Below are 57,671 nucleotides of genomic sequence, written 5' to 3'. Positions count from 1 at the left end.
TCGACCGGTTGCTCGACCAGGTCGGTGTCGACGTCGAAGTCGTCACCACCGGCACTCCGCGCCCGCTGACTCCCGGCGTCGACCTGGCGGCCTACCGGATCGTGCAGGAAGCGCTCACCAACGTGGTCAGGCACGCCGGCACGTCGAAGTGTCGGCTTCGGATCCACTACGGCGACGACGACGTGCGCGTGGAGATCACCGACCACGGCCGGGGCGGCCCGCCGGGAACCGGGCACGGCATCGCCGGCATGCGGGAGCGGGCCGAGCTGTACGGCGGCGAGTTCAGCGCGAACCCGTTGCCGGAAGGCGGTTTCCAGGTCACGGCACGACTGGTGGAGTCCGCGTGACCATCCGGGTCCTGGTCGTCGACGACCAGCAGCTTGTCCGAATAGGACTGTGCGGGATCGTCGACTCCGCCGAGGACATCACCGTCGTCGGCGCCGCGGCGACCGGTGTCGAAGCGGTCGCCATGGCCCGCCGGCACCGGCCGGACGTGGTGCTGATGGACATCCGGATGCCCGGGATGGACGGCCTGGACGCGACCGGCCTGATCACCGCCGAGACCACGTCGAGGATCCTCATCCTCACCACGTTCGACCTGGACGAGTACGTGTACACCGCCTTGCGGGCCGGCGCCAGCGGCTTCCTGCTCAAGGACACACCCCCGCTGGACCTGCTGAGCGCGGTCCGGGTGGTGGCCAACGGGGACGCGCTGCTGGCCCCGAGTGTCACCCGGCGCCTGATCGACGAGTTCGCCGCGCGTCCCAGCCGCCGGAAATCCGTTGACCTGCGCGGAATCACCAGTCGTGAACGGCAGGTGCTCGGCCTTGTCGCGGAAGGGCTGGCCAACGCCGAGATCGCCCAGACCCTCTCGATCGGCCCGGGAACGGTGAAGACCCACATCCGAGGCCTGCTCACCAAGTTGAATGCGCGCGACCGTGTACACCTGGTGATCATCGCCTACCAGGCGGGCATCGCAAGCCGGTAGGCCTCCGCGCTGCCGACGGGTGGGTCGGCCGGCAGGCCGTGCAGCACGTGCGCGAGCGCCTCGACCCCGCGCACGACACGCGGACCAGGCCGGTTGAAGTAGGCGGGGCCGTCCAGCACCCAGACCTCGCCCGCCCGGACCGCCGGCAGGTCCGCCCAACCGGGGCGCGCGGTCAACAGGTGGATCTCGGCCTCGGTGCGTTCCGGCGGGAAACCGCACGGCATGAGCAACAGCACGTCCGGTCGTGCCGCCACCACCGCGTCCCAGCCGATCGCGCTCGTGTGCTCACCGACGCCGGCGAACAGCGGTGTGCCGCCGGCCGCGTCGATCTGTTCCGGCACCCAGTGCCCGGCGGGCCAGACCGGGTCGAGCCATTCGATCGCGGCCACCCTCGGTCGGGCCAGGCCGGCGACCCGGTCCCGCACCGCCGCCAACCGCGCCCGCAGCCGCGCCAGCTCCGCGCTCGCCCGCTGCGGCGCGTCGAGCACGTCACCGAGTTGGACCAGGCAGTCCAGGACATCGGCCAGGGTGCGCGGTTCGAGGCTGATCACGCGGGTACCTGTGTCCAGCATGCGGACCGCGTCCGACACTCGCCGGTACGACACCGCACAGACCTCGCACAGGTCCTGGGTGAGCACCACGTCAGGAGCCAGCCGGGCCAACGCTACCGTGTCCAATGTGTACAGTGAGGAGCCCTGGTGGCTGCCGCCGACCGCGGCGGAGATCTCCCGGCTCGTCATCCGGCCGGCGTCGATCTCGCTCGCCGTCACCACCTCGACCGCGGCCACCCCGACCGGCGGCCAGTCACACTCGTGCGTGCGGCCGACCAGCTGGGGCAACCGGTCCAGCACCGCGACGAAGTCCGTCGCGGCCGGCAACAGGGAGACGATCCGCACCCGGCCATGATAGGACAGTCTCCAGCAACGGCAGCGCCTGACCTGCTCGTTTGGCCCGGATGACCAAGTCCCACAACGGCTCGAACTTCTTCCACCCGGCCGCGTACGCGGCGTGCCGCAGTTTGCCCCGCGAGGTCGGCTTGGTCTTCGCGCCGCGCAGGATCGACCCCCACCGGTAGAAGTCGCGGTAGGCGTTCCAGTAGCCGGTCTCCAGTTCCCGCGCGGACATCCCGGCCGGCTCGAACACCACGTGTCGCGTGTCGTACAGGTCCCAGTCCGAGTGAAGCAAGCGCTTGGCCGCCGCCATTCGCTGGTAGAGCCGGGTACCCGGATACGGCGTCAGGATGTGGAACGTGGCGGTCTCGATGCCTTGCCGTACCGCCCATTCGACGGTCCGGTCGAAGACGCTGGCGTCGTCGGAGTCCATGCCGAACACGAAACTCCCGTTGATCATCACGCCGTGGTCACGCAGCCGGCGGACCACGGCGCCGTAGTCCCGGTCGATGTTCTGCCATTTCCGCTGTTCGGTCAGGTTGGCGGCGTTGACCGTCTCGAACCCGACGAACAGGCTGCGCAGCCCGGCCGCCACCGCCTGCTCCAACAGGCCGGGTTGGAGCACAGCCTTGACCGTGCCGGCGGCCTGCCACAGCCGGCCCATCCCACGCATGCCCTCGAACAACGCCTTCGCGAACCGCGCGTTGCCGAACAGATGATCGTCGAGAAAGTACAAGTGCCGCCCGGGAAGGCGGTCGATCTCGGCCAGCGCGGCGTCGACCGACTGCGTGTAGAACGACTTGCCGCCCTCGAAGAACGCCTCCTTGTAACAGAAGTCGCACACGTGCGGGCAGCCACGGGACACCACGATCGAGTTCGGCACGAGGTAGAGGTGACGTTTGATCAGGTCACGCCGGATCGGCGGCAGGTCAACGAGAGTGCGTGTCTTGGAGGTGTACCGCGGCGCCGGCTGTCCCGCCCGGAAGTCGGCGAGGAAGGCCGGCCAGATGTCCTCGCCGGGACCGCAGAAGATCGAGTCGGCGTGCTGGGCGGCTTCGTCCGGCAGCGACGTCACGTGCAGCCCGCCGAGGCACACGTAGGCGCCGCGGGCCCGATACAGGTCGGCCAGTTCGTACGCGCGCCGCGCCGAGGTGATGTAGACCTGGATGACCACCAGGTCCGGCTCGTCGGCGGTGTCGACCTTGTCCACGTGCTCGTCGGTGATCGACACCTCGTCGTCGGGACCGAGGTATCCCGCCAGCGTGGCCAGGCCGAGCGGCGGGAACAACGAGTACTTGATCGGCCGGAACAGCGGTGACGTGGCCTCGGTGAGGGCCGGCAGGATCATCTTGACGCGCATCGCGCCTCCGTTCTTCGGGTGTCTCAACCAAAGACGCGTTGAGACGGTCGGCGGAGGCGGAGGCCGTGCGCGGATCCTGTGGAGATTGTGTGCGGATCAGGTTGTGGTGATCGTCGAGCGGGCCCGAGGCGGCTGCTGCGGGACGGTCACGTGCCGGGCGAACCAGGACACCATGGGATCCAGCGCCGCCGCGGTGTCCAGGACCCAGTTGAGCGCTTTCTCGGTCCGCAACCAGTCGTCGCGGTCCAGGGTTCGGCCGGCGATGACGGACCGGTACCGCAGCAACTCGGCACGGGCATGGTGTGCGGAGAAGCCGCGTGGCGTCACCTTCATGACGTCGCCGCTGATCTCGTAGCCCTGGTGTCGCAGTGATTCGATCGCCCGGTCCAGTTCCGGGCCGGTGGTCGAGTCGGCGACCGCGATCCGGTACCGGTCCACCTGGCCTGGATCCGGGTAGTGCCAGGCGCCCTTGACGTGCAGGCCGTCCAGGTCGAACCGCAGGGCGATCTCCACCTTGCGGGCCAGCCTGATCGTCGCGGTCTGGTGCTGCCACATCCAGGTGTGCTTGGCGTAGCTCCAGACCGAGTAGTCGTCGTACCTGGGGTTGGCGTCGGCCACGTCGTTCAGCAGCGCGATCATCGGCCGTCGGACCAGTCGTTCGCGGTCCTTTCGGCAGCCTTCGCGGGTCGCGTTCGACGGTTCGCCGTCCAGTCCTAAGAGGACTTCGAGCGCCTGGTCCGGCCAACCGGTGAACTGTCGGGTCATTGGCTGATACTCACCGTTCCGGTGTGGTCGGGGTGATACGCGCTGTGGTGTGACCGGGGTCAAGTTTACCCGGCTTCCCGGGTGTCGATAGGGTGATCATGACCGGCCTCCCCCCGAAGATGTGCGGGAGTTGTGCTCAGGGCGTCTTAGTGACCGATCCAGCACGCACTATGGGGGAATCTGTCATGTCAGCCTCGGCTGTCATCGAACCGCATGCCGACCACGATCTTCATTTACCCGCGCCGCCGGACGACGGCGAACTGTACGGATATTTTGGGCCGCAACGGCGTTGGGTACTGACCTGCATTTCGCTGTCCTTCGTTTTCGTCGCGGTGACGTTGTTCCTGTTCTCCCTGCGGCATCCGGCGTTGTGGGTGTTCATCGGGGTGCTCGCGATCAACGTCGCCGGTTGGCTGTTGTCCTGTGTCGACGGGCAGAAACAGCGCCGGCTGACCCGGCACGCGCACGAGCTGCTGGTCAGGTCGTGGCGGCCGGAGCGGTACCCGAGTGTGGACGTGTTCCTGCCTACCTGCGGCGAGGACCTGGCCATCCTGCGCAACACGTACCGGCATGTGTTCCGGCTGAGCTGGCCCGCTGAGCTGCGGGTGTGGGTGCTGGACGACGCCGCCCGGCCGGAAGTCGCCGAGCTGGCCGAGGCGTTCGGGTTCGAGTACCGCAGCCGCCCGGACCGCGGCCATCTGAAGAAGGCCGGCAACCTCAACTTCGGCCTGGACGTGAGCCACGGCGACGTGATCGCCGTGTTCGACGCGGACTTCTGTCCACGTCCCGACTTCCTCACGCATCTGTTGCCGTATCTGGAAGATCCCGACATCGGGATCGTGCAGAGCCCGCAGTGCTTCGACACCCACACCGCGATGGGATGGCTGGAACGTGCCGCCGGTGCCGCGCAGGAGTTGTTCTACCGGTGGCTGCAGCCGTCCCGGGACGCCAGCGACGCGGCCATCTGCTGCGGCACGAACGCGGTGTACCGGCGGGCCGCGCTGGTCGAGATCGACGGTTTCCCGAAGATGTCGCACAGCGAGGACATGTTCACCAGCATCGAGCTGCTCCGGCGCGGCAAGCGCACCCAGTACGTGCCGGTACAGCTGGCCAAGGGCATGTCGCCGGCCACCCTGTCGTCGTTCGTCAACCAGCAGTACCGCTGGTGTATGGGCAACCTGGAGTTGTTGTTCGACCGGGACTTCCACCGGATGCGGCTGCCGGTGCGGACCCGGCTGTCGTTCTGGAACGGGTTCGTCAGCTACTTCGCCAACGCGGTGAACATCTTCGCGGTGCCGCTGCCCGGCCTGGTCATGGCGTTCGGCTACCCGCAGGACGTCCGGGCGTGGCACATGGTGCCGTTCCTGATCCCGGTGTGGATCTGGCTGGTGCTGCTGCCCGCGGTGTCCCGGACCCGCTGGCGGATGGAGGTGGTCCGGGCGCAGACGTTGTACAGCTTCTGCCACGCCGTGGCCATCGTGCACGTTCTGCGCCGGCGCACCGCGACCTGGGTGCCTACGGGGGTTTCCGGCGCCGGCCGGTCCCCGCTGGCCCGCACGGTGAGCCGGCTGATCATCGGCTGGCTGGTGCCCAGCACGGTGGCCGCGTGGGTGGGCGTGCTGCTCGGCGCGGCGGACTACGGCTGGCGCGAGTACTGGCCGATGGCGGCGTTCGCGGCGGCCACGACATATCTCGCGGCGCCGCTGGTGGTCGCCGCGTGGCACACGTTGACGGGGGAGACAACGAAATGACCGCACTCGACGAACGAATGATCACAAGTCCACAACGGACAGACAGGGCGCCGAAGCAGGGCAATGAGTTGCCGTGGCCGCAAGCGTTGGCCATCACGGTGACGCTGGCCGCGGTCGGCCTGGTCGCCTCGGGGTGGGTCGACCCGATGCTGCCATGACCGTCGCCGCGCCCGAGCGGACCCGGACCGCCGACTACCGGATGGGCTTCCGGCCGGACATCGAGGGCCTGCGCGGCGTGGCAGTGCTCGTCGTGCTCGGCTTCCACGCCTCGGCGCCGCTGTTCGGCGGCGGATACGTCGGCGTGGACGTGTTCTTCGTGATCTCCGGCTTCCTGATCACCGGGCTGCTGCTGGACGACGTGGCCCGGCGCGGCCGGTTCTCGCTGGTCGAGTTCTACGCCAGGCGGGCGCGGCGGATCCTGCCCGCGGCCGGCGTGGTGCTGCTCGCGGTCGCGGTGGCCGGCTGGCTGATCCTGCCGCCGCTCCGCCAGCGGCAACTGGCCCACGAGGTGCTGGCGGTGGCCGCGCAGGTGGGCAACTGGCTGTTCGTCGCCGACCAGACCGACTACCTGGCCGGCCACGACCCGAGCCCGCTGCTGCACTACTGGTCACTGGCCGTGGAGGAACAGTTCTACCTCGGGTGGGCGCCGCTGACTCTTGGTGTGGTGCTGGCCGCGCGACGGATGCGGCGTTCGCCGTTCGCCGCGGTCGGCGTCGTGCTCACGGTCGTGGTGACAGTGTCGCTGGCGTTGTCGTTGTGGTGGACGCATACGAGCGTGCCGTTGGCGTACCTCGGTTCGCCGTCGCGGGCGTGGCAGTTCGGGGTGGGCGCGCTGGCCGCGTTGGCAGTGCCGTGGCTGCGCCGGACCGTCACGTCCACGCTGGGTGTGGCGGTCGGCTGGCTGGGCATCGCGGCGATCGTCGCGGCCACAGTGGTGTTCGACAGCGCGACGCCGTTCCCTGGGGTCGCGGCGCTGCTGCCGACACTCGGGGCGGTCGCGGTGATCGTCGGTGGCGCGGTGGACGCCCGGCGCGGTGCCGCGCGGCTGCTGGACACCAGGGCGATACGCGCGGTCGGCAGGCTGTCGTTCGCCTGGTACCTGTGGCACTGGCCGGTGCTGGTGCTGGCCGAGAGCGCGTTGGGTCCGTTGGCTTGGCCGGTGAAACTGGCTCTGACCGCCGGTGCGGCGCTGCCCGCGTGGTTGACGTTGCGGCTGGTCGAGCGCCCGCTGCGGTTCTCCATACCGGTGGTGGCCCGGCCCAGCGGCGGGCTGTCGGTCGGGGCGACCGCGATCGTGGTGCCGGTGGTGGCCGCGCTGCTGTTGGGCAGCGGCGCGGTGCGGGCGTTGGACGGCGAGGAGGAGGCCGCGGCGCCCGGCCCAGCCGCGGTGGACGGCCCGAACCTGCTGGCCAACCCGCGCGGCGGCACGGGCGGGCCGGTGTGGCCAGCGCCGGCACGGGCCAAGGTCGACTACCCGCGGATCGCCGACTGCCAGGTGGAACCGGCCGCGACAGTGAGCCCGCCGTGCCTGTTCGGCGACGCCGGGGCGGAGCGGATCGTGCTGATCGGCGACTCGCACGCGGCGCAGTGGTTCCCGACCGTGCGGGAGCTGGCCGCGCGCCGGCACTGGGCGGTGGAGGTGCTGACCAAGTCCGGCTGTCCGGTGCCCGAACTGGCCGTGACCAGCCCCCAGCTCGGTCGGGCGTACCGGGAGTGCGACACGTGGCGGAACCACGTGGTCGAGCGGGTGACGACCGGCAAGAAGCCGAAACTGGTCGTGGTCGCCAGCCTGAACCGCTACACCGGTGACGTCCCGACCCTGCGCGCGGCCTGGGACAAGACACTGACCAGGCTCGGCACGCCCGTGGTGTATCTGAAGGACACGCCGTTCCCGGCCAAGGACATCCCGACCTGCCTGTCCGGTTCGTTGCGCGACTGGTCCGCCTGCGACTTCCCACGTGACCAGGCGCTCTGGCCGGATCCGCTGGCCGACGACATCACTGCGGGCCGGCGGACCGGAATGTCCGTCGTGGACGTCAACACCGTGCTGTGCCCGGCGGCGCGTTGCCCTGCCGTCCTGGACGGCGTGCTGCTGTACCGCGACGACGCGCATCTCACCGACTCGGCGGCCGGGTTGCTGGCCGGCCGCGTGGATCACGCGCTAACCAACCTCGGTGTGGTGCCGCCGGCCGGTTGGACGTTGGCCTGGCGCGACGACTTCGACGGCCCGGCGGGCGCGCCGCCGTCGGCCGAGAACTGGCTGCACGACGTCGGCACCTGCTATCCAGGCTGCCCGGCGCCGCGGTGGGGCACCGGCGAGATCGAGACGATGACCGACTCGACCCGCAACGCGGCGTTGGACGGCCACGGCCGGCTGGCGATCACCCCGGTGCTGGCGGACGGGCAGTGGACGTCGGCGCGGATCGAGTCCCGGCGCGCCGACTTCCAGCCGCCGGACCATGGCGTCCTGCGCGTGGAGGCGTCGCTGCGGCTGCCCCAAGTGTCCGGTGTGGACGGTGGCGGCTACTGGCCGGCGTTCTGGACGTTGGGCGCGCCTCTGCGGAACGGCTACACCGGGTGGCCGGGGGTGGGCGAGTTGGACGTGATGGAGTCGGTCAACGGCCAGCCGACGGTGTACGCGGCGATGCACTGCGGTTCGCTGCCCGACGGCCCTTGCCGTGAGGCGAGCGGCGGCCTGGGTTCGGCCGCGCGACCGTGCCCCGGATGTTCGGACGGCTTCCACAACTACGCGGTCGAAGTGGACTTCTCCACCACGCCGCAGGAGGCACGGTTCTTTGTGGACGGTGTGCCGCACCACAAGGTCAGCGCGGCCGACATGGACCCGGCCAGCTGGCAACGCGCGACCGCACACGGTCTCTTCGTGATCCTCAACGTGGCCATCGGCGGACAGTTCCCCGAGTCCCGGGGCGGCGTCCCGAACCCGGCCACCGCGTCCGGCCGGCCGATGCTGGTCGACCACGTCGCCGTCTACACCCGTAAGTGATCACCAGCGGCGGGTCACACCGCCGGCACGCGGACGAAGAACCGCCGGTCGTCGGTTCTCAGGGTCGGATCAACCTCCAGTTGATGTTGGAGCCACCGCACAGCGCTTTCATACGTGGCGATGTCGGACAGCAGTCCGCGTTGCTCCTCGGTTGTCGTCCGGTTGACCGCCGCCAGGTAGGCGTCCCGGCCGGACGTGCCCCACCGGTGGGCCGAGAACCAACCGTTGATGCCGAGCTGGGCCTGGCTCCGGTACAACACGCTCACGTCCAGTTCCAGGCTGTTGTTCAGTTCACGGCCGCGCTCCCAGTCGGCCTCGCTGAGCCCAAGGCCGCTGCTCGAGGCGGTCGACACGTTCCTGGCGTCCGGCATGGCGCCGGAGGTGCGGATGAAGTACCAGTTCTGCTTGAAGATGCCGAAGCAGGCCGAGTCCCGCACCTTGTCGTCCCCGAACGGGTAGTTCGGCCGCATGTTGTCCGTTTCGAGCATCGCGATCGCCAGGGTGAGCAGCGAACCGCCGGCTGCTCGCAACACCTCGGCCTTTCGCGCGGACAGGCCGGGGCACGTGATGTCCGGGTGGTACGCGTCGCGGTACCCCTCCTGGCTGACCGGCGAGAGCACTGCTCTCTGATTTCGCAGCGGGATTTCCCGGTCGAACTGGTCGGTCGCGCCGTGCGGGCGGATCTCGATGGGCGGCACCGGGTCGGCGGCGCGTTGGAACACCTGGAGCACCGCGCGACGCACCGCCTCGCCACGGCGCAGGGACAGGTCCAGGTTGTGCGCCGCGGTTCCCGGTGTGCTCGCCCAGCTGTCGATGATCAGTCCGGTGGGGTTGTTCGGGTGCTGCTTGCGGACGACTTCCAAGTCCTGCACGACGAACCGTTCGATGAGTCCGGTCGCGTGCGGTTCGACCTCGTCGCTGTCCGTGTTGAAGATGATCACGGGTCCGGTGTCGGCCGGCGCCGAGGTCGCTCCGACGTCGGCCGCCGGGCTGGATATGGGTTGGCGTCGTACGTGCAGGTCAGGTCCTTGCAGCAGCGCGGTCACCGCGGCGTTGCCGGCCGACCGTTGCAGCGCCGAGATCGCGGAGACGGACAACGGCCCGCCGTCCGTCTCAGGGCGGGCCGCCGTCGGGTGGCTGGTGGTTGGCGCCTGCCGCTCCTCGAATTCTCGCGTCATAGCGTGGCGTCCCGCCAGGCCCGGACCCCGGCGGCCAACGGCGAGGAGATCCGTTCCAGCCGGGAAAGGCTGTCGTCAGCCAGTTCCCGTGCTCGTTGGTCGCCCGTGGCGGCCGCGGCGCGGGCCATCCCGAACGAGCCGAGCGCGGCGACCTCGTCCTGCCCCGTCCGGTCCGCGCCGGTGAACGCGGCGAGGTAGAGCTCGGCCGCGGCGGCCGGGCCGTGCTCGGCCTCCTCCACCTGCGCGAGCCACAGGCGCAGCCGGGCGAGCACTGCCGGCTCGGTCCGGCCGATCCGCATCGCGCGCAGCACCGACTCACGTGCCGGGCCGGTCCGACCGCGCGCCAGCTCCAGCTCGGCGAGCGCTTCGAGGGCGTTGATCCGGCAGGAGCGCACCACGATCCGTTCGGCGATCTCCAGGCTTTCCCGCAACAGCGGCTCCGCCATGTCGAGGTTTCCGGTGGTGACCTCGAACCGACCGGTCTCGCGCAGCGCGTCGCACAGCTTCTCCGGGCGGCCCTGCTCCCTGGCCAGTCGCAGCGCCTCGGCGAGCAGTCGCCGGGCGTCGTCCTGGTGTCCGGTTTTAGCCCGGACCCGGCCGAGGATGATCACGATCGGCAGCCGCTCGTGGTAGCCGAGATCGTCCGCGATCGCCAGGGACTCGGTGAGCAGCGCGTCGGCCTCGCCGTAACGGCCCCGCTGCGCGGCGATCCAGCCGAGACCGTGCAGCGCGTCCACTTCAGCGCTGCTCTGTTCGACCTCGCGGGCCACCGCGAGGCATTCGGTGAACAACTCCTGCGCGGCGTCGTATTCGGCGGCCTGCACCCGCATCCAGCCGGCCACCTGCAGGACGTCGGCCACTTGCCCACGGTCGCCCGCCTGCCGGGCCAGTTCGAGCGCACGGCGCAGATGGTCGAGTGATTCGGCGTGCTTGCCCTGAAGCCCGGCCACCCAGCCCAGGCCCTGCAGCGCCGGCGTCGCCTCGACGCCGGTCGCGCCGACCAGCGCGTCGGCGAAATGCCGGCGGGCCTGTTCGAGATTGCCGCGCATACCGGCACTCCAGCCCAGCCGGACCAGGAGGTCGATGATCTCGCCGACCAGATCCGCCTGCTGGGCAAGGCGAAGCCCTTCGGTCAGGTACTCCTCGCCCACCCGGAGTTCGCCGAGCTCCATCACCGCGCTGCCGAGCCGGACCAGCGTCCGGGCTTCGGCTTCGGTGTTGTGCGTCGCGCGCGCGGCAACCAAAGCGTGCCGTAGATGAGCCTCCGCGACGGAGTACAGCCCGCGCCGGACAAGCTGCCCGTACGCCGCGTCGATTCCCGTCAGCAGCGTCTCGTGCAGGCCGTGCTGGTGGGCATGGTCCAGGGCCTGCAGGATGCCGCCCAGCTCTTGCTGGACCTCGTCGGGTGTCATGACCCCCTCCTGGGTAAGCATGTCGACCATGAACACCGCCATGCGCCGCTCGGCTTCGCCGGTCCGTCCCTTGCTCCAGACGAAGTCGTGAACCACCTGGTGCATCGAGTACCTGTTGCCCGGTAACGACTCCAGCAGACCACCGCGGACCGCGGCGGCGATCCCGGCTGGGTCCGTCGTCACCGCGCGGGCGAACGCGCCGGCGAAGCTCTCCGGTTTCGCCGGGAACGCGGCGAGATCGCACAGGGCGGTGCGGGCCGCCTCGGGCAGGCGCTTGTAGCTGATGTCCACAGTGGCCAGGAGGGAGACCGGCATACCAGGGGGCAGGCTCGGGTGCGCGGCCGACGGCGCCTCCCGTTTGGACAGTTCCAGCCACTCGCGGGTCGCCTGGAGCCGGTCCAGCGTCTCCGCCACCCGGTCCTCGCCTTCGACCGTGTCGATCCGCAGCCGGTGCCCGATCAGCGTCAACGCCAACGGCAGGCCGCCGACCAGCTCCACCAACTTCGCCGCGACGGCGTGGTTCCGTTCCACCGTGTCCGGTGCGAGCCGGGTCAGCAGGTCCAGCCCGGCCGCGGCGGACAGCTCGGCCACCTTCACCACGGCCCCACCGAATTCCGCGGCCACGCCGGGAAACCGGGTTGTCATCACCTGTGCGCAGCCCGGCCCGGCCAACTGGAACGCCAGCGCGTGCTCGATGTCCCACACATCGTCGACGACGAGCAGGTACTTCCCCCGCGCGATCACCCGGTGCAGCTCCTCCGCCCACCCGGACACACTGTGGTCCGGCACGTCCTCCGGACGAATTCCGACCGCGCCGCCCCACACCGACAAATGCCGCAGGACATGGGAATCGGCGCCTAATCCGGCCCACAGCACACCGTCGGAAAACCGCTCCCGTACCCGATCGTCATATGCGAGATGCAGCGCGAGTGCGGTCTTCCCGACACCGGGCAGGCCACACAACGTCAGGGATTCGCCCGAGGGCAGGTTTCGCAACTGTTCCACCAGCTCATCCCGGCCGACGAGCACGGTGGACGAACGGGTCGGCGCCAGAAACAAAGCCTGCCGTCGCACTGGCGCGCTGTGAATGGTCAAGTTGTCGATTCGCGCACTCTGCACGACATTCGTGGCGGATCCGCCGAACTCGTTGCGGACGTGTTCGTCCGATGTCGAACGCCCATCCATTGCCAGCTCCCCGCCCGGCTGAGAATTGTGCGTGCCATCGACACATCGTCACCTGAATGGTGCTGTTAGCCGGTATCCGGGCCTTCACCCGAACGACGTAACCAGGTCATGGTCGAAGTTCGCGGTTGGCCTCGGCGAGGTGGGCGGCGACGGTCCGGCAGTCCGCGCACCCGGTGAGATGCTCGGTGATCGGCTGGGCTCGGCGGCGGGCCAGGCTGCCCCGGATCCACACCCCCATCTGGTGTCGCGCCCGCCGGCACGCCCCGTCGCGCGCGACCGGGACCTGTGCTTGCAGGTACGCCTGGCGCAGGCCTTCGCGAGCCCGCATCGCCAGCGCGGCTACGCCGTTCGGGGTGATGCCCAGCATCGGGGCCAGGTCCACGGGCGACGCGGACTCCACTTCGGTGCGCCACAAGACCATTCGCCAGCGAGGTGGCAGGCTGCAGAACGCGGACCAGGCCAGGCCGGCGCTCCATCGCCGCAGCACGATCTCGTCCGACTGGGCGGCGACGGGGTCGTCGAACGGCCGGCCCGTTTCCGGCACCGTGCCGTACAAGTCGACCCGTTCCTGCCGCCGCCACCACTCGATCGCCAGGTGCCGCATGGTGACCAGCAGGTAGGCGCGCAGGTTGTCGTGCGGACCGGTGCCGCCGCGGATGGCGGCCAGGACCCGGGCGAACGCCTCGGCCACCAGTTCGTGTGGTTCGGCGAGGCCGGTCAGCCACCGGCCGGCCAACCGGCGCGCCGGCTCGGCGTGCCGTCGGAACAACATCCCGTAGGCCTCAGGATCGCCCATGCGCACCGCGTCGAGCAGCGTCGCGTCAGACGCGTCTTCCTGGACGGCGTTCGCCAACTCGCCGGCCTCCATCTCCCCGAGAGCGGCCAGACTCAACTAACAGATACATGACTGTATCAGATACACATGCGTAACTGTTATTCGACGGACGGCGAACCGCGTGTCCGCAATGGATACTCTGGGGACCGTGCCAGGCAGGGATCGACGGGACGGACGAGCCACCCGGTGGGCAGGGCAGCGGGAGAAGCGGCGCGCCGAGATCGTCGCGGCCGCGTTGACCGCGATCGCCGAGCACGGCCCAGGGGTGTCGACCGAGCAGATCGCGGAGCACGCCGGGATCGCCCGACCGATGCTCTATCGCCACTTCGCGGACGCCGACGACGTGTACAACACGGTCGCGCTGCACATCGGCGAGCTGCTGATCGCCGAGCTGGCCCCGACCCTGATCCGGCCGATCGGGAGCGCCCGCGAGATGCTCACCCGGATCATCGGCACCTATGTGGTCTGGTTCTCCCAGAACCCGTCGCTGTACCAGTACGTCATCTCCCGGTCGATGGACGCGCAGCACGGTGGACGGCACCTGGTGGCCGACGTCCGTGAGCAGATCAGCGGCCTCCTGCGCGACCTGCTCACCGGCTACATCGTGTTGCTCCAGGGCGATCCACGGATCGCCGACCCGCTGTCGTTCGGGCTGGCCGGACTGGTCGAAGCGGCGACCGCGCGATGGACCGCGGTGGCCCGTACCCCGCTCGACCGGGACGAACTGATCGCGCATCTGGCCGGCTGGGTGTGGGGAGCGCTCGATGCCGCCCTGCGGGACGTCGGGGTGGAACTCGACCCGGACATCCCGCTCCCACAGCTATCCGAGCGCACCGACTGACCGGCGTTCGCGCATCCCAATCTAGTTGCACATTAAAACCAGCCGATCTACGCTGATGGCATGATCGCCGCTGACGAGACTTTCCGGGGAACCTTCCCGTTCGCGCCGCGCTACAGCTCCGCGCCCGGATTCCGGATGCACTACGTCGACGAGGGAGCCGGACCCGTCCTGCTGTGCCTGCACGGCGAGCCCACCTGGGGGTATCTGTTCCGCGATGTCGTCCGGCGGTTCGCCGGCACCCACCGGCTCGTGGTGCCCGACCACATGGGCTTCGGGAAGAGCGAGACGCCGGCGGACCGGTCGTACCGGTTGCAGGACCACGTCGACAATCTCGAGGCGTTGATCCTCGACCTCGATCTCGACGACATCACGCTCGTCATGCACGATTTCGGCGGCCCGGTCGGCATGGGGTTCGCCGCCCGGCACCCGGATCGCGTCGCGCGCGTCGTCGCGGTCAACGGCCCGACGCCGTTCGGTCAACCCGGACTGGCCAAGGCGTTGCAGGACAACGGAAACGAAGCCCCTTGGTTCCGTTGGATCGCGCGCGCCGACCGGAGTGGCACGCTGGAGAACGTGCTGGGCGAGCTGAACTACACCATCCTGAGCACCCTCAAGCTCAACGGCTTCGAGAACAACGACATCATTTCCGAGACATGGATCGAGGCCTACGGCGCGCCCTTCCCGACACCCGCGGCGAGCCGTGGCGCGATCGGCTGGGCGAAGGGGTTCGCCACCGGCGCACACGTCTTCGAAGCGCCGGGGGACGCGGCCCGAGCGAAGATGGCCAAGGTCCCGGCCCTGGCGATCTGGGGCAGTGCCGATCGAACCTTGGGTGGCAAGTATTTCCTTCCCCTGTTCAAGGACGCTTTCCCGCACGGGACGATCACCGAACTGCCCGGAGTCGGGCACTACAGCCTTGAGGACGCGCCGGACAAGGTCGCCGCGCTCCTGCGGGAGTTCCTCGACGCGACCACACCCGCGATCATGGGCGCATGACAGCATGGCGGGACGTCGAACAGGCCGAGCCTGAGTTCGCTCAGCGCGTGCGGGCACTGTTCGACGCGCACAAACACAAGACGATCGCCACTTTGCGGGCCGATGGGTCGCCGCGGATCTCCGGCATCGAGACGGTCTTCGAGGACGGCGAACTGGGTTTCGGCTCGATGGCGGACGCACGCAAGGGCGCGGATCTCCGTCGGGATCCCCGGTTCGCCCTGCACAGCGCCACAGTGGACCCGGTCGACGGCGCTGAGGCGCAGTGGCCGGGCGAGGCGAAGATCTCCGGCCGGGCGATCGCCGGGCCGGTCACCGACGGGAGTGACAGCTTCCGCGCCGACATCGCCGAGGTCGTGCACACCCACCTCAACGAGCAGGCCACAAGGCTCGTCGTCGAGTGGTGGACACCCACGAACGGATTGCGCAGGGTCGAGCGGGAGTGATTCGTCAGGGGGTCGGCGGGGTGACGGCGATGATGATCCGCGCCGGCGTGTCGCTGTCGTTGAGGTAGCGGTGCGGGAGGCGGGAGTCGAAGGTGACGGCTTCGCCGGCGACGAGGTCGTGGCGCTCGCCGTTGATCTCCGCGACCACCGAGCCGGCCAGCACGATCAGGCATTCGGTGGACGGGTGCGCCCAGGGTTCGGGGGAGCTGGCGTCGCCCGGGCTGAGTTCCGCCTGCAGGACTTCGAGGTCGCCACGGCCCGGGGTGAGCCGGTCGTAGGCGATCTGGCCCTGTGGCGCCGACAGCCGGGACCGCTGGCCCGGCCGGCTGACGAACACCGGTGGCGCGTCCGGGTCGGCGAACAGGTTGGCGATCGACTCGTCGAACACCTTGGCCAGTTTGCGCAGGGTCGCCAGGCTCGGGTCGGCCGTGCCGTTCTCGATCTGGCTCAGCAGCGCGGGGGACACCCCGGCCGTGGCCGCGAGCTGCCGTAAGGACAGCCCTTGCTGCTGGCGCAGTTCGCGCAGGCGATCGCCGAGCATGGCACTCCCTGATTGACCTGAGTGAACGTTGTTGACGAATGTACCGGATAGTGTTTAACGTCATCAAACACCGGGGGGTCGGAAGGAGTGCATGACGATGACGTCACGAAGGCTGCGCGCCGCCACGGCCGCGGTTGTCCTCACCGCGCTGGCGTCCGCCTGTACGGCCGGTGGCTCCGGCGGTGGCGGCGACGGGTCGACACTGACCGTGCACACGTCCTTCGTGATCAAGACGCTGGACCCGGGCAAGGTGTACGAGGCGACGGGCCTCACGGCCGTGCACGCCATGTACGACACGTTGCTCACCTTCACCGGTTCCGACGTCAGCAAGCCCGTGCCGAACCTGGCCGAGTCGTTCACCGCCTCGCCGGACGCGACGACCTACACGTTCACCCTCAGGGGTAACGCGAAGTTCGCCGACGGCAGCCCGGTGACCGCCGACGACGTGGTGTTCTCGCTGAGCCGGGTGAAGAACCTGAAGGCCAGCCCGGCGGTGATGGTCGCGGACCTGTCGGCCGTCAAACGGGACGACCGGACCGTGGTGGTCACCAGCGCCAAGCCGGACCCGAACGTGCCGATCATCCTGGCGATGCCGGCTCTTGGTGTGGTGAACGCCAAGGTCGCCAAGCAGAACGGCGCGACCGACGGCGCCGACGCGGCCGCCGCCGACACCGGGCAGAAGTACCTGGACGTGACCTCGGCGGGCAGCGGGCCGTACGTGCTCAAGACGTTCGACGCGGCGGCCCAGGTGGTGCTGGAGGCGAACCCGAACTACTGGGGCCGCAAGCCCGCGTTCACCCGGGTGGTGATCCGCAACGCCGACGTGCAGAACCAGAAGCTGACCATGGCCAAGGCCACCGGCGCGGAGCTGGCGCTGGACATCACCGGCAAACTGCTCGACGGTCTACCGTCCACTTTGCGCACCTCGGGTGTCCGCGACACGGTCTACTTCATGTACCTCAACTTCGATCCGGCCGTGTCCCCGGTGACGTCGAACCCGGCGTTCCGGGACGCGCTGCGGGCGTCGATCGACTACCAGGGGCTCGCGGACCTGTTCGGCAAGGGCGCCGGACCGGCGGCCGGGTTGGTGCCGCCCGCGTTCCCCGGCGCGCTGCCGGACTCGGACGCGCCCAAACAGGACCTCGCCAAGGCCACCGAGCTGCTCAAGGGCATCGCCAACCCGTCCGCGAAGTTCATCTATCCGGCGATCACGTACCGCGGTGTGGACCTGGGCACGGTCGCGACGAAGGTGCAGGGTGACGCGGCCAAGGCGGGCATCAAGCTGGAGCTGACGCCGCAGCCGCTGGCCACGTTCCTTGACCAGATGCGCGGCGGCAAATCCGAGATGGGCTTCTCGCCGCAGAGCCTGAACTACCCGGTCGCCGACTCGATGGTGAACAACATGGCGCCCGGCCAGGGCACCGCGCTGCGGGCCGGCTGGACCGTCCAGCGGGCCGACCCGTCCACTGTGGAGGCGGGGAAGAAGGTCAACGCCGCGCTCGACCCGGCCGCCCGCGCCACCGGGATGCAGGAGTGGCAGCGCGCGATGAACAAGTACTCGCCGTACATCGCGCTGGCGACCAACTCGGGCATGGTGGTGGCCACGCCCAGCCTGACCGGCGCCGAGTACACCCCGGCCGGGTGGCAGGTGGACATCGCGGCGATCGGCCGGGGATGAGCGGGTCGCTCACGCGGTTCCTGGTCAAACGGCTGGCCATCACGATCGGCCTGCTGCTCGGCGTCACGGTGGTGACGTTCGGGATCGTGCACCTGGTGCCGGGCGACCCGGTGTCGGCGAACCTGTCCGACCAGGCGCTGAACGACCCGGCCGCGGTCCGCGCGTTCCGCGAGAAGTGGGGCCTGGACCAGCCGGTGTACGTGCAGTACCTGCGCTACCTGGGCAACCTGGTCCAGGGCGACATGGGTATCTCCCAGCAGACCGGCCGGCCGGTAGTGTCCGACCTGCTGAGCTACGTGCCCGCCACCCTGGAGATCGCGTTGCCCGCCATGGTGTTGGCGTTGCTGATCGGCACGGCGGTGGGCCTGCTCGCCGCCGTGCGGCACGGCCGGGCGACCGACCAGGTGGTTCGGGTCGGCGCGTTGCTGGGCCTGTCCACGCCGCCGTTCTGGTTGTCGCTGGTCGCCCTGTACGTGTTCTTCTACCTGCTCGGGGTGGCGCCCAGCGGCGGACGGCTCAGCGCGCAGTTCTCCCCGCCGCCGACCGTGACCGGAATGTACACAGTGGACGCCGTGTTGGCCGGGGACTGGGCGGTGGCGTGGGACGCGTTCCAACACCTGATCCTGCCGGTGTTCGTGCTGACGTGCATCGCGGTGGCGACGCTGGTGCGGTTCGTGCGGTCGGCGATGCTGGAGGTGTTGCGGCAGGACTACATCCGGGCCGCGTACGCCAAGGGCCTGCCGACCGGAGTCGTGGTGCGACGGCATCTGTTGCGTGCCGGCCTGGTGCCGGTGATCACGGTCAGCGGGCTCGTCTTCGCCGCGTTGCTGTCCGGGACGGTGTTGGTGGAGAACATCTTCGGGTGGCCGGGTGTCGGGCAGTACGCGTACCGCGCCGCGACCGCCCTTGACCTGCCGTCGATCCTTGGTGTGAGCTTGTTCGTCGGGTTGGTGTACACGATCGTCAACCTCGTGGTGGACCTGCTCTACGGCCTCATCGACCCCAGGATCCGGCTGTCATGACGGAGATCCGGGGTGGGCGTGTGGGACGCTGGCTGCGCAAAGGTGTGCGACGCCAGCCGGTGACTGTGATCGCCGCCGTGGTCCTGCTGGTCTGGTTGGTCGTGGCGATCGCCGCGCCATTGATCGCGCCTTACGATCCGCTTGCGCAGAGCCCGCAGTCGTACGATCCGCCGTCGGGCGAGCACTGGTTCGGCACGGACGAACTCGGCCGGGACATCCTCAGCCGGGTCGTGCACGGCGCCAGGCTGTCGATCCCGCTGGCGCTGGCGATCGTGTCGCTGGCCTTGCTGGTCGGCGGCGTGCTCGGGCTGCTGGCCGGATACCTCGGCCGGGTCGTGGACGAGATCCTGATGCGGCTGACCGACCTGGTGTTCGCGTTCCCGCAGATCATCCTGGCGATGGCGGTGACCGCCGCGTTCGGGCCGAGTACCTTCAACGCCGTGCTGGCGTTGGTGATCGTCTCATGGCCGGTGTACGCGCGGGTGATCCGCAGCACGGTCCTGGTGATCCGCGAGGAGGACTACCTGCACGCCGCGCGCCTGCTCGGAGTCGGGCCGGTTTCCGCGCTGCGCAAGGACGTCCTGCCCAACAGCGTCGGTCCCGCCGGGGTGCTGGCCACGCTGGAACTGGGCAACGCCGTGCTGCTGCTGGCCGCGTTGTCGTTCCTCGGGCTGGGTCCCCGGCCGCCCGCCGCGGAGTGGGGTTCGATGATCGCGCTCGGCGCGCACGATCTGTCGAAATGGTGGGTGAGCGTGTTCCCCGGCTTGGCGATTCTGACCGTGGTGCTGGCGTTCAATGTGCTGGGCGACAGTTTGCGGGACCGGATCGACCCACGGTACGCGGGAGGGCAGCGGTGAGCGTGTTGCTGGAGACGGACCGGCTCGCGGTGTCCCTGTCGGGGGTCCCAGTCGTGCACGACGCGTCCCTGTCGGTGCGGGAAGGCGAGATCGTCGGGATCGCGGGGGAGAGCGGCTCGGGGAAGAGCATCACCGCGATGTCCCTGCTCAACCTGCTGCCGCCGGGCGCGTCGGTGACCGGGTCCGCGCGGTTCGGCGACGTCGACCTGATGGGGCTGGACAAGCGCGGCTGGCAACGGGTGCGGGGCGCCGGGATCAGCATGGTGTTCCAGGACCCGACCGCCGCGTTGCACCCCATGCTCAGCATCGGCCGCCAGCTCACCGAGCACATGCGGACGCACCTGGGCATGGACCGGCGGGCCGCGCGGAACCGGGCGGTCGAACTGCTCGACCAGGTCCGTATTCCCGCGCCGGAGAAGGCGTTGCGGGCGTATCCGCATCAGTTCTCGGGTGGTATGCGGCAGCGCGCGGCGATCGCGATCGCCCTGGCCTGCCAGCCACGGCTGCTGATCGCCGACGAACCGACCACGGCGTTGGACGTGACCGTGCAGGCCGGCATCCTGGCCCTGCTGGACCGGCTGCGCGCCGAAACTGGACTGTCGGTCCTGTTCATCACGCACGACCTCGGCGTGCTGTCGGCGCTCGCGGCCCGCAGTTACGTGTTCTACGCCGGGCGGGTGCTCGAATCCGGCCCCACCAACGAAGTTCTGCTACGGCCACGCCATCCGTACACGGCCGCGTTGCTCGACGCGCGACCGCACAGCGGCGGGCCGTTGAACCCGATCCCGGGCAGCCCGGTTGTCCCGGGCGCGGCCCCACCAGGCTGTCCGTTCGAGCCACGATGTGGCTTCACGCAACCGGAATGCTCCACTGTGGTGCCCATATTGGACTCGGTGGGGGATGACCGGCATGTCGCGTGTCCGGTGTGGGGTGGCCGATGAGCGTGCTGGAGATCGAGGACGTCACCGTCGAACACCGGTCGGCGGGTCGCACGGTCCGCGCGGTCGACGGGGTCAGCATCGCGGTCCGTCCCGGCGAGATCGTGGGTCTGGTCGGCGAGTCGGGCTGCGGCAAGTCGTCGCTGGCCAGGGTCGCGGTCGGGCTGTCCGCGCCGCGGTCGGGCGCGGTCCGGTTCGGCGGCAGGCCGGTGACTCCGCTGGGCTGGCGCCGCCGTCATCCGGACGAAGTGGGCCTGCAGATGGTGTTCCAGAACACCGCCGGTTCGCTGAACCCCCGGCGGACCGTCGGCGACCAGCTCGCCGACGGTGTCCGAAATGGACGCCAGGTGCGGGAGCTGCTGGCCCAGGTGGGCATGCCGGAGTCGGCGGCGGAGAAGTACCCGCACGAGTTCTCCGGCGGCCAGCGACAACGACTGGCCATCGCGCGCACGCTCGCGCCCGAACCGGCGGTGATCGTGGCCGACGAGCCGGTCACCGCGCTGGACGCGTCCTCCCAGGCACAGGTGGTGAATCTATTGGTCGGGCTGGTCCGGGCCAGGGACATGGGCATGCTGTTCATCTCGCACGACCTCGCGCTGGTGCGCCAGATCGCCGACCGGACCGCGGTGATGTACCTCGGCAGGATCGTCGAGACGGCACCGACCGAACGACTCTGGTCCGACCCGCGTCATCCGTACACGCGCGCACTGGTCGACGCCGTGCCCGTGATCTCCGAACACGCCACGCTGCCCGCGGTTCTGGCCGGGGAGGTGCCCGATCCGGCGAACATCCCGTCGGGGTGCCGGTTCCGGTCGCGGTGCCCGCACGCGATGCCGACCTGCGACCAGGAGCCGCCCGTGCTGACCGACGACGACCGCACGGTGGCCTGCTGGCTGGCCGAACAGAAAGGTGGTGTGTCCAATGTCGACACGCGATGACATCGTGTTGGTCGACTGCACGGTGTTCGACGGCGCCGCGTCCGTCACGGACCAGGGCGTCTGGATCAGCGCCGACGGCACGATCCGGGCCGTCGGCCACGTCGACGACGTGCTCACCGAGGCCCGTGGGGCCCGGTTCGTGGACCTGGCGGGCGACTATGTCCTGCCCGGCCTGGTCAACATGCACGTCCACCTGGGACTCGGCCTGCCCGGCGACCTCGCCGACTCCGTGCACCGCTCGAACCTGGCCGAACTCGTCCTGCTGATGGCCGATTCGGCCCGTCGCACGCTTCGGTCCGGTGTCACCACAGTCCGTCTGGTCGGTGAGAGCCGGTACGCGGATTTCGCGCTGCGTAAGGCGATCAACGCGGGCGCGGTCGACGGGCCACGGATCTTCACGGCCGGGCACGCGTTGTGTTGCACGGGCGGCCACGGCTGGGACGCCGACGCGCTCGAAGCCGACGGCGCCGACGGGTTCCGCCGCGCGACCCGGCAGCAGATCCGGGCAGGCGCCGACCTCATCAAGGTGTGCATCTCCGGTGGGATCGCGGGCGAACACGAACGCATCGACACCCCGCAGCTCGGCGACGACGAGATGGCCGCGGTGATCGGTGTCGCGCACGACTGGGACCGCAAGGTCACCGCGCACGCCGGGCCGAGCGAAGCGATCCGCCGGGCCATCGAGCTGGGGCTGGACTGCGTCGAGCACGGCTACGAGCTCACGCCCGAGGTCACTCGACTGATGGCCGAACGGGACGTCTGGTACGTGCCGACGATCGTGGTCAGCCGCTGCAAGGAGTTCTTCGAGGCCAACCGGGTGCCGACGTGGATGATCGACCGGGCGCTCGCGGCGGGCCCGCGGCACTGGGAAAGCCTCCAGAACGCCATTCGTGACGGTGTGCCCATGGCGCTCGGCAGCGACATGCCGCCGCACGCGCCTTTCGACGGGACCACCGCCACCGTGCGAGAACTGGAGTTCATGGTGGAGGCGGGCATGCCCACGCTTGCCGCGCTGCGGGCCGCGACCAGCCGCCCGGCCGAATGGCTTGGCGCCCAGGACCGGATCGGCGCTGTCGAGGCCGGCAAACAGGCCGACCTGATCGTCCTGCGGGCCGATCCCACGCGGGACATCTCCGCGTTGCGCACGTTGCATCTGGTGATGAAGGGCGGCGCCGTGTACCGGGACGACAATGGCCTGACAGCGGGAAAGGACCGGTGATGGAGACCGAACTGTACGACCTGCGGGTGGTGGTCGACCGGATCGAGGGCCGCTCGGTGTGCGGCCTGAAACCGGGCGACTGCTTCGAGGTCACCAGGTCCAGCCAGGTCCGGATGCCGGCCGGCGGACATTTCTGCCTGTACGCCCTGGCCGCCGTGCTGCCGTTGCTGCCCGCGAAACAACGCGCGCTGCAGGCGGGGGACTGGCTGGCCGGCGAGAGTGAAGTCGCTTGTCCCGATCCGGAGGAACGCATGGTCATGCGCATCGAGCGCACCGGAGTCAGCGCCACCCCGACGTCGGAGCTGACGTGAGCGGACAGGTGACACTGGCACTCCAGTCGGACAAGACCACGTCGGAGTACGCGTCGCTCGCCGTCGCCGCGGAGGCGTACGGCTTCGACGGCGTCTCGGTGTTCAACGACCTCGGCTACCAACCGGCGTTGTTCCCGTTGCTGGTGATGGCCGCGCACACCGAGCGCATCCGCCTCGGTCCGGCCTGTCTCAACCCGTTCCTCAGCCACCCGGTGGAGATCGCCGGGCAGGTCGCCGCGCTGGACATCGCCTCGCAGGGGCGGGCGTACCTCGGCCTGGCCAGGGGCACGTGGCTGGACCGGGTCGGCGTGGCCCAGGAACGTCCACTGCGGACGTTACGGGAGGCGGTGGAGGTGGTCGCCCTGCTGCTTCGGGCGCAGGGCAAGGAGTACACCGGCGAGGTCTTCTCGATCGCCGAGGGCACCGGGTTGCAGTACCGGCCGTTGCGGGACCGGGTCGGCGTGCTGCTGGGGGTGTGGGGGCCACGTGGGGCGGCGCTCGCCGCCGAGTGCGCTGACGAGGTGAAACTGGGCGGCTGTGCCAACCCGGACATGGTCCGGCTGATGCGCGGCTGGCTGGCGAAGGAATGCGCCCGGGTCGGCCGCCCGGAGGACGCCGTCGGGGTGGTCGCGGGTGCGGTGACCATGGTCGATGAGGATCGGGTGGCCGCGCGCCGGCACGCCAGGACGGAGGTGGCCATGTACGTGGACGTGGTGGCCGAACTGGACCGGACCGTCGACGTCGATCCACGGCTCGCGGCCGACCTGCGCGAGTTGGTGGCTGTCCGGGCGTACGAGGAGGCTGGCCGGCTGATCCCGGACGATCTGCTGGACCGGTTCTGTTTCGCCGGGACGCCGGCCGACGTGGCCGCGCGGGCGGCGGAGCTGTTCGAGGCCGGGGCGAGCCGGATCGAGTTCGGCACCCCGCACGGCGCCACCGACCGGCACGGCGTCGACCTGCTCGGTAGCCAGGTCCTGCCGGAACTCCGGCGGTGAGGATGGACTCCACCTCGGTCGCCGACCGGTATCTGGCCGAGCTCGCCGTCTGGGACCCGATCGCGGCCCAGGCGCTCGGCCAGGACCCGCACGTTCTCGTCCCCGACCTGTCGCCGGAAGCGTTCGCCGCCAAGGAAGCCATCGCCCGCGAGGCACTGACCCGACTGTCCACGAACGACATTCTGGGAGCCGCTCTCGAGGACCGGCTCGAAGCGGACATCGCCTTGTCCGAGGCCGGTTTCACCACTCGGCTGCTGGCCCCGCTGTTCACGCCCGTGCACCTGGTTCGGCGCGTGATCGCCGATCTCCCACGGGACCACCCGGCACGGATCGAGGACAACCTGGCCGCCGTCCCGGCCGCCCTCGCCGGCTACCAGGACACCCTGCGCGCCTCAGCGGCCCGAGGACACATCGCGCCACGACGCCAGGCGCTGCTCGTCGCCCGGCAAAGCGAGTCCTGGGTGGACTTCTACCGCGACCTGCCGGGCGGGCAGGCGGCCGCGACCGCCACCGTCGAGTTCGCGCGTTTTCTGACCAACGAACTCGCCCCACTCGCACCCAGCGAGGACGCCGTCGGCACGGATCTCTACACCCGTACCGCCCGCGCGTTCCTCGGCACGACCATCGACCTGGCCGACACGTACGCATACGGCTGGGCCGAACTGCGCCGACTCTCGGCCGAGATCGCCGACGTGGCAAGGGAAATCTCCCCGGACGGGGTGGACGCGGCCATCGCCGAACTGGACCAGTCCCAAGGCCCGGCCGTGCTGGGCTGGCTGCGTGACCGGGTCGCGGCCACCACCGACGCCCTGGACGGCACGCACTTCGACATTCCCCCAGCGACCCGGAACGTCGAATGCCACATCGACGCCACGGCGGGGGTCATGTACTACGTGCCCCCGGACCCGCAGTTGACCCGCCCAGGTCGCGTCTACTGGACACCGGACTCGACCGCGACCTGGCGTGCGGTCACCACCCTGCATCACGAATCCCTGCCGGGCCACCACCTCCAGCACGCGATCGCCATGACCCAGCCACTGCACCCGTGGCAGCGCGCGTTGTGTCACGTGCACGGGTACGCCGAAGGCTGGGCGCACTACGCCGAACACCTCGCCGACGAGCTCGGCCTGATCACCGGCCCGGCCGAACGGCTCGGCCTGCTGCTCGGCCGGATGTGGCGGGCCGCCCGTGTGGTCATCGACATCGGCCTGCACGTCGGCCCGGCCATCCCGGCGGGCACCGGGTTCACCGAGGCCGAGACCTGGACCCCGGCGGTGGCCAGGCAGTTCCTGGTGGACGTCGCCCGGCTGGACCCGACCTCGGCCCGGTTCGAGGTCGACCGGTACCTCGGCTGGCCCGCCCAGGCACTCGCGTTCACCACCGGCGCCCGGCTCTGGCACGAGATCCGCGCCGCCTACCACCACACTGACCTCAAACGGTTCCATATGGACGCGTTACGACTCGGCCCGATGGGTCTGGACCCGCTGCGAGCCGCGTTGACGAGCCGGTCGTGACCGGTGGCATTACCGACGATCCGCGTCAGTCGTGCGGCTTGACCAGTTCTTCCCACGCGGCCCGGACGTCGGCCATCGGCTGGGGGTGTTCGCTGTCCGAGCCGAAGAAGCCGCACAACGAGTTCGTGTCCGTGTACCAGAGGACGGTGTTCCCGCCCGGGGCGGTCACGTCGTGCGACTTGCCGGTGAATCCCGCACCGGACCACGGTTGCTGGCTGACGAACTGGGCGCCCGGAGCCTCAAGGAGTTCCTGGTTGAGCTGGTGGCAGGTGGCGGCGTTGTCGGACGACATGTAGTTGGCGTAGTACGCGATGCCGTTCTTGGTGAAGCGGCAACGAACGTGGTTGCGAGCCTCGTACATGTCGCCCTGGGATCCGGTTCCCTTCGTGTTGACGCACGCGTCCGAGGCCCTCGCGGCCGGGCCGGCGAACTTGATCAGCTGCTCGTCGGAGTTGAACGCCGCCGGTACCGGCTTGGGCGGCGGCGAGGACGAGCTGGTGGTGGACGAGGTGGCGGGGAGGAGGTTGCGGGTGGGGTCGGCGGTTCCTGGGGTGTTGGTGGGGCGCAGCAGAACGGCCGCGGTGACACCGCCCGCGACCACCAGGACCGTCACCGCCGCGGTGATGATCGCGGCCTTCGGGACCTTCCGCTGTGGCTTCGGCACCGACACGGGAGTGGGCGGGGTCACGTTCGTCCACTGTGGAGCGATCGGGGCCGGGCCGAGCGCGCCAAGGGCGACGGTGGTCTCGGGTGCGTCGACGATGGTGGGCACGAGCCCGAGGCGCTGACTGATCATGCGGGCGATCAGCGGCATCCGGGTGGCGCCGCCGACCAGGTACACCGCCGAGACCGGCGTGCCGCTCACCGTGCTCGCGAGCATGTCCACCGCTCGACTCAACGCCGGTTCGACCATCCGCTCAAGTTCGGCCCGGGTGACGTGGGCGTCCGGAATCGGCGGCGGCAGGGGAATGTCGGTCTGCGCGTACTGTGAAAGCGCTTCCTTGCCGGCGCGGACGTCCTCGGCCAGCGCACGCGCGGCGCGCCGCCCGTCCGCGTCCGTCGCGCGCATCAGGTGCTCGACCCGCAGGTGTTCCAGCAGGAGCTGGTCCAGGTCGCGACCGCCGAGGTCGGGCAGACCGGCCTCGGCCAGCACGTCCCAGCCGGCACCGGTCCGCCGCAGCACGGCCACATCGGTGGTGCCGCCGCCCATGTCGAACACCGCGACCACCTGTCCCAAGGGGACTTCCATGCCCTGCGAGGCGGCCGCGACCGGTTCGGCGACCAGGTGCACGTTGGGCCAGCCCACCTCGCGGGCGGCGGCCAGCAACACCGAACGCCGTGAGTGGTACCAGTTCGCCGGATGCGTCAGCACGACCCGGTCCACCGACTGCGCTTCCGCCGCCACCCTGCGCAACACCGCGGCGATCAGCGACCGCACCGGTACCGGCGCGTCACCGAGCAGTACCTCGTTGTCGTCGACGCGTTCCTTCGGATACGGCTCGAACCGGGCCGGGTCCAGCCGCGCGCCCCGCAACGCCGCCTGACCGACTACCAACGTGCCGTCTCGCCCGCGCAACACCGCGGACGGCAGCACCGGCCACCCGTCGAAGAGCAGCAGACGCGCCGGCCCGCCGTTGACCCGTAACGCGGCGACGGTGTTCGAGGTGCCGAAGTCGACAGCAAGTTCACGCACGAACCAGAAGCTACCCAACGGTCTCCGCGGGCGTGGACGGAAAGCGCGATCGTTATCCTCGGGGCCCGTCGCGGGTTACACGGACGCCCGTAACTTTCCTCACCATGACAACCGTGTGAGCGCCTTCATACACTGACAGCAAGTCGATCTGACACCACGTTATGGCCCCTTTGTCGTGCCTTAACCATTTCCCTCAGTGTTTGGAGAATTCAATTGCGTTCACGTGGATATCGGTTGGCCGTATTCGCGGCGACCGCCGTCATCGCTGGTACCGGTCAGGTGGCCGTCGCCGCGACCGCCCCGCAGTACCAGCTCATTTTGGGCCCGGCCGACGCGCGGCAGTACATCGGGATCAACTCGCGCGGCGATATTCTCGGGACCGGCGACGAACCGGGTGCCAAGGCCAACCCGGAGGGCATGGTCCTGAAAGCCGGCACCGCCAAGCTCGCATTCCTGGCCGGGCCGGGTGACCCCACCAACTCCTTCACCGTCGTCTTTCCCAAGGGCATCAACAACAACGGCCAGGCCGTCGGCTACCGGCTCGCGACCCTGCGGCTGGTCAACGGCAAGACCGACATCACCAACCGTCCGCTCCAGTGGCCGGGCGGCGGCGGCACCGTGGGTGTCGACGTCGGCGCGGACCGGGACGCCAACGTCAACGTCCATGCGAACGCGATCAACGACAACGGCCTGGTCGTCGGGGCTTCGGACGGAGTGCACACAACTCCGTGGCAGGTCCAGAACGGCAGGCAGACCAACCTGCCCACGCTGGCGGGCGGCGCCGCGGAACCGTTCGCGGTGAACAACGACGGCGTGATCGTCGGCAACGCCAATGACGCCGACCACAACGTCGTCGCGACCCAGTGGCGTAACGGGCAGATCGTCTCGCTCGGCGCCCTTCCTGGCGGCGGGTGGGCCGTCGGCGCCGCGATCAACTCGTCCGGCCTCGTGGTCGGCGCGTCCACGGTTGTCGGCGGTGGCTTCGGCACCCGGCACGCCGTCGTGTTCGCCAACGGCACCGTCACCGACCTGAACCCGCCAGGGACCGGCCGCGACGACTCGATCGCGTACGCCGTCAACGACTCCGGTGTGATCGTCGGTCAGGCCGGGAACGGCGACGCGTTCATCTACCGCGACGGCCAGGCCATCGACCTCAACACGCTCATCCCGGCCAATTCGGGCATCCGGCTCACCTCGGCCAGGGGGATCAACAACAACGGCCAGATCGTCGGCCAGGCCGTGGTGACCACCAACGGCCCGAACTCCCGGACCAAGGTCCCGTTCGAACTCACCCCGATGTAGACTAGACGCAACGTAGCGTCTAATGAAGGAGTGCAGGTGTCCCGTCAAGCTCTCGTCATCGGAGCCTCCCGGGGGTTGGGCCTGGTTCTCGCCAACGAGCTCGCCCGACGCCACTGGCGGGTCATCGCCACCGCCCGGCGCGGCGGCGGCGAGCTGCAGGCGAACGTCGACGCGTCGAACGGGCAGCTGCGGGTCGAGTCGTTGGAGATGACCAGCCCCGAAGAGTTGGCCGCGCTGCGTGCGCGGCTGGCCGGCTGCCGGCTCGACCTGCTGTTCGTCAACGCCGCGATCGACCGGGGCGATCTGCCCATCGACGAGGTCCCGACCGACATGTTCACGGAGGTGATGGTCACCAACGCGCTGAGCCCGTTGCGCGCCCTGGAAGCCCTCCGAGACCTCGTCGTGCCCGGCGGAACGGTCGCCGTCATGTCCTCCGAGCAGGGCAGCGTTTCGATGAACACCGAGGACGGCTACGAGCTCTACAAGGCCAGCAAAGCCGCGCTCAACCAGCTGATGCGCAGTTACGCCACCCGTCACATCGACGACGGACAGACCAAACTGCTCATCGACCCCGGCCACAACCAGACCCAGCTCGGCGGGCCCGACGCGCCCCTCACCCCCGAGGAGAGCGTCCCGGCCGTCGTGGACGTCCTGGAAGCCCAGGCCGGTGCCCCCGGCCTGCGGTTCCTGGACCGCCACGGCGAGATCGTCCCGTGGTAGAGCCATCCGGCTGTCCCGCTGTCGCGCCGGGACAAGGTCGGGACGACGGACCCATGTGGTGAGGCCTTTCGCCGGGCATAGTGCCTGCAGGCTGGGGCTATGCGGTGGGCGGGGGCATGGTGACGCATCATGAGGACAGGGCTTTGGTCGGGCTTCGGCCTGAGCTTGAGACGATGCGGGGCGCGGTTCGGCGAGCGGTCGCGGGGACCAGGGGAGTGCTGGTGGTCAGTGGCGATCCTGGGGTCGGCAAGACCAGGATCCTCACTGAACTCGGACGATGGTGCCGGCAGCGCGGTCTGGCGTCGGGTGGGGTGCTGATCCTCGATGACGTGCATCTCGCCGACGAGTCCACGGCCGAGCGGATCGAGCGGTCGGTGCGGCGCCGGTCGTCGGCCCCGCTGTTGCTGGCCGTCGGGTGTCGTCCTCGGCAGCTTTCGCCAAGGTTGTCCGCGGTGTTGTTCGATGCCGCCGGCGAGGACCACTGCGAGGTGCTGCGGCCGCCCGGTCTGTCCGTGGATGAGACAGCCGAGTTGCTCGGGCTGTCCGCCAGAACGCTGCGGCTGAGGCGAATCCATGAGCTGAGCGGCGGTGTTCCAGGTTACGCGCTGGCGCTGGACCGTGCGTGGCCGCCGAACGTCGACCTCGACCGCGAAGACGCCCTGCTGGCTGTTCCGATCCGGGTCGGGACCGGCCTGCAGGACGAACTGGACGCGTTGTCGGCTCCGGCACGGCTGGCGATGCGCGCCGCCGCGGTGGTCGGTGACCAGTTCGCGGTCGGCGTGGTCGCGAAGGTGGCGGAACTCGATGCCGACGCGACTGTGCGGGCGGTCGACGAGCTGGTCGACCGGGACATCGTGCGGCCGGACGCCGAGGGCTTCACCTTCCGGCATCCGTTGGTGCGCGCGGTTGTCTGGCAGCAGGCCGGCCTGGCCTGGCGGTGGGAGGCGCATTCGCGGGCGGCCGCCGCGGTCCGGGCCGGCGGCGGGCCGGCGACAAGCGTTGCCCGGCACATGGAACACTGCGCGATGCCCGGTGACCGGCAAGCGGTTGAGGTGCTCGTCAGCGCGGCAGTGTCCACTGTGCACTCCGCGCCAGCCACGGCGGCACAGTGGCTGGGGACGGCATTGCATCTGTTGCCGGAAGACTCGGAAGCCGAGCCTTGGCGAGCGTACCTGCTGACCACGCGGGCGCACGCCCTGGCGCAGATCGGGCGGCTGCAGCAAAGTCGGGACCTGCTGCACGAGGCGTTGACCTTGATGCCGCACACCGGGGACTCGGCGCGGTTGTGGCCGGTGGTGCTGTCCGCGCGGGTGGAACGATCGCTGGGCCACCTCCACGAGGCGCACGCCCGGCTGGTGGCCGAGCTCACCGGTGTCCACCTCGGACAGACCGCGAGCGAGGCCCTGCTGACCCTGGAGATCGCGGCCGGGTGTCTGGCCCGCGGCGATCTCGACGGTGTGCGCCGGTGGGCGACCAAAGCGCTGGCGCTGGCGGACGATCACCACGGTGAGTGGATCCTTTATACCGCGGTGTCGGCGGGCTTGCTGATCCTGACCACCGCGGACGGCCGCGAACAGGAAGCGTCCATTCGTCATGTGGCGGCGGTGGTTCCGGTCATCGACGCCGCGACCGACGGCGAACTGATGCCTCGCCTTGACGCCGTCGCCAGTGTGGCCCAGGGGGAAATGCGTTCGGAACGATACCGCGACGCGATCCGGCACTACGAGCGAGGGATCCGGCTGGCCAGGCGGGGCGGCCGCCGGCTGTTGCTCGGTGACCTGCTTGTCGGCGCGGCACAGGCACACAACTGGTCGGGGCAGTTGGACCAGGCGCTGTCCTGCGCCGAGGACGCGCTGGAACTGTCCGCGAGCCCGGCGACGCACACGGCTGCGCTCGCCGAACTGTGTCGGGTCGCGATCTGGCGGGACAAGGCCGACAACGCGGTGCGCCTGGGGCAGGAGGCGGTGCGGCTGGCCGGTCCACCGGACACGTTTCAGGCCAGACTGTCGCTGTGCCTGCTCGGCGTGGCACTGCTTCGAGCGGGCCAGCCCGCCGAATGCGTCGAGCACGTGCTGCGGGCGACCACCGGCGTGCCACCATGTATGTTGCCGTGGATCTGCGGGGTGCTGACCCAGGCGGAGCTTGCCAGGGGTGACGTGGTCGCGGCGAACCACTGGGCCCGACGCGCGAGCGCCGCCGCCACCGAGGCGTTGCCAGGCGGCCAGGGCTTCGGCCATTTGGCGCTGGGGCAAGTCGCGCTCGCTGGTGGCGAGGCCATGGCGGCCCGAGCGAGCGCGGCAGCCGCCGCCCGCGCCTTCGCCGCGGCCGAAATGCCGTTGCTGGTGGGCAGCGCGCACCTGTTGGACGGAGAGGCGTGCATCGAACTGCGGGATCGGGAAGCGGCTCTGTCCGAGCTGGGCGTCGCCGGACGGACCGCGCAGGCAAGGGGCGCTGTGGCGTTACAGGACCAGGTCAGCAACGCGTTGCGCCGGCTGGGTTCACGAATGCCTCGGCCGAGGGACGCGCCGGGCGGGCTGACCACGCGTGAGGAGGAGATCGCCCAGCTGATCGGCGCCGGCCTGACCAACAGGCAGATCGGCGACCGGCTGCGGCTGAGCACCAGGACGATCGAAAGCCACCTCACGCGGATCTATGGCAAGGTAGGTGTGTCCGGTCGAGCCGCGTTGGCTGTGGCGGTCTGCAAGGAGCGCGGATGACGCTGCGCGTGCTGCTCGTCGACGACCATCCCCTGTTCCGGCAGGGCGTGGAGGTCACGCTGAACAACACGCCCGACATCGAAGTGGTGGGCGAGACGGACAATCTGGACGAAGCGCTGCGGCTGATCGACCGCCTGCGGCCGGACGTGGTGATGATGGACCTGCACATGCCGGCGGGCTCCGGAATCGAGGCCACCCGCCGGATCGCGGACCTCGACGACGCCCCGCACGTCCTGGTGATGACCATGTCCGAGGAGGACGAATCGCTGCTCGCCGCCGTCCGGGCCGGGGCGAAAGGCTACCTGCTCAAGGGAAGCAGCCGGGACGAAGTACTGCACGCGGTACGGTTGGTCGGTGCCGGCAGCTCGGTGTTCAGCGCGCACCCGGCGCGTCGGCTGGCCGCCCTGGCCGACGATCCGCCCACGGCCACCGAGAGCCTGACCCGGCGGGAACGTGAAGTGCTCGACCTGCTGGCCCGGGGCTGGGACAACCGGCACATCGCGCGGGAACTCGTGGTGTCGGAGAAAACGGTCCGCAACAACGTGTCCAACGTGTTCGCCAAGCTGGGAGTCAAATCCAGGGCTGCCGCCATCGTACAGGCCCACAAAGCGGGCTTCGGGCGTTAGCGCGGCAGGATCACGGACACCAGCGTGCCGTTGTCGCGTCCCGACCGGACAGTGCAGGCGCCGCCGATCTCGGCGGCCCGCTCGGCCATCGACTGCAACCCGATGCCGGCCGGCCGGGTCCGGGTGGACTCGCTGGCCTCGATCCCGACGCCGTTGTCGGAGATCTCCAGCCGCAGTTCGGATTCGGTGACGGACAAGGTGACCTGCCCGCTGGTGGCGTCGGCGTGCACGACGATGTTGGTCAGCGCCTCGGCGACGATCCGGTACGCGGCCACCTCCACGGCGGCCGGCAGCGGCGGGACCTGGTCGGGCAGGGACGCTTCGATCTCCAGGCCGCCGCTGCTCAGCTTCATGGTCAGCTGCTCGATGGCGGACACCAGGCCGAGATCGTCCAACGACGGCGGGCGGAGGTTCTCGGTGATCTGCCGGAGACCGACCACCAGATCCTCGGCCGCCGCCGCGCACTGCGCCAGCAGCGGGCCGGGCTGGGAGTTCGGCGGCAGCAGCGACGCCGCGGTGTCCAGCCGCAACCGCAGTCCCGCCAGGGCCGGCCCCAGCCCGTCGTGGATGTCGCGACGCAGCCTGCGTCGTTCCTCCTCGCGTGCGGAGACGATGCGTTCCCGGCTGGCGCGCAACTCCTCGGCCAGTTGCAGCGCCGAGATCACCGGAGCGATGTGATCGGCGAGCCACCGCAGGGCTTCGACATCCGGACCGTCCAATGTGGACTGTTTGGCGCGCGGTCGCACCATGAGCCAGCCGATGAGCCGGCCCCGGTGCCGCAGCTCGATCGGACTGGCCTCGGTGGCCGTGGGAACGCCGACCGCGGCCAGTCGTCGCGCACCAGCCGCGGTGTCCACCTCGATCGCGGCCCACGGCAGCCGCAGGCTGTGCACCGTGGTCTGGCACACCTCGTGCGGTACTTGGTCGGGCGCGAGACCGTCGCGGAGATTGGTGGCGAGCAACCGCACCACGTCCAGCGGCCGGGCCCGGTCACCGTAGAACAGTCGGTCGACGGTGGTGTTGAGCCATCGGGCCACCGGCCGTAACCCGAGCCCCGTCAAGGCCGCGAGCAGGGGCAGGACCGCCGCCCCCAGGGTCCGGGTGTCCGGCAGGGAACGGAGGACGGTCGTCACCGCGACGACATAGCCTCCCGCCAACAACCCCAGCAGGGTTACGCCGACCAGCAGTCGCCGCGCCATCCGGTCGAGGTCGTAGAGCCGTTCCCGGGTGACGACGTACGTGATCGCCCCCAGGCACAGCATGGCGATGCCGAGATCGTTGACGACCTGTGCCCGCGGTGGCAGTGGTTGGAGCGCGGACAACCACCACTGCGTGGCGTACACCAGATAAATCGGCACGAACAGAACAATCTGCCGGCGCCGCAGCGCGTCGCCGCGCCGGTAGACCCGGAGCAGGCCAGCCAACGCGAGCGGGGCCGCGGCAACCCGAATGACGAGCACCACGACTGAAACCGTGCCCGCGACGGCCTCCCAGCCCGGGACATACAAGGGATTCGGTACTGGACTGGTCCCGAACTTGACGCCGCGTTGGTCGAACGAGAAGTTCAGCTCGTCCGCGACACCGGCGAACGCGACCATACCGACGAGCCACCACCACCGCCGATCGGCGATGCGCCCGTCCGGAAAGAACAGCGGCAGCGCGGTGAACGCCACCCACGGCAGTATCCAAGTCCACTTGGCACCCCACACGGCGAGAAACGCACCGGTGGACGCATGGCCTGGGACGACCCACAACGACCGCAGCAGGATCTGCACCGCGTGCGAGAACCCTTGGCCGACCAGCAACCACCCGATGCCGTGCCGGGGCCGGCCGAACAGGATCAACAGCCCCATCGATGGCAGGATGACCGCGGCCGGAGCCAGGACGAACAGCCGGTACGGCTCGGGGAACAGGGTGGTCGCCTGCCCGCCGTCCACCGCGATCACCACGCCGCCCGCCGTGGCGAGCACGCTCGAAACCCACAGGACCGCGGCCACGCCCATGCCCTGAGTCCTCCCCCGAGTGTCGACACAGTGGTGCACCACATGTATCCGCGAGCGTCCGATCACGTTAGCGGCGGCGGAGAAACATGCCGTGGAGGCGATGTGTCCGCCCGATCGGGCACGGTCGACAGTTGACCAGGAACCGTCGCGACTTCGATAGAATGCGTGGTTATGACGGAAACCAGCCTGGTCGAGTTGACCGTGACGTCGTCGCGGCTGTTGCCGGCTGGCGCCGAGATACCCGCGCATCGCCACCGCGGCAACCAGATCGTGTACGCCAGCCACGGCGTGCTCGCGGTCGACACCGACGCCGGATCATGGGTGGCGCCGGCTTCGAGCGCGATCTGGGTGCCGGCCGGAGTCCTCCATGGACACCGTGCGTACGGCGTCACGGCGTTCCACACTGTCGCGTTGGAACGTCGCGCGAACCCGCTGCGACTGGCCGAGCCGACCGTCCTTGAGGTCAGCCCGTTGCTGCGGGAGGTGCTGATCGCCTACACCGCTTCGGACAGCGATCGGCGGCGCGCCCGGCTGCGACCGGTGTTGATGGACGAACTGCGGCCCAGTCCGCAGCCCGCGCTGTGGCTGCCGACCCCGCGGGATTCCCGGCTCGCCGCGGTCTGCGGGCTGCTCGCCGGGAATCCCGCGGACCAGCGGTCGCTCGCCACGTTGGCCCGAGCGGCCGGGGTGGGGCAGCGGACCCTGACCCGGCTGTTCGCCGAGGAGTTCGGCATGTCCTTCCCGCAGTGGCGTACGCAACTACGTCTGCACCTGGCGCTGCGGCTGTTGGCCGAAGGCCAGTCGGTCACCGCGACCGGGCACCGCTGTGGCTGGTCCAGCACCAGCGCCTTCGTCGACGTCTTCCACCGGCACATGGGGTACACACCAGGCGGCCGAGCCCCGCGCTGACCGACTAGCTGCTTTTGGACACAACTTGGCGATTTATCAGAAGCGCGTACCACGCCACAGCGACGACAGTGGCGGGATGCCGATCGCTTCCTCGACCCGCGACCGGACACTGGCCGTGCTCGTCGGCGGCCATGTGGTCAACGACATCTACCAGGGCGCCGTGCCGGCTCTGGTGCCGTTCCTGGTCGCCGAGCGTGGCTGCACCTACCTCGCCGCCGCGGGGATCACCCTGGCGGCGACCCTGTTGTCGTCGGTCGCCCAGCCGGTGTTCGGGCTGCTGACCGATCGCCGCCCGGCACCCTGGCTGGTGCCCGCCGGGATGATCGTCGCCGGCGTGTCGGGAATCGGTCTGGGTGCGACCCCGATCCTGGCGATCCCCGCGGTGGTCGGCGGTGTTCTGACCGCCACGCTCCTTCGCCGCCGCAGTCTGGGGGACGCCAGCGCACAGTCCAATGCGGACGTCGGACGTCATGACAACTGGCCGGACGCCGTCGCGGGTGGCCCGATCGCCGGCGAGGCCGGGCTCATCACGATGTTCGCCGCCGGAGCCGTCGGCACCCTCCTCGGCGGACGGCTGGCTGTCCGATTTGGACGAACCAGAACCGTCCGAGCCGCGTACGTTCTGCTCATTCCCGTCCTCGCCGCATACGTTCTCCTGCACGGATCAGTGGGCGAACTCGCGGTTGAACAGCTTCTTGGACCAGAGGTATCCGGCGAGGGCGATGACGGCGCACCAGATCAGCGAGATCCACGCGTTGTTCCCGATCGGCTTGTCCATCAGCAGGCCGCGCAGGGTTTCGATGATCGGGGTGAACGGCTGGTGCTCGGCGAACCAGCGCAGCCCGCCCGGCATGGAGTCGGTCGGGACGAACCCGCTGCCGAGGAACGGCAGCAGCACCAGTGGCATCGGCAGGTTGCTTGCGGTCTCGACGCTCTTGCTCACCTGGCCGAGCGCGACGCAGAGCCACACGAGCGCGAACGTCACCACCATCAGGAAACCGGCCGTGGCCAGCCACGCGCCCAGCCCGGCGGTGGGTTCGAAGCCGACGAGCAGCGCCACGCCGATCACGATCGTCAAGCTGATCACGGCCTGGATCACGCTGCCGAGGACGTGCCCGGTCAGCACCGAGACGCGGGCGATGTGCATGGTTCGGAACCGGGCGATGACGCCTTCGGTCATGTCCATGGCGACCGAGATCGCGGTGCCCTGGACGGTGGCCGTCACGGTCATCAGGATGATCGCGGGCGCCACGTAGTTGGCGTACGCGGCGCGCCCGCCGGACGCGGCGCCGAGCCCGGCGCCCATCGTGCCGCCGAGCACGTAGACGAACAGCAGCAGGAAGACGATCGGCATCCCGACGAGCATCAGGGTCATCGACGGGTACCGCAGCATGTGCTTGAGGTTGCGGCGCAACATCGTCGCCGAGTCGCGCAGCGGGTGGAGCCGGAGGCCCACCGGTGCCGCCAGGGCTGGGGTGCTCATCGCGTGGTCACCTTCTCGTTCTTGGGGTTGCCGGTGAGGGCGAGGAAGACGTCGTCGAGATCGGGGGTGTGCACGGACAGTTCGTCGACCTCGATGGCCTGGTCGTCGAGCCGGCCGATCAGGGTCTTCAGCGAGCGGAGGCTGCCGTCGCTGGGCACCCGCAGGGCGAGGGCGTCGGTTTCGCGCGAGGCCTGGCCGAGGACGCGCTCGGCGATTTCGAGCCCGCGCGGATCGGCGAACCGCAGCCGGACGTGGCCACCGGGAATGCGGCGCTTCAGCTCGTCCGCGGTGCCCTCGGCGACCAGCCGGCCGTGGTCGAGGACCGCGATCCGGTCGGCCAGCTCGTCGGCCTCCTCCAGGTACTGCGTGGTCAGGAAGATGGTGACGCCGCCGGCCACCAGGTCCCGGACCAGCTGCCACATGCTCCGGCGGCTGCGCGGGTCCAGTCCGGTGGTCGGTTCGTCCAGGAAGATCACCCGTGGACTGCCGACCAACGTCATCGCGAGGTCGAGCCGCCGCCGCATCCCGCCGGAGTACGTCGACGCCGGCTTCTTGCCCGCCTCGACCAGGTCGAACCGGTCGAGCAGGTCGGCGGCGCGCCGTCGGCCGTCGTGTCGGCCGAGGTGGTGCAGGTCCGCCATCAGGAGCAGGTTCTCCTCGCCGGTGAGCAGGTTGTCCACGGCGGAGAACTGACCGGTGACACCGATCGCCGCGCGCACCGCGTCGGGTTCGGTCGCGAGGTCGTGCCCGTCGACCCGTGCGCTGCCGCCGTCCGCACTGATCAAAGTGGACAGGATCTTGACCGTCGTGGTCTTCCCGGCGCCGTTCGCGCCGAGCAGGGAGAACACCGTTCCCCGCGGCACGTTCAGGTCGAGACCGTCGAGCACGACGTGGTCGCCGAACGACTTGCGCAGCCCGGTCGCCGTGATCGCCGATTGCTGTGTGTGCATGCGATTCCCTTTCAAGGTGCGGAAAACGGATCAGGCGCGGCGGATGTCGATCTGACCGAAGGACGTGCGTGCGCGCACTTCGACGGTCGTCTCGGACGCACTGGGCTGGGTGGTGTTGTCCAGCTGGTTGCGCACCTGGCCGAAGCGGGTGTGCGTGTCGAGCCAGGCGGCGGTGCCCTCGGCGATGCCGATCTCGAGGTCGCCCATGGCGGTTTCGAGCGTGACCGCGCCGCGGACCACCTCGCCGAGGCGGATGCCGCCGTTGGCCGTCTTCGCGTCCACTCCCGCGCCGGCCCTGTGGACGGCGATGTCGCCGTTCGCCGCGCGCAAGCGTGCGTCGCCGGTGACGGCGTCGATCTCGATGTTGCCGTTGGAGTCCTTGACGACCGCGATGCCCTCGATCCGGCCGATGCTCACCTTCCCGGACCCGGTGTGGATGTCGGCGTTGCCTGCGACGTGGTCCGCGGTGACGTGCCCGGCCGCGGTGTCCACGCGCAGCGGGCCGGTGTCCGCCAGCTGGCAGTTCCCGGCGGACGTCTTGAACCGGGTCTCGCCCAGCCGGCCCACACCGTGCAGGTTCCCCACCTGCGCGTCGGCGGACACCCGCGAACCGCTGGGCAGCTCGACGGACACGTCGACCGACCTGGTCTTGCGGGAGAAGTCGAAACGCGCCTTCGGCCCCTTGATCTGCAGCTCGCCGTTCACGTACTCGACGCGGATCTGCTGCGCGGCCTTCACGTCGGACTCGTCGTTCTCGTCGCTCGGGCGTACCTCGACGACCGTGTCGGTCCGGCTGCTCGCGGTGAACCGCACAACGCCGGCGACGCCGACGTCGAGTGTGACGGAAATCGGTTCGGGAGTGTCGAAAGTAGGCATGGGTGTCCCCTCATTTCGGGTGGGTAGGGCATCCCCGCAGGTCGGGGACGTGTGGCGGAAGAAGCAGTGCGCCTAGGCCGTGTTTCAGGTGTCCCGATCGCGATAGCCGGGCCGGATGCGGTCCCTGACGCCACCGCCGGCACGCCCAAAGACAACCAGTATTCGCGGCGTACCGGCGGCGACGCCAGGAACCGCCCCGATCCCGGCTCTCATCGACCGGGACACCTGAAACACGACCTAGCGCACCCAGCCGGTGAACCGCTGCTGGGACCGTTTGGTGAAGGTCGGCTGCTCCGTGCGTCGACCGCGGTCGGAGCGCTGCAAGGCGGCCCACGCCGCCCGCACCAGCCAGGCGTTGACCGACCGCTCCTCCTGGGCGGCGGCCTCCTCGACCGCGGCCTTGAGCTGCTCCGGAAGACGCACGTTGATCCGCGCGGTCGGGCCGTCCTCGGCGAGCGGCGCGCCTTCCGCCGTGTCACTCTCGGCCGTGTCCGGGAGCGGTTCACCGGACGGCGTGCTCACAACGAAGTTCGGGTCACGGCCACGCAGGCGCAGCTCCACCGAGCCGGGGGCCAGGTCCCGCGTGATCTCGTCCGCGGCGGCCGACAGCGCGTCCAACAGCGTCATCCGGATCGCCGACTCCAGCGACCCGGCCAGGCGCTCGACCAACGCACGCGCCTCATCCCCGCCGGCTTCGGCCAGCGTGGCGAACTCACGGCCGAGGTTGTCCACATACGAGGTCAGGTCCATGGCATCACTATGGCATCACCATGGCTCAGAAGCAAGCCAGCTGGTGCCAAGCATGGCACCAGCTGGCGCCGGAGCCCTTCTTCACCGCACCCAGCAGCTGGAGCACCGCGGTTCTGGATGTGCCGCCACCTGCGCGGACGTAAACCCGACGATGATCGCGGCCAGCGCGACCAAGACTCTCGACCCCATCGGTCCCCCTCGCTAGACCCAGTTCAGCCAGCTTCGGGGGAGCGAGTTGCCAACGGCGTTGACACGCGAGTTGACACCGTTTCGCTACGGCGTGGCGAGGTGGACCTGGACCCGTTCGGCGTCGTGGTCGCGTCCTTGTGTCCGGTACAGCTCAAGCGCTTCCTGCCACACCGCTTCGGCAGCTACGCGTTCGCCGAGGGCGACGTGGGCGTGGCCAAGACGGTCGAGAGTGTTGGCGGCGAAGTAGGTGTTGCCGTGGGCGCGGCACAGGGTCAGCGCCTGCCGGTAATGGTGGACGGCTTGATCGTGGTGGCCGGTGTGCTGGTCGATGTAGCCGAGGCTGTCCAGGGCGGCGGCCGCACCGGTGAGGTTGTGGCGCCGGAACAGGACCAGGGCGGCCTGGCAAGTGGGCGCGGGCCGTGTCGTAGTCACCGGAGCGGGCGGCGCACCAGCCCGCGTCGTTGAGGGCGATCGCTTCCCAAGCGGGTTGGTCCAGGCCGCGAAGGAGCTTGAGGGCACGGGTCGCGTGGTTCATGGCCTGCGGGTAGTCCCCGCTTCGTCCCCAGGTCCAGACGAGGGCGTGGTAGGTCTGCGCCTGGTGGATCCGGTTGGGGTGCTGTTCGGCCAGGGCAAGCGCCTGCCGCAGGTGCCCGATCGCGTCCTCGTGGTGGCCCAGGTCGGCGAAGGCCAGGCCGAGGTACCGGTGGGCGAAGATGCGCGCGACAGGGTCAGGCAGGTGCGCGGCGGCGTCGAGCGCGGCCTGCCAGACGGCGAGCCGGTGCTGGCGGTCCCCGCGCCGGGTGTGGAAGGTGGTCAGTGCCCAGGCGAGGTCCGAGACGACGCCGTGCCACCCGCGGGTGGCGGCGATGTGCTGGCCCGCCAACAGGTTGGAGTGCTCAGTGGTGAGCCAGGCCAGCGCGGTCGGGAGATCGGCCAGCGGGTGGTGGGTGCCGGCCGGGACGACGTCGATGGACTCGCGGTGCGGAGCCAGGAGCCGGTCGGCGGTGTAGGCGGTGTACGTGTAGAAGTCGAGTATCCGGCGCAGTCCTGCCTCGCGCGTCTCCTCGGTGAGGTCACGATGGGCGACGGTGGTGGCGTACTGCCGGACAAGGTCGTGCATCGAGTAGCGGTCGTGCGCTTGCTGGTTCAGGAGCGAGGCGCTTTCCAGGGCACGCAACGCGGCGCGTGCCCGAGTGGGCGACAGGCCGACCAGGCTCGCGGCGGCGGGCAGGCCGATGTCGGGGCCGGGCGCGATGCCCAGCAACGCGAACACCAGGCGTTGCTCGTCGGTGAGGGCCCGACAGGAATGGGACAGCACGCTGGGCAGGCTGGCAGCCGGGTCCGCGTCGGCCAAGGCGTTCATCCGGGACTCGCGCAGTTCGGCGGCGAACTCGGCCAAGGGGAGTTGGGGCAGGCTGTGCGCGCGCCCGGCGATCAACCCCAGGGCGAGGGGGAATCCGGCACAGGAGTCAACCAGTTCGGCCACCGCCCGCGCCTCAGCTGTGACGCGGGTCGGGCCCAGCCGGTTCCTCAGCACGGCATGGGACTCGTCGTCGCTGAGGGCGTCCAGCCGCAGGGAGTGGGCGCCGTGCCGGATGGTCAGCCCGGCGAGCCGATCGCGACTGGTCACCAGCACAGTGCAGCGGCTGCCGCCCGGCAGCAGCGGCGTCACCTGGTCGGTGCTGGCCGCGTTGTCCAGCACGATCAGCATCCGCTTGTCAGCGACCAGACTGCGGTACAACGCCGCCTGGCCGTCCAACTCCGGTGGGATGCGGTGCGGCTCAACGCCAAGGGCGTCGAGGAACGCGCGGATCGCGACAGTGGGGGTTTTCGGCGGGCCCGCGGGGCTGAAACCGTGCAGGTCGACGAACAACTGTCCGTCCGGGAAGCGCTCGACGTGCCGGTGCGCCCACGCCAGGGCCAGCCAGGTCTTGCCGATCCCGCCGGCCCCGCAGATCGCCAAGACCACTACCGACGTCCCTGGCCGCATTCGCTCGTCCAGCGTGGCGAGCTCGTCCGCCCGGCCGGCGAAGGACTGCGGTGAACCAGGCAGTTGCGCCGGGAGATGGCCCCTGGCGTGCCGTCGCGTGTCGACCTGTTCGGGCAGGTCGAGCACCGGGTCGGCGCGCAGGATCCGCTCGTGCAGCCGGCGCAGCTCCGCACCCGGGCTCAGGCCCAGCTCACCGGCCAGGATCCGGCGACTGTCGTCGTACACGGCGAGCGCGTCGCCCTGCCGGCCCGAGCGGTACAGCGCCACCATCAGGTGCGCGGCGAACCGCTCCTGGCCGGGCCGGCCGGCCAGCAGCTCGGTCAGCTCGCCGATCAGCTCCCGGTGCCGCCCGGCCGCGAGGTCCGCGCTGATCCGTTGGTCGAGCGCCTCGCGCCGGAGTTCCTCCAGCCTGGCGCCGAGGCGGTCGGAGATCCATCCGGTGGCGATGTCAGCGAGCACCGGGCCACGCCACAGCCGCAGCGCCGCGCGCAGCACCTTGGCCTTGTCGTCCGGCTCGGTCAGCTCACGGGCCTTTCCGACCATAGTCCGGAACACGTGCGCGTCGATCGTCGCCGGGTCGGTGTGCAGGACGTATCCCGAGGTCTGCCAGTCGATCACGACGTCGTCCGAACCGATCGCGCCGCGCAACCGGCTGACATGGCTGCGCAGCAAGGTCCGGACCGTCGACGGCGGCTGGCCGTCCCAGAGCAGGTCGGCCAGCCGGTCGGCGGCGACCATCCGCCCCTGTTCCAGCAGCAGCACCGCCAGCAGGCACCGCTCCCGGCGCCGGGGGATCCACACCGGCCCCGCGGCCTCGATCTCGAACGGACCAAGCAACCGGAACTTCACCTCGACAACGTATCCGCTGGGGCGGCATGGGCAATCCGATCCGGCAAGCCCGCCGAACATCCCTTGAGGCACATACCCAAAGGAGCTGACATGGCCGTCTCACACAGCTCTCAGATCTCGCATTCCGCGGTTCGACTCGTCGCCGCCTTCGTCGGTGGGGTGTTCCTGCTGGTCGGCGTGGCCGGTTTCATCCCCGGCCTGACCACCGGCTACGACACCCTGCAGTTCGCCGGACACCACTCCCAAGCGGCGCTGCTGGGCGTGTTCGCCGTCTCGATCCTGCACAACCTGGTGCACATCGCGTTCGGCGTCGCCGGTCTCATCCTGTCCCGCACACCGGCCGCGGCGACGGCGTTCCTCATCGGCGGCGGCGCGATCTACCTCGTCCTGTGGCTCTACGGCCTGATCGTCGACGCCGGCAGCGTGGCCAACTTCGTCCCGGTGAACACCGCCGACAACTGGCTGCACCTCCTGCTCGGCGCGGGCATGCTGGTGCTGGGACTCGTATTCCGCGCGCGCCGGACCGCCAGCAAGGAGTGAAGTTCAGCTGTACCTGTGCTTGTCGGTTCGGCACGATGTCGGTATGCCCACGGTTTCGGTCGGCGACATCGACGTCAACTATGTGCTCGAAGGCGGCGGCCCGGACACGGTGGTGCTGGTCAACGGTCTCGCCGACGACCTCACCACCTGGGACCTGCAGATGCCGGCGCTGCTGGCGGCCGGCTTTCGCGTGCTGCGCTTCGACAACCGAGGTGTCGGCGCCACCAGCAAGGCGGCCGGTCCGTACAGCGGCGCGCAGTTGGCCGCGGACACCAAGGGATTGGTGGACGCGCTGGGTATTACCCGGTTCCATCTGATGGGTGTGTCGATGGGCGGCATGATCGCCCAGGCGTACGCGCTCGCCTATCCCGACGATGTCGCCTCCCTCACCCTGGCCTGCACCTACGCGGCGCCAGGTCCGTTCTGTAGCAGGATGTTCGCGATGTGGGGTGATCTCGCCCCGGTGCTCGGCGTGCCGTTCGTGATGCGGGACGTGACGCTGTGGGCGTTCACCCTGGACTTCTTCCGGCGCCGCGAGGCCGAGCTGGTCGAGTTCGAGACCGCGATGCGCGACCTGGACATGCCACTGCACGCGTATCTCGCCCAACTCGCGGTGATCCAGAACCACGACACCACGGCAGATCTGGCCACCATCACCGCGCCGACCCTCGTGTTGGCCGGTGAACAGGACATTCTGATCCCGGTCGCGCTGTCCGAAGAGGTGCACCGGGCGATTCCGGGATCTCGGTGGCGCACAGTCCCGGGCGGGCACGCCTGCCTCTGGGAGCATCCCGACCCGTTCAACGCCGCGTTTGTCGAGTTCCTCGGCGAAGTGTCGGGATAACCCCCGTTCGGCGGAACCTTCGGGCGGCACGTCAATGGAAGTCTGATCGGATGGAACCGCCCTCGCCGCACCTGCGAACGTTCGAGCACCCCTTTCCCGACGGCGTGATGACAGCGAACTTCTACACTCCGACAGGAGAAGGAGAAGTCGGTGTGCACGCACTGGTGTCGTTCCTGCCCAGCAGCGAAGTCGGCGATGTCGAAATCGTGCAGCTCATCCGTGCCTATTGTCAGGAGAAGTCGGACAGCGCCTACGTGCGGATGTCCGAACTGGCGCCGGGGGCGGAACAGGAGTTGCTCGACAGCATGGACACCCCGGAGGGGGAGCGCTGTCTCCCCGGATATCATGTCGACCACCGACTCGAGGTGCTCCAGCGCTGGTGCAGAACAGATCCCGACGGGTTCGCGGCAAGTCTTCGCACACGTACCTTGTATTATTCACACAAGACGATCGGTCACTATACGAGCCACGTGTATCTCGACGACATCGCGCCCGAGCTCCTGGATGGCGCGCCGGAATGGGACATCGAGTGGCGGTTCGACCTCTCGCCGCACGTCCAGGGCCTGATCAGAGCATGGCTGCGGGACAACGACGTCGCCCGGGACGCCATCACCGACGACGAAGCCGGAACGGACTACCTCTTCACCAAGCTCCTGCAGACGAAGTCGTCCGGCGACGCGCGGAAACTCCAGGCGGAAACGGGTGTCCTGGCATCCGTGTGGGAACGAATCCGTGCCGTCAAAGCCGAAACCGACGATCTCTGTGGCCAACTGGAGGCGATCAAAGACGACTATGCGGGCGGCGGGCGTAATCGGGTGGTCGTCCTGTCCAACGACCATGGCGGCTGGCGGGACAAGCACAGCACGATGCCCGCGGTCATGGTGGACAAGATAACCGCGCCGGATTGTTCCCTCCTCAGGTACGAGTTCATCACAGCCGCCGTGCGCGCGGACAACGGAGCCATACTGGGCGCGTTGACCTGGTCGATGACCATCGAGCAACCAGGAGATCGGGAAAGCCGTCGCCTCACCGAACTGGAGGTGACGGTCGCCGAGGACCACGCCCAGACGGAGGCCACTGTCACCAGCGCGACAGATCTGTACATCAACGCTTGGCAGCGATTCTACGACCAGCGAAACAGCGCCGAGAAAGGAACCGCGGACTGACAAACGCGGCTTCGCGAACCGCTCCGATCAGCCGGCCGGGATGTAGGCCACGGCCTCGATCTCGATTCGCAGATCCGGGTTGGACAGCGGAGCCAGCACCGTGGACCGGGCCGGGTACGGCGGTGTGAAGTACTCCTGGTACACGCGGTTCATCCGCTCGAACAACGTGGTGTTGCCCAGGAACACGGTCACCTTGCACACGTCGGCCAAGGTGCCGCCGGCCGCCTCGACCACGTTGCGGACGTTGTCGAGTACCGCGCGCACCTCGGCCTCGAAATCGCCCGTGACGATGGTCCCGTCCGGCAGTGCCGCCACCTGTCCGGACACGAACACGAAGTCCCCGGCCCGAACGCCATGCGGCAACGGCAGGTCCAGGTGCGCCACGCGACTGCTCACGATCTCGTTGATCATGCCCCGCATTATCCGCCTAGGTGATCTCCATCTGGCCCATCATGCCCAACGCGGAGTGGTCCAGCATGTGGCAGTGGTAGACGAACAGGCCGGGGTGGTCGGTGAACCGGACCTTGATCCGGACGTTGCCGCCGGCCGGCACCAGGACCGTGTCCTTCAGGCCGGTCTCGTGGCCGGTGACCGGTTTGCCGTCCCGGTCGAGGACCTGGAACTGTTCCAGATGCAGGTGCATGTTGTGCGGGATCCCGGCCTGCACGTCGGTGTTGGTGATCGTCCAGATCTCGGTGGTGCCGAGCTTGACCCGCTGGTCGATCCGGTTCGGGTCGTACACCTTGTCGTCGAGCAGGCTGCTGATGGTGGCGCCCAGGTTCACCCGCATCAGAATGTGCCGCTCGACGGTGGCCTCGCCCAGGTCGGGCAGTGGCCGCAGGGTCGGCGGGACGCGGCTGTGGTCCGCCGCGGTGCGGGCGATGTCGAACCGCATCACCGATTTCGCCGACTCGACTTCGGCGAGGTCGTTGGTGAGCGTGACCTGCGCACCGATCTCGTACGGCGCGAAGTCGACGACCGCCTCGACGCGTTCGCCGGGCGACAGGTCGAAGTCGGTGACCGTGACCGGCGCCGGCAGCAGCCCGCTGTCCGACCCGATCAGCTGGAACGGCCTGTTGTCGCTCAGCCGGAGCCGGAACGTGCGGTCGTTGGAGCAGTTGAGCAGCCGGAACCGGTACTTGCGCGCGGCGACCTCGAAGTACGGCTGTGGCCGGCCGTTGACCAGCAGGGTCTGCCGGCCGGCGAACCCAGCGAGGACGAACACGAGCTGGCCGGCGGGGTCGAACTGGGCGTCGCGCAGCATCAACGGCACGTCGTACTCGCCGTCCGGCAGGCCCAGGTCGTGCTCGGCCTCGTCGTCGAGCACGTACAGGCCCGCCAGGCCGCGGTAGACCTGCTCGGCCTCGGTGTGGTGGGCGTGATCGTGGTACCAGAGGGTCGCGCCGGGCTGGGTGTTCGGGTACTCGTACACCCGTTCCTGGCCCGCTTCGACCAGGTCCATCGGGTGCCCGTCGTCCTTCCTGGGCAGGTGCGCGCCGTGCAGGTGGACGGCGGTGGGCCGGCTGGTCCCGTTGTACTGGGTCACGACGGCCCGCCGGCCTCGCTTGGCCACGATGGTCGCGGCCGGGAACTGGCCGTTGTAGGTGAGGACCTTGGTCTGCAGGCCGGGGTAGACCTCGGCCTGGGTCTCGGCCATCCGGACGCGGTAGTAGTCGGTGGTCGCGTCCTGCCGGTCCGGGCGTGCCACCGGCGGGATCCGCAGCGGCACGGAGAACGGCGGCAACGCCGGTACCGCGGCCGGTCGGGCGTTGCCCACGCCGCACTCGGTGAGCGCGAGCACGGCTCCGCCGGCCCCTACCAGTTTCACGAATTCTCGCCGATCGAGCATCTCGTTCCCTCACAAGTCGGAATCGGTCGGACGCCTTCGTCCCATGGCATGCCGAACACGGCGATGAACAGCACGGAGGCCGCGAACGTGTATCCGGCGACGTCGGTTGCCTCCGCCAGGACCGTGGCCGTCGGCTGCGCGCCCATGCTGATCCAGGCGACCACGGGGGTGACAGCGGCGGCGGTCAGGCCCATCAGGCCGGCGACGAGGAGCTTGACACCGGTGGACGCGGTCGGTTTCTCCCTACGCCGCAAGATGTTCAGCGATCCGTACGCGCATGCCGTGACCAGTACGAACAGGATGTGCGCGGCGAGAAAGGCGACGCCGACAAGGTACGGCCAGCGTTCCGCGCTGATCGGCGGCGCGTACCGGGGACTGCTGTCCGCGAGATGGGAGTGGACGGCCACGTTCCCGCCTTGCGGGCTGCTGGCCACCAGCGTCGGCTGACGCGACAGGACCCAGGTCGCGGCGGCCGCCTGCACCAGGGTGAGCGATGCCAACCAGCCGATCGACAGGCGGGTGGTCATGGTGCCTCCTCGCCCAGCTGGTAACCGTCCAAACAGGACTGGGCAAGCCGCTCGTACGTCTCGGTGTCGCCCTCGCGGACGATCGAGCTCAGGTACACGTGCGGGGCGCCGTGGTAGAACCGCTCGTAGTGCTCGTGCCGGCCGGCGAACTCGCTGCCGAGCGCGTCCCAGGCGAGCTTGAACAGCTTGACGCGCTCCTCCGCCGCGTAGCCGGGCGACTGGATGTACTTGCGCAGCAGCGGCGCGGACTCCGGGTTCAGCAGGTCACGGACGGACGACGGCAGCTGGATCAGGCCGCCGCCGGCGAGCAGCTTGATCTCGTTGAGCACCTTCGGATACAGGTCCGGCCCGACGAACAGCTGCGCGCAACTGATCTCCTTGTTCGGCTGGACGGCATCGCCGATCGGTTCGCACGCGGCCTCCAGCGCCAGCACCATCGACCGCATGGTGTTGAGCCAACCCATCAGCCGGCCGATCTGCGCCTGCACCGGCGGCAGCCCGAACGTGTTGTTGGCCTTGGCGATCAGCACCGCGAGCCCGGTCAGGAACTCGAACTTGGTCCACAGCCGGGTCGCGCCGTGGTGCACGAAGTTGACGAACGCCGGCGTCCGCCACCACTGCGCGTTGCACACGTCCACGTCCCGGTAGACGAACATCTGTTCCCACGGGACGAAGACGTTGTCGTAGATGACCAATGCGTCGTTCTCGTCGAAACGGGACGCCAGCGGGTTGTCGAACACGCTCGTGGCTGCCGCCTCGTAGGACGGCCGGGAGATGAGCTTCACGCCGGGTGAGGCCACCGGAACCGAGAACGACAGGGCGTAGTCGGCGTCGGCCGGGGCGAGCCGTTGTGTGGTGCCCACCAGGATCTCGTCGCCGAACAACGCGCCCGTGCCGACCATCTTCGCGCCGCGCACCACGACCCCGTCGTCGCGTTCCTTCACCACCCGCAGATACAGGTCGTCCTCCGCCTGCTCCGACGGCGCCTTCGTACGGTCGACCTGCGGGTTGACCAGCGTGTGGGCTTGGAACAGGTCGCCGTCGGCCATCCGGCTGCGGTGGGCGAGGACGTTGGCGGCGCCGTCGAACACGTCGCCGCGGAACACGTCCGGCGCGGCGGCGAACCCGGCGACCGCGTTCGCCATGTAGTCAGGGGACCGGCCGAGGAACCCGAAACTCGCCTCCGCCCACTTCTTGAAAGCCACCCGTTTGGCCACCAGTTCCGCGCGTGACCGCGGAATCTGGTACGCCCGCAGCGCCCTGTTCCCGTTGGCGGGCACGGTAAGTACGTCACGCAACGCCGGCTCGTGGGTCAGGTCGTAGAGCCCGGCGATGGAACGGATCGTGTTGTGGAACGCGGGATGGATCGTCACGTCCTTGACGCGTTCGCCGTCGAGCCAGACCTCACGGCCGTCGCGGAGCGACTCGACGTACTCGGTGCCGGTGCGTGTCATGGCGTTCTCCAGCCGTGTGCGAAGTGGACGGATGGACCGGTGGGGTGGCCAGCCCGCGCAGTGGTGCCCGTGCCTTGAGCAGCATCTCCTCATACTCGTCGGCCGGGTCGGAGTCCAGGACGATCGCCCCGCCCGCGCCGACGGACATCTCACCGCCGGAGATCACCGCGGTGCGGATGACGATGTTGAGGTCCGCGGCGCCGTTCAGGCCGAACCAGCCCAACGTGCCCGAGTAGATCCCGCGTGGGCCGTTCTCCAAGCGGTCGATGATCTCCATGGTCCGCGGTTTCGGCGCGCCGGTCATCGAACCGCCCGGGAAGCAGGCGCGGACGGCGTCGAGCGCGGTGGTCCCCGGCCGCAACCGTCCTTCTACAGTGGACACCAGTTGGTGGACCGTGGCGTAGCTCTCCACGGCCATGAACCGGGGAACCTGGATCGTGCCGACCTCGCACACCCGGCCGAGGTCGTTGCGCAACAGGTCGACGATCATCAGGTTCTCCGCGCGTGTCTTGGCGCCACGGGCCAGTTCGTCCCGCAACCACGCGTCTCGCACCGGATCGGGGTCACGCGGCGCGGTCCCCTTGATCGGCCTGGACTGTGCGACCCGGTCCGTGTCGATCTTGAGGAACCGCTCTGGGGACGAACACAGGACGTGAAGCCCGTCGAGACGGAGGTAAGCGGCGTACGGTGCGGGATTGGCGCGACGCTGCCGTAGGTACGCGGCCAGCGGATCGCCGTCGAACGGGATGGTCGCGGTCGTGGTGTGGCAGATCTCGTAGCTCTCTCCGGCGTGCAACTCGCGTTGGCAGCAGGCGATGTCAGCGAGATACCCGGGCCTCGGCCGGCGCAACCACGGCTCAGGGTCGATGTCCCTGCGGCCAGGCACCTCGGGCGACGGAGCGTCGACGAGTTCGAGCGTTGCCTCCGCTTCGTCCAGCCAGGCCGTCGCGTCGGTCGGTTCGTCGGCCCGATGCAGTGCCAGCAGGTACGTACACCCTTTGACGTGGTCGATGGCGACCATCCGGGTCGCCGACATCCACAGGGCTGCCGGAGTGCCGGCCACATGCCGGTTCGGTGAGCCGAGTTCCGCTTTCAGTTCGTAGCCGAAATAGCCCACATAGCCGCAGTTCAGCTCGAACGGCAAGGCCGGAGTGGACACGGCACGTTCCGTGAGCCGCGATGCCAACGCGTCGAAGATCGATTCCTGGACCACGTTCCCGCCCGGCGACACCGTGAGAGTCGAGCGTTCGACGTCGTAGGAAAGCACCTCGCCGTCCGGCCCTGAAGGCGCGCCAAGGAAGGAGAACCGGGACAGGTCCGGCTCGACCCGGCTGCTGTCCAGCCAGAACGCGTACCGGTGCGAGCCGAAGAGTTCGCCGAACACGGCCTCGGCGTCGACTTCCCGGCGGATCACCCGGTGGGCCACCCGCCATTGTCCGGTCGTTCGGCTGGGACACCGTGGCTGGGCCGTCGATTTCGGCACGGCCGCCCGGTTGAACGGGCGGCCGCGGTCGGCGGCGGCTTTCTCCGCCAACCGCCGGAAATTGGCCAGCAGGGCGGCACCCTGCTCGGTGGCCACGGACTCCGGGTGGAACTGAACCCCCCACAGTGGACGCTTGACGTGCCGCAACCCCATCACCACGCCGTCTTCCGCCCACGCCGTCACATCCAGGTCGCAAGGCAGGGCGTCGTCAGGCACGCACAATGAGTGGTACCGCACCGCGGTGAAGTTCTGCGGCAGACCGGCGAACAGGTCCCGGCCGTCGTGGATGACCTGGGTCAGGTGACCGTGTCGGGGCTGTGGCGCCCCGGCCACCTCGGCGCCACACAGCCAACCGATCGCTTGGTGGCCGAGGCACACCCCGAGCACAGGAAGCTCGGTGCGCCGCAACACATCCAGGCACACTCCGAGATCACGAGGGTGAGCGGGATGTCCGGGGCCGGGGGAGATCACCAGCGCGTCGAAGTCGTCCAGGTCGACCCGCGGCCACCGCGGGTCGTCGTTGGCCAGGACCGCCGGCTCGGTGCCGTAGACGCCCGCCATGAGCTGGAACAGGTTGTACGTGTACGAGTCGTGGTTGTCGATGAGCAAGGTACGCATACAACCCGCCGATTCCCCGAGTGCGATGGTGGTCGTCGAAGTCGAACAGGTGTCGATGGTATCGCCATTCCGGCGCCCTTTCGGTATTCCGAGAGACGCCGGAGAGAAGGCCGAGAACGGGCTGAGAGCGGCGTTGAGTAGCGTGACCGGCAGAGTTACGAGCAGGTGGGAGGCGGCGGTGACCGACGCGGACCTGGCGTTGCTGTTGATGATCCGGCATTTCGAGCTAGCGCTGCTCGATTTGTTCGCGGCCGGGAAACTCAACGGTACCACCCACACCTGCCTTGGCCAGGAATATGTTCCGGTGGCACTGGCGCCCTTGATTCCGGACGATTTCGTGTTCAGCAACCATCGCGGCCACGGCCATTATCTGGCTCGGTTCGACGACCCGGCGGGATTGCTGGCGGAGATCATGGGCCGGGAGGGTGCGGTCTGCGCGGGTGTCGGCGGCAGCCAGCACATCTACCGGGACGGCTTCCTGTCCACCGGCGTGCAGGGGCAGAGCCTGCCGGTCGCGGTCGGCGTGGCCCTGCACCACCAAAGGTCTGGGCAGCGGAGGATCGCCGTCGCGTTCACCGGCGACGGCACGTGGGGCGAGGGCGCGGTGTACGAGGCGCTGAACATGGCCGGCCTGTGGCAGGTTCCGCTGCTGGTCGTGGTCGAGAACAACGGCATCGCCCAGTCGACGCCGACAAGCGTGCAGCTGTCCGGTTCGATCGAGGGCAGGGCCCACGCGTTCGGCATCGACCACCACCGGTTCGACGGCAACGACATCAGCGCGATCCGCGACGACCTTACGTCTATTGTGGACAAAGTGCGGCACGACAGTGCGCCCGCGGTGGTGGAGTTCGACACTGTCCGGATAGGACCACACAGCAAGGGTGACGACACGCGTGACCCCGCGGAGCTGGAACTGGTCCGCGCACGTGACTGGTATCCCCAGTACGCCGACCGGTTCGGCGAACGCTTCGCGGCCATCGACGCCGAGCAACGTGCCCGGATCGCGCGGACCGTCGAAGAAGTCGAGAGCCGGCCGCCGTCACGTTGGGAGGCGCTGGCGTGACTTCACTCGAATCGCTCGTCGCCACCGTCCTCGGCATCGCCGAACAGGACGTCACCGAAGAGACCGGCGCCGCGACCACGAGCGCCTGGTCCAGCCTTCGGCACGTCCACCTGGTCGCAGAGGTGGAGAACACGTTCGGCGTCCGGCTGAGCCCACGGGAGGCGAGGTCCTGCCGGTCGGTGCGAGACCTGCGGCTCGCCCTGAAAGGCAAGGGGCTGGACCTGTGATCCCGCGCGTCGCACAGGAGCTGAACCGAGGGCTGCACGCGTTGTTCGAGCGCGACGAGCGGCTCTACCTGATCGGCGAGGACCTGCTCGACCCGTACGGCGGCGCGTTCAAGGTCGCCGCCGGACTGTCCACAAAGTATCCAGAGCGGGTGCTGGCCACCCCCTTGAGCGAGGGCGGGATCGTCGGCGTCGCTGGCGGTCTCGCGTTGTGTGGGGACAAGGTCATCGCGGAGATCATGTTCGGCGACTTCGCCGCGCTCGGCTTCGACCAGCTGCTGAACTTCGCGACCAAGTCGGTGTCGATGTACGGCCGGCACGTCCCGATGTCCCTTGTCGTGCGCTGCCCGGTGGGCGGGAACCGCGGCTACGGCCCCACCCACAGCCAAAGCCCGCAGAAGCACTTCGTCGGCATCCCGAACCTCGTGCTGTACGAGCTGTCGCCGTTCCACGACCCGGCGGCGATGCTGGACTTGGCCCTCGCCCGTGGCCTGCCCGGGGTGCTGTTCGAGGACAAGGTCCTCTACACCCAACGGATGTTCCGCGACGGCCAGATTGACGACGTCTACTCGTACGAGCTGCTCGGCGACGCGGCGGGATGGGCGCATGTCCACGCTGGTACTAACTCGGAAGTAGTCATCATCGCTCCTGGTGGGCTGGCACACCGCGCGCTGGAGGCGGCCGCGGCCGACGTACTCGTTCCCGGTCAGCTCTACCCCCTTGATCTCGAACCCGTGTTGCCGGTACTGCGGTCCGCCCGGCGGATCGCCGTGGTCGAGGAAGGCACGGCCGGCGGGACCTGGGGCAGTGAGGTCGCGAGCCGGGTGCACGAGCGACTGTGGTCCGAGCTGGACCACCCCGTGCTTCAGCTGAGCTCAGCCGACTCGATCATCCCGACCGCGATCCACCTCGAACGATCCGTGCTACTTCAGGCGGACACGATCCGATCCGCCGTCACCGACGCAGACGAGGAACCGGTCGCCGGCACACCGATCACGACGCCGAAGCTGAACAACAACGACACGCGTTACCTGGTCGTCGAGTGGTTGCGGGCGGAGGGCGACTGGGTCGAGGCGGACGACGCTGTCGTCGCGCTGGAAACCTCGAAGGCGGTGGAGGAGATCCCCGCGCCCCACGGCGGGTATCTGCACCATGCCGCCGCGGTCGGCGAGGAGCTCGCGGTCGGCGACGTCCTCGGTCACCTGGTGTCGGACCGTCCCGCCGCTCCCGTTGTCGAACAACCGCCGAAGACACACGCACTGAGCCGGACGCAGGTCGGGACCGCCGCCGTGGTGACCCGCGGCCACCAGGAGATCCCCGCTGCTTTCACCGTCGTCAAGGTCGACGTCGACGACGCGGCGGACCAGGTGGCTCGGCTGAGTGACCGGACCGGCGCCACTGTGGACCTGGTCGACCTGGTGGTGAAGGCGATCGCGGACACGCACGCACGGCTCCCGCTGATGTTCGGATCGTTGCTGGACGACCACACCGTGGCCCTGGCCGACGAGCCCAACATTGGAGTGACACTCGATACCGGTACCGCGTTGTACGTGCCGGTGATCGAGGCAGCGAACACGCGGTCGGTGAGTGACATCGCGGACGTCCTCATGGACTACCGGATGAAGGCGTTCCGCGGTGAGTTCGCCGCGAGTGAGCTGGCGGGCGGGAACATCACCGTGTCGCTGAACACCGAGCCCGACGTGGTCGTCGTGCATCCGATCGTTCTGTGGCCCCAGGTGTGCATGGTCTCCCTCGCAGGTACGCAGTCAGAACTCCGGCTCTGCGCCGACGGCACGGTGGTCCGGCGCCAGTATGTCAACCTAGGACTCGCCTACGACCACCGCGTGATCAACGGCCGGGACGCGGTGCTGTTCCTGTCGGACGTGAAGGCGTCCCTCGAACAAGGCGAACGGCTGTCCCGGCTCCTGGCCGAGTAGAAAGGCGTTCGCGTGGAGTTCGGAATCGTCTCGTTCGGGTCGGCATTGGGCGAACGCGTCCCCGTCGCGGACGTCGTCAATGAGTACACACAGGACACTGAGCGTGTCCTGGACTATGGCTACCGTGGTATTCACCGGTGTACACCTGAGGTAGGGCTCACGGACCTGGCGGCCGACGCGGCTCGGGACGCCCTGCGGACGGCGGAGATCGACGCCCAGGACCTGGACCTGCTGGTGCTGGCCATCACCGACATCCCGGAATATCTGTACTGGGACGTGGCCGCCCATCTGCAACACGTCCTGGGCGCGGACCGGGCCGAAGCCGTGCTCATCGCCCAGGGCTGCGTCGGCGGTATCACGTGCTTCGACCAGGTCGCCGGCAGGTTCGCGACCCATCCGGACCACCGGACGGCGCTGATGGTCGGCGTGAACCGTACCTGCGAGGCCTACTGGAACCGAATGGACACCCACTCGCTGCTGTTCTCCGACGGCGCCGCCGCCGCCGTGGCCGTCCGTGACCATCCCTCGTGCCAGTGGGGAGCGACCGAGGTGATGACCGACGGCCGGTTCGCCTCGTTCTTCCGGATGGACGACGGAGGCGCGGCGAATCCGTTCACTTCAGGCGTGGACAAGCCGCACGTTCGAGACGCGTGGGACATGATGGAGTACTTCGACTACGACCCGGACCGCTTCGGAGAATTCGTCGACCTGATGAACTCGCGGGTGCATGAGGTGACGACGCGGGCTTGCCGGCGTGCGGGAGTTGGGGAGCCGGACAGGTTGATTCTGTTCCATGACAATGCTCGCACGTTCGCGGCGGTGGCGGAGAAGTTCGGCATTACGACGGATCGAACGAACGTCGAGATCTCGTTGCGGGACGGCCACTTCGGTGCGGCCGACCACTTGCTCTCGCTGAGTGGCCACCTGGACGCGGGGGAGTTCGCCAGTGGTGACGTGGTCGCGTTGGCGGGGATGGGCCGGGGGATGCACTGGGCCTGCACGGTCGTGCGGATCTAGAGCTGTTGAGGCGGGCGTTGCCCGCCTCAACAGCGTCCTAGTGAGCCGCGGGTTCACCGCACCAGCGTCGCAGCGCCGCTTGCAGACCGTCAGCGGTCCCGGCCCAGGCGATGTAGCCGTCCGGGCGTACCAGGGTTAGTTCCGGCAAGCCGGTGGGTTCGACCTCGGCCTCCCGGACCCGGTCCGCCCACCCCGCCACCAGGGGTGTAACACTCCCTCTGTAGTGCAACACCGCGAACTGGTAGTCCCGGAACAGGTCGTGGATCCGGCCGCAGCCGTTCGGGCCGTTCACCAGGGGCCGGTCCGGGACCCGCCGGCCGACCCACTTGCCGCCGTCGTTCGATGGATACCGCAGCGTCAGTCCGGACAAGTGCATCAAATTGGTCCGCTGGACCGACTTGAACCGCATCATCTTCACCACGAGCCGCCGCACCACGCGCGCCGCCAACGAATTGGACGTCTCGAACCGGAATGACAGGTCGGTCTTGCGGAGGGTCTCGGCCGCGATCGGGTACCGCTCCTGCTCGTACGTGTCCAGCAACCCGGGCGGCGCCCACCCGGCCAGTTCGGCTCGCAGCTTCCAGCCCAGGTTCATGGCGTCCTGAATCCCGGTCTGCAGGCCCTGACCGCCGGACGGGATGTGCGTGTGCGCGGCATCCCCCGCGAGGATGACACGCCCGGACCGGTACCGCTGGGCATGTCGTTGTGAACTGCGGAACCTGGACAGCCAGATCGGGTCGTACGGCTCGATGTCGATCCCCAGGATCGCTTCGCAGCTCTCGTTGAGGTCTTTGAGGGTCAGCGGCAGGTCCGCCGGGAGCATCATCTTCTGGTGGTCGAACACGATGATCCGGAATGTGTCGTCCTTGAACGGGAACACCGCGACCATGCCGCGTTTCGTGATCCTGGCGAACTCCGGCGGGCTCGGCGGGCGGCGCAACCTGGCGTCCGCCATGATGGTGGACTGCTCGTAGTCGCGACCGTCGAAGTCGATCCCGGCCGCGGCCCGAACAGTGCTGTTGACCCCATCGCACCCGATCAGAAAATCAGCCCGCTCAACGGATTCACCGCCATCGGTCCGTACGTCGATCTCCACGCCGTGCTCATCCTGGCGCACCCCAGTGACCTCCGCGCCCCGTCGCACAGTCGCCCCGGTGTTGACCGCCAACTTCTCCAGCAGCGTTTCGGTCTCGTACTGGGGAATCGTCAGACTGAACGGAAACGGCGTGTCGAGCAGGCCATAATCCAGGTACGCGTCGCTGTCACCCAGCGGCGGATTCCGGCAAGGCCGTCCCCGTTCCAGGAAATCCGCCATCCGGCCCCGCAAGTCAAGCAGTTCCATGGTCCGGGGCTCCAATGTGAACGCCCTGGAAAGCACACCTCGCTCCCGGCGTTTCTCCAGCACCTCGCAGTGAATCCCCGCGCCGGCGAGCTCAACGGCCAAAGCCAGCCCGGTAGGTCCGGCGCCGACAATGAGAACACGGGATCGCATGACTTCAGTTCCTCTCCTTCGGCTGCTCGACCCGACCCGTCCGCTTGAGCCGGGGGATACTCGTGGTGTCGAACGCGTTCTCGGGCACGACTTCGGCGAGCTCGGCGATGGTGGGGTGTTGGAAGAGGGTGTGGAGGGGGATGTTGAGTTGGTTGGTGATGCGGGTGGCGAGGAGGGAGTGTCCGCCGAGGGTGAAGAAGTTGTCGTGGATGCCGATGGTGGTGATGTTGAGTGCGTGTTGCCAGATGGTGGCGATGAGACGTTCGATGTGTGTTCGGGGTGGTTGGTGGGGTGTGGTGGTGGGTGTGGGGTTGGGGAGTGCGTTGCGGTCGATCTTACGGTTGGGGGTGAGGGGGAGTTCGTTGAGGAAGATCCATGCGGTGGGGATCATGGGTGTGGGTAGGGTGTTGCGGAGGTGGTTGAGTAGTGGTGTGGGGTTGCTGTTGAGTTGGGGGGCGACTATGTAGGCGGTGAGGGTGTCGTTCTTGATTGCTACTGCGGCTTGGGCTGTTGCTGGGTGGGTGTGGAGGGTGGTTTCGATTTCGGTGGGTTCGATGCGGTGGCCGTGGTGTTTGATTTGGTGGTCGGTGCGGCCGTGGTAGTCGAGTTGTTGGTCTGGTCGCCAGCGGGCGAGGTCTCCGGTTCGGTAGAGGCGTTGTCCTTGGGGGCTGGGTAGGTAGCGTTCGGCGGTGAGGGTGGGTTGGTTGTGGTAGCCGCGGGTGATTCCGGCGCCGCTGAG

General features: G+C 69.1%; 51 protein-coding genes and 1 pseudogene (1 of these 52 running past the window's edge). 29 read left to right on the top strand and 23 right to left on the bottom strand.

Annotated features, from left to right (window positions below; genetic code table 11):
• On the top strand, positions 1–347 hold the final stretch of the coding sequence (locus EV192_RS51620) for a sensor histidine kinase (RefSeq protein ID WP_132126175.1). It extends 709 nt beyond the left edge of the window; only the last 347 of its 1,056 coding nucleotides appear in the window; its start codon lies off the left edge, out of view; the stop codon is at positions 345–347.
• Positions 344–988: a response regulator gene (locus tag EV192_RS51615; RefSeq protein WP_132126174.1), complete on the top strand. Its 645-nt coding sequence runs from the start codon at positions 344–346 to the stop codon at positions 986–988. The genes EV192_RS51620 and EV192_RS51615 overlap by 4 nt, the downstream gene beginning before the upstream one ends.
• Here EV192_RS51615 and EV192_RS51610 read toward each other — a convergent pair.
• The 3 genes from EV192_RS51610 to EV192_RS51600 form a co-directional block, all read right to left on the bottom strand.
• Positions 961–1,884 carry an ABC transporter substrate-binding protein gene (locus tag EV192_RS51610; RefSeq protein WP_132126173.1) on the bottom strand — a complete coding sequence of 308 codons (924 nt, stop codon included), beginning with the start codon at positions 1,882–1,884 and terminating at the stop codon, positions 961–963. The genes EV192_RS51615 and EV192_RS51610 overlap by 28 nt on opposite strands.
• Positions 1,793–3,238 (bottom strand): B12-binding domain-containing radical SAM protein, encoded by a 1,446-nt coding sequence (locus EV192_RS51605; RefSeq protein ID WP_132126172.1) that lies wholly within the window; start codon positions 3,236–3,238, stop codon positions 1,793–1,795. Before EV192_RS51605 ends, EV192_RS51610 begins: the two co-directional genes overlap by 92 nt.
• Positions 3,239–3,334: 96 nt before the next feature.
• Positions 3,335–4,003 carry a DUF2461 family protein gene (locus tag EV192_RS51600; RefSeq protein WP_132126171.1) on the bottom strand — a complete coding sequence of 223 codons (669 nt, stop codon included), beginning with the start codon at positions 4,001–4,003 and terminating at the stop codon, positions 3,335–3,337.
• Positions 4,004–4,188: 185 nt separating this feature from the next.
• On the opposite strand from EV192_RS51600, the gene EV192_RS51595 reads away from it, so the two are divergent.
• From EV192_RS51595 to EV192_RS51590, 3 genes are read left to right on the top strand one after another with little or no spacing between them, the layout of a single operon-like run.
• Entirely contained in the window at positions 4,189–5,754 is a 1,566-nt protein-coding gene (locus tag EV192_RS51595) for a glycosyltransferase family 2 protein (protein ID WP_207926973.1), read from the top strand.
• A complete protein-coding gene (locus EV192_RS55230; RefSeq protein WP_207926972.1) occupies positions 5,751–5,912 on the top strand; it encodes a hypothetical protein in 162 nt (53 codons plus the stop codon). Before EV192_RS51595 ends, EV192_RS55230 begins: the two co-directional genes overlap by 4 nt.
• Entirely contained in the window at positions 5,909–8,758 is a 2,850-nt protein-coding gene (locus tag EV192_RS51590; protein ID WP_132126170.1) for an SGNH hydrolase domain-containing protein, read from the top strand. Before EV192_RS55230 ends, EV192_RS51590 begins: the two co-directional genes overlap by 4 nt.
• Before the next feature lie 14 nt (positions 8,759–8,772).
• Here the strand turns inward: EV192_RS51590 and EV192_RS51585 are convergent, their stop codons facing one another.
• The 3 genes from EV192_RS51585 to EV192_RS51575 all read right to left on the bottom strand — a co-directional run bounded on the left by EV192_RS51585 (position 8,773) and on the right by EV192_RS51575 (position 13,425).
• The gene (locus EV192_RS51585) at positions 8,773–9,936 is read right to left on the bottom strand and encodes a hypothetical protein (protein WP_132126169.1); all 1,164 of its coding nucleotides are present in this window, start codon (positions 9,934–9,936) and stop codon (positions 8,773–8,775) included.
• Positions 9,933–12,533 (bottom strand): tetratricopeptide repeat protein, encoded by a 2,601-nt coding sequence (locus tag EV192_RS51580; RefSeq protein WP_132126168.1) that lies wholly within the window; start codon positions 12,531–12,533, stop codon positions 9,933–9,935. Before EV192_RS51580 ends, EV192_RS51585 begins: the two co-directional genes overlap by 4 nt.
• A gap of 106 nt (positions 12,534–12,639) precedes the next feature.
• Positions 12,640–13,425, bottom strand: coding sequence for a sigma-70 family RNA polymerase sigma factor (locus EV192_RS51575; protein WP_243727623.1), 786 nt, complete (start codon positions 13,423–13,425; stop codon positions 12,640–12,642).
• A gap of 91 nt (positions 13,426–13,516) precedes the next feature.
• On the opposite strand from EV192_RS51575, the gene EV192_RS51570 reads away from it, so the two are divergent.
• From EV192_RS51570 to EV192_RS51560, 3 genes are read left to right on the top strand one after another with little or no spacing between them, the layout of a single operon-like run.
• On the top strand, positions 13,517–14,209 hold the full coding sequence (locus EV192_RS51570) for a TetR/AcrR family transcriptional regulator (protein ID WP_243727622.1): 693 nt from the start codon (positions 13,517–13,519) through the stop codon (positions 14,207–14,209).
• Between the two features lie 60 nt (positions 14,210–14,269).
• Positions 14,270–15,205 (top strand): alpha/beta fold hydrolase, encoded by a 936-nt coding sequence (locus EV192_RS51565; RefSeq protein WP_132126166.1) that lies wholly within the window; start codon positions 14,270–14,272, stop codon positions 15,203–15,205.
• A complete protein-coding gene (locus EV192_RS51560) occupies positions 15,202–15,648 on the top strand; it encodes a pyridoxamine 5'-phosphate oxidase family protein (protein WP_132126165.1) in 447 nt (148 codons plus the stop codon). Before EV192_RS51565 ends, EV192_RS51560 begins: the two co-directional genes overlap by 4 nt.
• A gap of 4 nt (positions 15,649–15,652) precedes the next feature.
• Here EV192_RS51560 and EV192_RS51555 read toward each other — a convergent pair whose 3' ends face one another.
• Positions 15,653–16,189 (bottom strand): helix-turn-helix domain-containing protein, encoded by a 537-nt coding sequence (locus EV192_RS51555; protein WP_132126164.1) that lies wholly within the window; start codon positions 16,187–16,189, stop codon positions 15,653–15,655.
• 97 nt (positions 16,190–16,286) lie between these two features.
• Between EV192_RS51555 and EV192_RS51550 the strand changes: the two genes are divergently transcribed.
• The 9 genes from EV192_RS51550 to EV192_RS51510 are packed head-to-tail and all read left to right on the top strand — an operon-like array spanning position 16,287 to position 25,661.
• Positions 16,287–17,867 (top strand): ABC transporter substrate-binding protein, encoded by a 1,581-nt coding sequence (locus EV192_RS51550; RefSeq protein ID WP_207926971.1) that lies wholly within the window; start codon positions 16,287–16,289, stop codon positions 17,865–17,867.
• On the top strand, positions 17,864–18,889 hold the full coding sequence (locus tag EV192_RS51545; protein WP_132126162.1) for an ABC transporter permease: 1,026 nt from the start codon (positions 17,864–17,866) through the stop codon (positions 18,887–18,889). Before EV192_RS51550 ends, EV192_RS51545 begins: the two co-directional genes overlap by 4 nt.
• Positions 18,886–19,746: an ABC transporter permease gene (locus EV192_RS51540; RefSeq protein WP_132126161.1), complete on the top strand. Its 861-nt coding sequence runs from the start codon at positions 18,886–18,888 to the stop codon at positions 19,744–19,746. The genes EV192_RS51545 and EV192_RS51540 overlap by 4 nt, the downstream gene beginning before the upstream one ends.
• Positions 19,743–20,687 carry an ABC transporter ATP-binding protein gene (locus EV192_RS51535; protein WP_132126160.1) on the top strand — a complete coding sequence of 315 codons (945 nt, stop codon included), beginning with the start codon at positions 19,743–19,745 and terminating at the stop codon, positions 20,685–20,687. Before EV192_RS51540 ends, EV192_RS51535 begins: the two co-directional genes overlap by 4 nt.
• A complete protein-coding gene (locus tag EV192_RS51530; RefSeq protein WP_132126159.1) occupies positions 20,684–21,622 on the top strand; it encodes an ABC transporter ATP-binding protein in 939 nt (312 codons plus the stop codon). The genes EV192_RS51535 and EV192_RS51530 overlap by 4 nt, the downstream gene beginning before the upstream one ends.
• A complete protein-coding gene (locus tag EV192_RS51525) occupies positions 21,606–22,841 on the top strand; it encodes a metal-dependent hydrolase family protein (RefSeq protein ID WP_132126158.1) in 1,236 nt (411 codons plus the stop codon). Before EV192_RS51530 ends, EV192_RS51525 begins: the two co-directional genes overlap by 17 nt.
• A complete protein-coding gene (locus EV192_RS51520; RefSeq protein ID WP_132126157.1) occupies positions 22,841–23,152 on the top strand; it encodes a TIGR04076 family protein in 312 nt (103 codons plus the stop codon). The genes EV192_RS51525 and EV192_RS51520 overlap by 1 nt, the downstream gene beginning before the upstream one ends.
• Positions 23,149–24,147 carry an LLM class flavin-dependent oxidoreductase gene (locus tag EV192_RS51515; RefSeq protein WP_132126156.1) on the top strand — a complete coding sequence of 333 codons (999 nt, stop codon included), beginning with the start codon at positions 23,149–23,151 and terminating at the stop codon, positions 24,145–24,147. Before EV192_RS51520 ends, EV192_RS51515 begins: the two co-directional genes overlap by 4 nt.
• A 2-nt stretch (positions 24,148–24,149) precedes the next feature.
• A complete protein-coding gene (locus tag EV192_RS51510; protein WP_132126155.1) occupies positions 24,150–25,661 on the top strand; it encodes a DUF885 domain-containing protein in 1,512 nt (503 codons plus the stop codon).
• 25 nt (positions 25,662–25,686) lie between these two features.
• Here EV192_RS51510 and EV192_RS51505 read toward each other — a convergent pair whose 3' ends face one another.
• On the bottom strand, positions 25,687–27,354 hold the full coding sequence (locus EV192_RS51505; protein WP_165961043.1) for an Hsp70 family protein: 1,668 nt from the start codon (positions 27,352–27,354) through the stop codon (positions 25,687–25,689).
• Between the two features lie 234 nt (positions 27,355–27,588).
• On the opposite strand from EV192_RS51505, the gene EV192_RS51500 reads away from it, so the two are divergent.
• The 4 genes from EV192_RS51500 (at position 27,589) to EV192_RS51485 (ending at position 32,719) form a co-directional block, all read left to right on the top strand.
• Positions 27,589–28,656, top strand: a complete 1,068-nt coding sequence (locus tag EV192_RS51500; protein ID WP_132126153.1) for a DUF3466 family protein — start codon at positions 27,589–27,591, stop codon at positions 28,654–28,656.
• A 36-nt stretch (positions 28,657–28,692) separates the two neighbouring features.
• A complete protein-coding gene (locus EV192_RS51495) occupies positions 28,693–29,376 on the top strand; it encodes an SDR family NAD(P)-dependent oxidoreductase (RefSeq protein ID WP_207926970.1) in 684 nt (227 codons plus the stop codon).
• Positions 29,377–29,549: 173 nt separating this feature from the next.
• Positions 29,550–32,093, top strand: a complete 2,544-nt coding sequence (locus EV192_RS51490; RefSeq protein ID WP_132126151.1) for a LuxR C-terminal-related transcriptional regulator — start codon at positions 29,550–29,552, stop codon at positions 32,091–32,093.
• Positions 32,090–32,719 (top strand): response regulator, encoded by a 630-nt coding sequence (locus EV192_RS51485; protein WP_132126150.1) that lies wholly within the window; start codon positions 32,090–32,092, stop codon positions 32,717–32,719. Before EV192_RS51490 ends, EV192_RS51485 begins: the two co-directional genes overlap by 4 nt.
• Here EV192_RS51485 and EV192_RS51480 read toward each other — a convergent pair.
• A complete protein-coding gene (locus EV192_RS51480; RefSeq protein WP_165961042.1) occupies positions 32,716–34,722 on the bottom strand; it encodes a sensor histidine kinase in 2,007 nt (668 codons plus the stop codon). The two genes, EV192_RS51485 and EV192_RS51480, sit on opposite strands and share 4 nt — an antisense overlap.
• Positions 34,723–34,893: 171 nt before the next feature.
• Here EV192_RS51480 and EV192_RS51475 point away from each other — a divergent pair, with 171 nt between their 5' ends.
• Entirely contained in the window at positions 34,894–35,631 is a 738-nt protein-coding gene (locus EV192_RS51475; RefSeq protein ID WP_132126148.1) for an AraC family transcriptional regulator, read from the top strand.
• A 204-nt stretch (positions 35,632–35,835) separates the two neighbouring features.
• Here EV192_RS51475 and EV192_RS54485 read toward each other — a convergent pair whose 3' ends face one another.
• From EV192_RS54485 to EV192_RS57715, 7 genes and pseudogenes are all read right to left on the bottom strand, one after another.
• Positions 35,836–36,039, bottom strand: a complete 204-nt coding sequence (locus EV192_RS54485; RefSeq protein WP_165961041.1) for a hypothetical protein — start codon at positions 36,037–36,039, stop codon at positions 35,836–35,838.
• A gap of 256 nt (positions 36,040–36,295) precedes the next feature.
• Positions 36,296–37,114 (bottom strand): ABC transporter permease, encoded by an 819-nt coding sequence (locus tag EV192_RS51465; RefSeq protein ID WP_132126147.1) that lies wholly within the window; start codon positions 37,112–37,114, stop codon positions 36,296–36,298.
• Positions 37,111–38,064, bottom strand: coding sequence for an ATP-binding cassette domain-containing protein (locus tag EV192_RS51460; protein WP_132126146.1), 954 nt, complete (start codon positions 38,062–38,064; stop codon positions 37,111–37,113). The genes EV192_RS51465 and EV192_RS51460 overlap by 4 nt, the downstream gene beginning before the upstream one ends.
• A 30-nt stretch (positions 38,065–38,094) precedes the next feature.
• Entirely contained in the window at positions 38,095–38,940 is an 846-nt protein-coding gene (locus EV192_RS51455) for a DUF4097 family beta strand repeat-containing protein (protein WP_132126145.1), read from the bottom strand.
• Between the two features lie 237 nt (positions 38,941–39,177).
• On the bottom strand, positions 39,178–39,690 hold the full coding sequence (locus EV192_RS51450) for a toxin-antitoxin system HicB family antitoxin (protein WP_132126144.1): 513 nt from the start codon (positions 39,688–39,690) through the stop codon (positions 39,178–39,180).
• A gap of 273 nt (positions 39,691–39,963) precedes the next feature.
• The gene (locus EV192_RS56640) at positions 39,964–40,311 is read right to left on the bottom strand and encodes a tetratricopeptide repeat protein (RefSeq protein WP_243727621.1); all 348 of its coding nucleotides are present in this window, start codon (positions 40,309–40,311) and stop codon (positions 39,964–39,966) included.
• Positions 40,312–40,438: 127 nt separating this feature from the next.
• A pseudogene (locus EV192_RS57715) lies at positions 40,439–42,607 on the bottom strand (AfsR/SARP family transcriptional regulator); the annotation flags it as partial.
• 201 nt (positions 42,608–42,808) lie between these two features.
• Here EV192_RS57715 and EV192_RS51440 point away from each other — a divergent pair.
• The 3 genes from EV192_RS51440 to EV192_RS51430 all read left to right on the top strand — a co-directional run bounded on the left by EV192_RS51440 (position 42,809) and on the right by EV192_RS51430 (position 45,268).
• Positions 42,809–43,258, top strand: coding sequence for a DUF4383 domain-containing protein (locus EV192_RS51440; protein ID WP_132126143.1), 450 nt, complete (start codon positions 42,809–42,811; stop codon positions 43,256–43,258).
• A 43-nt stretch (positions 43,259–43,301) separates the two neighbouring features.
• Entirely contained in the window at positions 43,302–44,102 is an 801-nt protein-coding gene (locus tag EV192_RS51435; protein ID WP_132126142.1) for an alpha/beta fold hydrolase, read from the top strand.
• A gap of 152 nt (positions 44,103–44,254) precedes the next feature.
• The gene (locus EV192_RS51430) at positions 44,255–45,268 is read left to right on the top strand and encodes a hypothetical protein (protein WP_132126141.1); all 1,014 of its coding nucleotides are present in this window, start codon (positions 44,255–44,257) and stop codon (positions 45,266–45,268) included.
• A gap of 27 nt (positions 45,269–45,295) precedes the next feature.
• On the opposite strand, the gene EV192_RS51425 is transcribed toward EV192_RS51430, so the two are convergent.
• From EV192_RS51425 to pabB, 5 genes are read right to left on the bottom strand one after another with little or no spacing between them, the layout of a single operon-like run.
• Positions 45,296–45,679: a RidA family protein gene (locus EV192_RS51425; RefSeq protein WP_207926969.1), complete on the bottom strand. Its 384-nt coding sequence runs from the start codon at positions 45,677–45,679 to the stop codon at positions 45,296–45,298.
• Positions 45,680–45,695: 16 nt separating this feature from the next.
• On the bottom strand, positions 45,696–47,096 hold the full coding sequence (locus EV192_RS51420) for a multicopper oxidase family protein (RefSeq protein ID WP_207926968.1): 1,401 nt from the start codon (positions 47,094–47,096) through the stop codon (positions 45,696–45,698).
• Entirely contained in the window at positions 47,093–47,644 is a 552-nt protein-coding gene (locus EV192_RS51415; protein WP_132126139.1) for a hypothetical protein, read from the bottom strand. The genes EV192_RS51420 and EV192_RS51415 overlap by 4 nt, the downstream gene beginning before the upstream one ends.
• Positions 47,641–49,098, bottom strand: a complete 1,458-nt coding sequence (locus EV192_RS51410) for a 4-hydroxyphenylacetate 3-hydroxylase family protein (RefSeq protein WP_132126138.1) — start codon at positions 49,096–49,098, stop codon at positions 47,641–47,643. The genes EV192_RS51415 and EV192_RS51410 overlap by 4 nt, the downstream gene beginning before the upstream one ends.
• Positions 49,049–51,199: an aminodeoxychorismate synthase component I gene (gene pabB / locus EV192_RS51405; RefSeq protein ID WP_132126137.1), complete on the bottom strand. Its 2,151-nt coding sequence runs from the start codon at positions 51,197–51,199 to the stop codon at positions 49,049–49,051. Before pabB ends, EV192_RS51410 begins: the two co-directional genes overlap by 50 nt.
• Positions 51,200–51,377: 178 nt before the next feature.
• Between pabB and EV192_RS51400 the strand changes: the two genes are divergently transcribed.
• From EV192_RS51400 to EV192_RS51385, 4 genes are read left to right on the top strand one after another with little or no spacing between them, the layout of a single operon-like run.
• Complete coding sequence (locus tag EV192_RS51400; RefSeq protein WP_207926966.1) at positions 51,378–52,262, top strand: thiamine pyrophosphate-dependent dehydrogenase E1 component subunit alpha; 885 nt, start codon at positions 51,378–51,380, stop codon at positions 52,260–52,262.
• On the top strand, positions 52,259–52,489 hold the full coding sequence (locus tag EV192_RS51395) for an acyl carrier protein (RefSeq protein WP_207926964.1): 231 nt from the start codon (positions 52,259–52,261) through the stop codon (positions 52,487–52,489). Before EV192_RS51400 ends, EV192_RS51395 begins: the two co-directional genes overlap by 4 nt.
• Positions 52,486–54,423: a 2-oxo acid dehydrogenase subunit E2 gene (locus tag EV192_RS51390; protein ID WP_132126134.1), complete on the top strand. Its 1,938-nt coding sequence runs from the start codon at positions 52,486–52,488 to the stop codon at positions 54,421–54,423. The genes EV192_RS51395 and EV192_RS51390 overlap by 4 nt, the downstream gene beginning before the upstream one ends.
• A 12-nt stretch (positions 54,424–54,435) precedes the next feature.
• A complete protein-coding gene (locus EV192_RS51385; RefSeq protein WP_132126133.1) occupies positions 54,436–55,440 on the top strand; it encodes a 3-oxoacyl-ACP synthase III family protein in 1,005 nt (334 codons plus the stop codon).
• Positions 55,441–55,477: 37 nt separating this feature from the next.
• Here EV192_RS51385 and EV192_RS51380 read toward each other — a convergent pair whose 3' ends face one another.
• On the bottom strand, positions 55,478–56,932 hold the full coding sequence (locus EV192_RS51380; RefSeq protein WP_132126132.1) for an FAD-dependent monooxygenase: 1,455 nt from the start codon (positions 56,930–56,932) through the stop codon (positions 55,478–55,480).
• 4 nt (positions 56,933–56,936) lie between these two features.
• On the bottom strand, positions 56,937–57,671 hold a 735-nt coding region (locus EV192_RS51375), incomplete at its 5' end, for a phosphopantetheine-binding protein (protein ID WP_165961040.1).

The organism is Actinocrispum wychmicini (assembly GCF_004345645.1).
GTDB lineage: Bacteria > Actinomycetota > Actinomycetes > Mycobacteriales > Pseudonocardiaceae > Kibdelosporangium > Kibdelosporangium wychmicini.
Note: the sequence above shows the minus strand (reverse complement) of the source record. Positions and strands in the feature narration are given on the sequence as shown.

Excerpts from the sequence above, each read along its gene's own strand:
- EV192_RS51605 (WP_132126172.1), bottom strand. The coding sequence starts at position 3,238 with ATGCGCGTCAAGATGATCCTGCCGGCCCTCACCGAGGCCACGTCACCG.
- EV192_RS51600 (WP_132126171.1), bottom strand. The coding sequence starts at position 4,003 with ATGACCCGACAGTTCACCGGTTGGCCGGACCAGGCGCTCGAAGTCCTC.
- EV192_RS51595 (WP_207926973.1), top strand. The coding sequence starts at position 4,189 with ATGTCAGCCTCGGCTGTCATCGAACCGCATGCCGACCACGATCTTCAT.
- EV192_RS55230 (WP_207926972.1), top strand. The coding sequence starts at position 5,751 with ATGACCGCACTCGACGAACGAATGATCACAAGTCCACAACGGACAGAC.
- EV192_RS51590 (WP_132126170.1), top strand. The coding sequence starts at position 5,909 with ATGACCGTCGCCGCGCCCGAGCGGACCCGGACCGCCGACTACCGGATG.
- EV192_RS51585 (WP_132126169.1), bottom strand. The coding sequence starts at position 9,936 with ATGACGCGAGAATTCGAGGAGCGGCAGGCGCCAACCACCAGCCACCCG.
- EV192_RS51580 (WP_132126168.1), bottom strand. The coding sequence starts at position 12,533 with ATGGATGGGCGTTCGACATCGGACGAACACGTCCGCAACGAGTTCGGC.
- EV192_RS51565 (WP_132126166.1), top strand. The coding sequence starts at position 14,270 with ATGATCGCCGCTGACGAGACTTTCCGGGGAACCTTCCCGTTCGCGCCG.
- EV192_RS51560 (WP_132126165.1), top strand. The coding sequence starts at position 15,202 with ATGACAGCATGGCGGGACGTCGAACAGGCCGAGCCTGAGTTCGCTCAG.
- EV192_RS51555 (WP_132126164.1), bottom strand. The coding sequence starts at position 16,189 with ATGCTCGGCGATCGCCTGCGCGAACTGCGCCAGCAGCAAGGGCTGTCC.
- EV192_RS51550 (WP_207926971.1), top strand. The coding sequence starts at position 16,287 with ATGACGTCACGAAGGCTGCGCGCCGCCACGGCCGCGGTTGTCCTCACC.
- EV192_RS51545 (WP_132126162.1), top strand. The coding sequence starts at position 17,864 with ATGAGCGGGTCGCTCACGCGGTTCCTGGTCAAACGGCTGGCCATCACG.
- EV192_RS51540 (WP_132126161.1), top strand. The coding sequence starts at position 18,886 with ATGACGGAGATCCGGGGTGGGCGTGTGGGACGCTGGCTGCGCAAAGGT.
- EV192_RS51530 (WP_132126159.1), top strand. The coding sequence starts at position 20,684 with ATGAGCGTGCTGGAGATCGAGGACGTCACCGTCGAACACCGGTCGGCG.
- EV192_RS51525 (WP_132126158.1), top strand. The coding sequence starts at position 21,606 with ATGTCGACACGCGATGACATCGTGTTGGTCGACTGCACGGTGTTCGAC.
- EV192_RS51520 (WP_132126157.1), top strand. The coding sequence starts at position 22,841 with ATGGAGACCGAACTGTACGACCTGCGGGTGGTGGTCGACCGGATCGAG.
- EV192_RS51510 (WP_132126155.1), top strand. The coding sequence starts at position 24,150 with ATGGACTCCACCTCGGTCGCCGACCGGTATCTGGCCGAGCTCGCCGTC.
- EV192_RS51490 (WP_132126151.1), top strand. The coding sequence starts at position 29,550 with ATGCGGGGCGCGGTTCGGCGAGCGGTCGCGGGGACCAGGGGAGTGCTG.
- EV192_RS51485 (WP_132126150.1), top strand. The coding sequence starts at position 32,090 with ATGACGCTGCGCGTGCTGCTCGTCGACGACCATCCCCTGTTCCGGCAG.
- EV192_RS51480 (WP_165961042.1), bottom strand. The coding sequence starts at position 34,722 with ATGGGCGTGGCCGCGGTCCTGTGGGTTTCGAGCGTGCTCGCCACGGCG.
- EV192_RS51475 (WP_132126148.1), top strand. The coding sequence starts at position 34,894 with ATGACGGAAACCAGCCTGGTCGAGTTGACCGTGACGTCGTCGCGGCTG.
- EV192_RS51465 (WP_132126147.1), bottom strand. The coding sequence starts at position 37,114 with ATGAGCACCCCAGCCCTGGCGGCACCGGTGGGCCTCCGGCTCCACCCG.
- EV192_RS51460 (WP_132126146.1), bottom strand. The coding sequence starts at position 38,064 with ATGCACACACAGCAATCGGCGATCACGGCGACCGGGCTGCGCAAGTCG.
- EV192_RS51455 (WP_132126145.1), bottom strand. The coding sequence starts at position 38,940 with ATGCCTACTTTCGACACTCCCGAACCGATTTCCGTCACACTCGACGTC.
- EV192_RS51450 (WP_132126144.1), bottom strand. The coding sequence starts at position 39,690 with ATGGACCTGACCTCGTATGTGGACAACCTCGGCCGTGAGTTCGCCACG.
- EV192_RS51440 (WP_132126143.1), top strand. The coding sequence starts at position 42,809 with ATGGCCGTCTCACACAGCTCTCAGATCTCGCATTCCGCGGTTCGACTC.
- EV192_RS51435 (WP_132126142.1), top strand. The coding sequence starts at position 43,302 with ATGCCCACGGTTTCGGTCGGCGACATCGACGTCAACTATGTGCTCGAA.
- EV192_RS51425 (WP_207926969.1), bottom strand. The coding sequence starts at position 45,679 with ATGATCAACGAGATCGTGAGCAGTCGCGTGGCGCACCTGGACCTGCCG.
- EV192_RS51415 (WP_132126139.1), bottom strand. The coding sequence starts at position 47,644 with ATGACCACCCGCCTGTCGATCGGCTGGTTGGCATCGCTCACCCTGGTG.
- EV192_RS51410 (WP_132126138.1), bottom strand. The coding sequence starts at position 49,098 with ATGACACGCACCGGCACCGAGTACGTCGAGTCGCTCCGCGACGGCCGT.
- pabB (WP_132126137.1), bottom strand. The coding sequence starts at position 51,199 with ATGCGTACCTTGCTCATCGACAACCACGACTCGTACACGTACAACCTG.
- EV192_RS51380 (WP_132126132.1), bottom strand. The coding sequence starts at position 56,932 with ATGCGATCCCGTGTTCTCATTGTCGGCGCCGGACCTACCGGGCTGGCT.